Source organism: Achromobacter sp. 18P8.1.1 (assembly GCF_057799415.1).
The window spans coordinates 55,323-103,453 of the sequence record NZ_JBYOKH010000019.1; the positions used below are offsets into that span (position 1 = coordinate 55,323).

The following is a 48,131-nucleotide window of genomic DNA, read 5'->3' on the forward strand; positions in this document are numbered from 1 at the left end:
CCACCACGGGGTGCGTAAACGTCGTGACCATGTTTTCGGCCTGCACCTGCGGGAAGTCGAACATGTCTTGCACACCGCGCGCGGCCGCGCAAGGCACCTCTTCGCCGAACCAGGCCTCCCATTCCAGCGCCGTCCGCGCGCGCAGCGCCTCGTGCAGGCGCGGCACGATCTCGTCGCGGTGTTCGGCGCGTTTGCGCACCGAGTCGTAACGTTCGTTGGCGGCAAGCTCAGGCAAGCCGGTCTTGGCGCACAGCGCCTGCCAGAAATGCGGCGTGTTGGCCGAGATGTACAGATACCCCTCGCCGGTGGGATGGATGCCCGTGATGCCGCCCGAGCGCATGTCGCGCCCGATGTCGCGTGGTTCGCCTTCGGCCCAGACCAGCCTTGCGGACTGCAAGGCCAGCGCGCTGCGCAACAGCGATACGCCCACGAACTGGCCACGCCCGCTGCGTTCCCGCTCGTACAGCGCCGAGGCCACGCCCGCGGCAACCATGGATGAAGCGTAGTAGTCCACCACCGATCCATACAGGATCTCGGGCGGCCCGTCGGCCTTGCCTTGCAACGCGCACATGCCGGTCATCGTCTGCAGCACCTGGTCGTAGCCGGCCTTGTCTTTCAACGGCCCGGTTTCCCCATAGCCGGTGACGGCGCAGTAGATCAGCCTGGGATTGATCTCGGCCAGCTGCTCATAGGCGATGCCCAGCCGGGCCGGGACACTGGGCCGGAAGTTGTGCACCAGCACGTCCGCCTGCCGCGCCAGATCGTGCAGGACGGCCAGCGCTTCCGGGTTTTTCAGGTCCAGCACCAATCCGCGCTTGCCGCGGTTCACGCCAAGAAAGGCGCGGCTTTCGGCATCCAGCGTGGACGGGTACTTGCGCAGGTTGTCACCGCTGGGCGGCTCCACCTTGATGACGTCGGCGCCCTGATCCGCCAGCAGCGTGCAGCCATACGGCCCGGCGATGTAGGCGCTCAGGTCCAGCACACGGACGCCCGCCAGCGGACCGCCCGGCGATTGCATTGCCGCCGCCATCATTGCGCCTGCTCCGCGTGCGCCGTCGCGAGCCCAAGCCCGGCCGCCACCCGCAATATCGCCTCGGCACGGCGCAGGAAGGGGCCATCGATCATGCGGCCGTCCACCACGAATGCCGCCACGCCCTTGGCCGACGCTTCGCGCGCGGCCTCAACCACGCGGCCCGCGTGCGCGATCTCGTCATCGGTGGGCCGGAACGCCGCGTTGGCCAACGGCACCTGGCGCGGATGGATGCAGCTTTTGCCGATATAACCCAGGCTGCGGGCCAATTCCGCCTCGGCCCGGTAGCCGGCTTCGTCCTCGATATTGGCGAAGGCGGAGTCGTAGGCGAACACGCCCGCCTCGGCCGCCGCCAGGCGCAAGGCGAACATGGCCTGCTGCACCGCCACTGCCTCGCGGCGAGCGATGCCCGCCGGCTCGAAGAGATCGCCCAGCCCCAACTGCAAACCCGCCACGCTGGGATGCGCCGCCGCCAGGCGGGCCGCCCGGCGCAGCGCACGCGGCGACTCGATGTTCAGCAGCAAGCCGACCGGTTGATCGACGCCGTTGGCGCGGCGCGCCTGCTCGACCGCGCTGGCCGCCGCCACGACGTCGGCCTCGCTTTCCGCCTTGGGCAGGTTCACCAGGTGCAGCCCCGGCCGCACCACGGCCTGCACGTCCGCATGAAACTGCCCGGAATCCAGCGCATTGACACGCACGATCAGCGTCTTGCCCGACGCGGCGGCTTCGGGCGCGGCCAGCATGCGGGCCAGATGGCCGCGTGCTTCGTCCTTGCGCGACGGCGCCACCGCGTCCTCCAGGTCGAACGACAAGGCGTCGGCGGCGCCTGCCAGAGCCTTGGCGAACAGCTCGGGGCGCGATCCGGGTACGAACAGTTTGCTTCTCATGCTTGCACTCTGGGAAAGAGGGTTGATGCGGGGTCGGCGCTTACTGGATGGAGATGTTGCGGTCACGGGCCACCTGCTTCCACTTGGCGGCATCGGTCTCGACCAGTTCAGTGAATTGCGGCACGGTCAGCGCAGCCGGCACCGCGCTTTCTTCGGCGAACATGGCGCGCATCTTCTGGTCGTTGACGATGCCGCGGATCTCGGCGTTCAGCTTGTCGACCAAGGGCGCGGGCGTTCCCGCCGGCGCCAGCACGCCCCACCACAGTTCCACCGAATAGCCGGGCTGGCCCTCACCAATGGTGGGCAGCGCCGGATAGAACTGCGACCGTTCGGGCGAGGTCACGGCCAGCACGCGCAGCTTGCCGCCCTTGAGCAGCGAGGCCGTGGATGCGAAGCTGCCGATCACGAAATCGACCCGGCCGCCGGCCAGGTCGTTCAGCGCATGCGACATGCCCTTGTAGGGCACGTGCGTGAACGACGTCTTCTCGCCCCCGGCCAGGATTTCGCTGGCCATCTGGTTGACCGAACCCAAGCCCGCGCTGCCGTAGGTCAGCTTGCCCGGCTCCTTGCGGCCAACGGCCAGCAGGTCGGCCATGGACTGGTAGGGTGAATCCTTGCCCACGACCAGCGCCATCGGGCTGCGCGCCAGCATCGCTACCGGCGCGAAGCTGCGCACGACGTCGTACTTCAGGTTGGTCTGCACGGCCGCATTGGTCGTGAGCGTGGACGACGACAGCATCAGCACGGAGCCATCCTTCGGTGCGCGGGCCACATATTCCGCCCCGATCGCGCCGCCCGCGCCGGGCCGGTTTTCGACGATGACGGTCGTGGACAGGCGCGCGCCCAGCTTTTCGGCCAGCACGCGGGCAAATACGTCGTTGCTGCCGCCCGGCGGGAACGGCACGACCATCGTGATCGTCGCGGGGACGGCGGGCGCCGCTTGCGCCGCAGCCAATCCGGGCGCGCCCAGCGCCACGGTCAGGGCCAAGGCGGGCAATAAGGCGGCACGCAGGCCGGCAAAGGACTTCGTCATGGGGGTCTCCTCGGTTGCGGTCCGGCGGGCGTCCAACGCCTGCGTGCATGCCGCTTGTCGTTTTGTCTGAAGCGAATACTAGGACGCCCGCCTGGTGATATAAAGCGAGGATTCTTAAAACACTACGTGAGGATTTCTGATGAAGATCGAATCTTTCCGTACGCTCAACGCCGTGTTGCGCGGCGGCAGCTTCGCGGCGGGCGCGGCGGACATGAACCTGTCGCCCAGCGCCGTCAGCCTGCAGATGAAGCAGATGGAGGAATACTTCGGACAGCCCTTGTTCGACCGCTCGGCGCTGCAAGTGCGGCCCAACGCCTTTGCGGCGGAAGTCGATGCCGTGCTGCAGGAGGCGCTGGCGCGCCTGGACGAACTGCGCCGGCGCAGCACGCCCGCTGTCGAAGGCCGCGTCCGGCTGGGCACCATCGAACCGCTGCAAGTGACGCTGCTGCCCCCGCTGCTGCGCAAGCTGCGTGAACGCTACCCCCTGCTGGACGTGCGCCTGGTGCGAGGACGCGCGACCGAGCTGACCGAAAAGCTGAAGAAGGGCGAGATCGACGCCGCCATCATCACGCAGCCCGAAACCGGGGGCTCCAGCCGCCTGGCCTGGACACCGCTGTTCCGGGAAACGCTGGTGCTGATCGCGCCGCCCGATTCGCACGAGACGCGGGTCGCCGACCTGTTCCAGCAGTACGAATGGATCCGTTTCGACAAGACCACCATCGGCGGCCGGCTGGCCGCGCGCTATGTCGCGCAGCATGCGCCCCATGCGCGCTGCCGCATCGAGATGCAATCGCTGGCGGCGCTGACGGCGCTGGTGTCCGCCGGCCTGGGCGTGTGCGTGCTGCCCGAGCCGGGCCCGAACCTGCTGAACGTGCATCCGGTACGCGTGGTGCCGCTGGGCAAGCAGGCGCCCTACCGTCAGATCTCGTTCGTCTGCCGGCTGACCGACCAGGACAATCGGCTGGTGCAGGCGCTATTGGAAGGCGCGCGTCCGTAACGCATCACGCGCACAACGCGCGAACGGCGCGGGGGGGCTCAGGCCCCGCCTTCCAGGCGGGCCATGTCGATGAACGCCCGCAAGGCGGACGACACGCGCCGCTGCCGCGGGTAATACAGCATGAAACCTTGGAACGGCGGGCACCAGTCATCCAGCAGCCGCACCAGCCGGCCCGATTGCAGGAGCTCGTTCACGTAGTATTCCGGAACGCTGCCGATCCCGATGCCGTCGACCGCGGCGCGCACCTCGGCATGCACGTCGCTTAGCGCGATGCGGCCCGTGACGTCCACTTCGATCGCCACGCCGTCTTTCTCGAATTCCCATTTGTAGAAGCGACCGCTGGCAAAGCGGTAGCGCACACATTCGTGCCGCATCAAGTCGTGGGGATGGCGAGGAATCCCGCGCCCTTCCAGATACGCGGGCGACGCCACGACGGCGGCGCGCAGGCTGGGGCCGATGGGCACGGCCACCATGTCCTCCGGCACGGCCTCCAGCAGCCGCACCCCGGCATCGAAGCCCGATGCGACGATATCGACAAAGCTGTCGTCTTCGCCGATTTCCAGCCGGATGTCCGGGTAGGCCGCCAGGAAACGCGCGGCGAACGGCATCAACAGCATGTAGGAAGCCGCGCGCGACGTGTTGATGCGCAAGGTGCCGGACGCCGTCCCGCGAAAGTGGTTCATTTCCTCGAGCGCGTCGCCCAGGTCGCTTAGCACCGGCAGCAGGCGCTCGGCCAGCCGCTGGCCAGCGTCGGTCAGCGCCACGCTGCGTGTGGTGCGGTTGAACAGGTTCACCCCCAGCCGTTCCTCCAGGCTGCGGATGGCATAGCTGACCGCCGAGGTCGACAAACCCAGTTCCTCGCCGGCGCGGCGAAAGCTGCTGTGACGGGCCACCGCGGAAAAGGCGGCCAGGTGCGACAAGTTATCGGGCAGCATGATTATGCAAATTCTTCGAATAAAACATGCGGAAATTCTAGCTTGATCCCCTGGTTTCGCCGGAATATTGTGAACGCCTGCTCAACAGAATTTATTCGAGACCGTCATGATCCAAGCCCGAGGCTACGCCGCCCACAGCACCGATACCCCGCTCGTTCCGTTCAGTTTCACCCGGCGCGAACCCGGCGACGACGATGTGCTGATCGACATCCTCTACAGCGGCATCTGCCATTCCGATCTGCATCAGGCGCGCGGCGATTGGGGCAACTCGGTCTATCCGATGGTGCCCGGCCACGAAATCGTCGGCCGCGTCGCGCAGGTGGGCAAGAACGTCACCAGGTTCAAGGCGGGCGACTACGCCGGCGTGGGCTGCATGGTGGATTCCTGCCTGCACTGCAAGGCCTGCCGCCTGAACCTGGAGCAATACTGCGAAGAAGGCGCCACGCTGACCTACAACGACCACGAACGCGGTAACGACCAGCTGACCTTCGGCGGCTATTCGGACCGTATCGTCGTGCGCGAACACTTCGTGGTCAAAGTATCCGACACGCTGGACCTGAAGGCCGTCGCCCCGCTGCTGTGCGCCGGCATCACCACCTATTCCCCGCTGCGCCATTGGAAGGTGGGGCCGGGCCAAAAAGTGGGCGTCATCGGCCTGGGCGGCCTGGGGCACATGGGCGTGAAATTCGCCCATGCACTGGGCGCGCACGTGGTGATGATCACGACGTCAGCCGACAAGGGGCGCGACGCCAAGCGCCTGGGCGCCGATGAAGTGCTGGTCTCGCGCGATCCCGAGGCCATGGCCGCGCACGCCGGCACGTTCGACTTCCTGCTGAACACGGTACCCGTCAGCCACGACGTGAACCCGTACATGGCGCTGCTGGGCTTGAACGGCACCATGGCGCTGGTGGGCGCGCTGACGCCGCTGGACCCGATCCCGGGCTCGAACCTGATCATGGGCCGCAAGTCGCTGGCAGGCTCCGCCATCGGCGGCATGGAAGAAACGCAAGAGATGATGGACTTCTGCGCCGAACACGGCATCGTCAGCGATGTAGAAATCGTGCCGATCCAGTCGGTCAACGACGCCTACGAACGCCTGTTGAAGAACGACGTGAAGTACCGCTTCGTGATCGACATGGCCTCGCTGGCCGCGGAACCGGCCGCCGCGTAGCATTCGTTGCGCAGGTGGGGTGAAAAAAAAGGGTGCCCGAAGGCACCCTGAATCCACCCTACAACAGCACCTACAACTGCAACTGCAAATCCCTGCTCAGGCGATCAGGCCGCCTTCTGCGTCTTGCCGTGTTCGAACTGGGCCTCTTCCGTCGAGCCGGTCAGCGCGGTGGTCGAAGACTGGCCGCCTTCGATCGTCTGCGTGACGGCGTCGAAGTAACCGGTGCCCACTTCGCGCTGGTGCTTCACGGCGGTGAAGCCCAGTTCGGCGGCGGCGAATTCCTTCTGCTGCAGTTCCACGAAAGCGCTCATCTGGCGGCGGGCGTAGCCGTGGGCCAGCTCGAACATGCCGTAGTTCAGCGAGTGGAAGCCGGCCAGCGTGATGAACTGGAACTTGTAGCCCATGGCGCCCAGCTCGCGCTGGAACTTGGCGATCGTGGCGTCATCCAGGTTCTTCTTCCAGTTGAACGACGGCGAGCAGTTGTACGCCAGCAGCTTGCCCGGGAATTGGCGATGAATGGCGTCCGCAAACTTGCGGGCGTATTCCAGGTTGGGCGTGGACGTTTCGCACCAGATCAAGTCAGCATAAGGCGCATAGGCCAGACCACGCGAGATCGCCTGGTCGATGCCGGCCTTGGTGCGGAAGAAACCTTCAACCGTACGTTCACCGGTGATGAACGGGCGGTCGTTGTCGTCGACGTCGCTGGTGACCAGATCCGCCGCATCGGCGTCGGTACGGGCCAGCAGCAGCGTGGGCGTACCCATCGTGTCTGCCGCCAGGCGGGCCGACACCAGCTTGGCCACGGCCTCGCGGGTGGGCACCAGCACCTTGCCGCCCATGTGGCCGCACTTCTTCACCGACGCCAACTGGTCTTCGAAGTGCACGCCCGCCGCGCCGGCGTCGATCATGGACTTCATCAGTTCGAAGGCGTTCAGCACGCCGCCGAAACCGGCTTCAGCGTCGGCGACGATAGGCGCGAAGTAGTCGATGTAGCCTTCGTCGCCCGGGTTCTTGCCTTCCATCCATTGGATCTGGTCGCAACGGGCCAGCGAGTTGTTGATGCGGCGGACCACTTGCGGCACCGAATTCGCGGGGTACAGCGACTGGTCGGGATACATTTCGCCGGCCAGGTTGGCGTCGCCGGCGACCTGCCAGCCCGACAGGTAGATTGCCTTCAGGCCGGCCTTGACCTGCTGCATGGCCTGGTTGCCGGTCAGGGCGCCCAGCGAATTCACGAAAGGCTCGCTATGCAGTTGTTCCCACAGACGGGTGGCGCCGCGCTGGGCCAGCGTGTGCTGCACGCTGATCGAACCGCGCAGGCGGATGACATCTTCAGCGCTGTAGTCGCGCTTGATGCCCTGCCAGCGGGAGTTTTCAGCCCAGTCTTTCTGCAAATTGCGGATTTCGGTTTCGCGAGTGCTCATGGTGATGCTCCTGGTCAGTGATGAGAAGACTTCAAAAGATTCGCGTCTTGCATTGCGTGAATCGTTGGACAAAGTCTATGCCTCTGCTGCGGAGCAATGCAGGCTTGTGTCTTATAGAAGATGAAAAATGTTTTTCTTTAAAATCATCATCTTATATTCGACGTTTCGCATTATGGAACGATATTGTCATCTGTGAAATGGGCGCTCGTTGCACAGCAGCAGGAACTTTCACATGACGAGACTTACATTTCACAATACGAAAAATCGCCGGTTTTCGGACCGCCTACAATCCCCCCATTCCCGCTGATTCCTTGATTCCGCCATGACCCTGTCTCACGGCCCGCTGGGCCAGAGCGTGGCCTACGCCTCGCAATACGATCCTTCGCTGCTTTTCCCCATCGCGCGTTCGCACAACCGCGCGGCGCTCAATCTGAACGCCGGCAACCTGCCTTTTACGGGCGTGGACCTGTGGAATGCCTACGAGCTCTCGTGGCTGGACGCCAAGGGCAAGCCGCGCGTGGCCATGGCCACCTTCTCGGTGCCGGCCGACAGCCCCAACATCATCGAGTCCAAGTCGTTCAAGCTCTACCTGAACTCGTTCAACCAGACGCGCCTGGTCAATTCGGCGGCCCTGCGCGGCCGCCTGGAACGCGACCTGAGCGCCGCCGCCGGTGCCCCCGTGGGCCTGGACTTCTTCCTGCCGCAGCGCTTTTCCGAATTGCGCATGGGCGAAATGGACGGCATCTATATCGACAAGCTGGACATCGAGATCGATACCTACGAGCCCGCGCCGCAAGTGCTGCGCACCCGCCCCGGGGACGTGGTCGAAGAAACGCTGGCGTCGCGCCTGCTGAAGTCGAACTGCCCGGTCACCGGGCAGCCTGACTGGGCCAGCGTGCAGATCCGCTACCGCGGCGCGCCCATCGACCGCGAATCGCTGCTGCGCTATGTGGTGTCGTTCCGCCAGCATGCGGAATTCCACGAGCACTGCGTCGAACGCATCTTCAGCGACATCATGCAGGCCTGCGCGCCCGAGCAATTGACGGTCTACGCGCGCTACACGCGCCGCGGCGGGCTCGACATCAACCCGTGGCGCAGCAATTTCGAAACCGCGCCCCCGGCGGACGTGCGCACCGTCCGCCAATAAGCGCGCCAGCCCCGCCCGCCCTACTTCATGAAGGGCTCGGGCCGGGGCGTGCCGTCTTCGGACGGCGGCAGCACCGGGTACTGGATCACCGGCTGGTCGCCGGTCAGCGTCTTCAGGAACGCGACGATGTCCGCGTTCTCTTCCGGCGTGAACTTGCGTCCCAATTGCAGGCGGCCCATCACATCCACCGCCTGCGTCAGCGTGGCGGCCTCGCCGTCATGGAAGTACGGATAGGTCAGCGCCACGTTGCGCAGCGTCGGCACCTTGAAGTTGAAGCGGTCGGCGTCCTTTCCCGTCACCCCGGCGCGACCCTCTGCCTTGTTGTCGGTCTTGTAGGGCTCGATCAGCCCCATCTTCTGGAATGAATTGCCGCCCACCGCCACGCCGTTGTGGCAGGCGACGCAGCCGCTGTTCTTGAAGAGCGTGTAGCCCGCCAGTTCCTTGACCGTCAGGGCGCGGTCATCGCCCTTGAGCCACTGGTCGAAACGCGAGTTCGGTGTCACCAGCGTTTCCTCGAAGGCGGCCAATGCGCCTGTCACCTCATCGATCGTGATGCCGTCCTTGCCGAAGACCTGCTTGAACTCCGCGCGGTAGCCCGGAATCGAATTCAGCACCTGCACGGCCAATTCGTGCGAGGACGCCATTTCCATCGGGTTGGCGATCGGGCCGCCAGCCTGCTCGCGCAGGTCCTTGGCACGGCCATCCCAGAACTGCGCGATGTTCAGGCTGGAATTGAGCACCGTGGGCGAATTGATCGACCCTTGCTGCCACTTGTGGCCGATGGACGCCTTCAGGTTGTCGGAGCCGCCCATGCCCAGGTTGTGGCAGGAATTACAGGAAATTGCGCCCGAGCGCGACAGGCGCGGATCGAAGAACAGCTTCTTGCCCAGCTCTACCTTGGCGGGGTCCTTCACCACGGCTGCCTCGATCGGGGAAATCGGTTCCTGCCGGGGGTTGCCCATCGCGTGGCCCGTCCACAGCCCAAGAACCACGCCCGCCGCCAGCAACGCACTCTGCTTTCTCATGTGCTTTCTCCTGTTGAATAACCACCACTTATTTATGGTTATTACATCGGGAGGGATCGCGCCCGGCCTTGCGGCGCGTCAACCACCGCGGCGGGCGCGCGAGGGATGCGAAGCCGGCTTGATATGCCGCAACTGGCGGATCAGTTGGCGGTACGGATCAGTCGAGCGGCGCCTGGGTGCGCAGGTGCGCTTCCAGGAAGTCCACACACGCCCGGACCTTGGCCGACGCGTTCAAGCGGGTGGGATACACCGCCCACACGTTCGCTTCCTGGCGGTACTGCGGCAGCACCTGCACGAGCTTGCCCTCGGCGATCAGCGGCCCGACATCCCACATCGAACGCAGGATGATGCCCCGGCCATCCACCGCCCACTGCACCACCATTTCACCGTTGTTGGCGGACAAGGGGCCGCGGACTTTTACCGTGTGCGCCTGACGCCCGCGATGCACCCGCCATACGCCGAAGGGATGGTCGCGTTCCTTGATGACCAGGCAGTCGTGCGCGGGCAGCTCGGCCAGCGTGCGCGGCATGCCGCGTTCAGCAAGGTAGGCAGGCGCCGCGCACAGCACGCGATGGTTGCTGGCGATCTTGCGTGCGATCACGTGCGGCGCGATGTCGTCGCCGACCCGCACGTCCAGGTCGTAGCCTTCCGCCGCCACGTCGATCAAGCGGTCGGCGATATCAAAGCGCACTTGCATCGCGGGATGCTGGCCCACGAACGCCGACAGCGCCGGCGCCACCACCCGCCGGCCGAAGCCGAAACTGCTGCATACGCGCAACAGGCCGCGCGGTTCACGCCGCGTGACGCTGACCTCTTCGACCAGATGGTCCATGTCGTCCAGCACGCGCTGCGCCCAGTGATAGACGCGTTCGCCGGCCTCGCTGATAACCACGCGCCGCGTGGTGCGGTGAAACAGCTTGGTGCCCAGGCTTTCCTCCATCAGCCGGATGCGCTTGGTGACATAGGCGGGCGACATGCCCAGGCCTTCGGCCGCCTTGGAGAAGCTGGAGGCGCGCGCGACGGCGTTGAACACGCGCAGGTCGGCGGGCAGCAGATCATTATTCACGATATGTGCACAGTCAATTCACAGTAAGGCCCATTGTAAATGCCTGGGCCTCGCGCCTACCATGGCCCATCTTGTTCTCCCTCCCTCAGGCAATGCTCCCCATGTCCCAAGTTTTCAAAATCGCAGCGATCGCCGGCGACGGCATCGGCAATGAAGTCATGCCCGAAGGCCTGCGCGCGGTCCACGCCGCCGCCAAGCGATTCGGCCTGGCCCTGCAAATCGACACCATCCCCTGGGCCAATTGCGAGTACTACGCAGAACACGGCGAAATGATGCCGGCCGACTGGAAGGCGCAGCTGCAAGGCTACGACGCCATCTTCTTCGGCGCCGTGGGCTGGCCCGCGACCGTGCCCGACCATATCTCGCTGTGGGGGTCATTGCTGAAGTTCCGGCGCGAATTCGACCAGTACATCAACCTGCGCCATGTCCGGCTGTTCGACGGCGTGCCCTGCCCGCTCGCCGGCCGGCGCGCCGGCGACATCGATTTCTTCATCGTGCGAGAGAACACCGAAGGCGAATACACCAATCTGGGCGGCCGCCTGTTCGCCGACACCGACCGCGAAATCGTCATCCAGGAATCCGTCTTCACACGCCACGGCACCGACCGCGTCATGCGCTACGCGTTCGAACTGGCCAACCGCCGCGAACGCAAGCAGCTGACGGTGGCCACCAAGAGCAATGGCATCGCCATCAGCATGCCATGGTGGGACGAACGCGCCGATGCCATGGGCAAGCACTACCCCGACGTCAAGACCGACAAGCAGCACATCGACATTCTGGCGGCACGCTTCGTGCTGCAGCCGCAGCGCTTCGACGTGGTGGTGGCATCCAACCTGTTCGGCGACATCCTGTCGGACCTGGGCCCTGCCTGCACCGGCACCATCGGCATCGCGCCGTCGGCGAACCTGAACCCGGAACGCAAATTCCCGTCGCTGTTCGAACCCGTGCACGGGTCGGCGCCGGACATCTATGGCCAAGGCATCGCCAACCCGATCGCCATGATCTGGTCGGGCGCGCTGATGCTGCAGTTCCTGGGCAGCCAGGACGCGCACGACGCCATCCTGGCCGCCATCGAGCATTGCCTGAAAGACGGCCCGCGCACGCCCGACCTGGGCGGCACCGCCCGCACCGAAGACATCGGCCGCGCGATCGCCGCGCATATCGAGGCCCACGCCTGAAGCCTGGAAAGCAAAAAGCGCACCCGAGGGTGCGCTTTTTTTTGCGTGCCGCTTGCCGGCTGCCTGATCAGGACCGGGCGGCCACGCCACCTGCCATGACGGGATCGGCGCGGCGCGCCTGCACCGCAATCCATTGCGCCAGCAAGGCGGCCACGGCGAACGCCACGCCGGCGCCCACCCACGGGCCTTGGCGCAAACCGGCATCCAGCAGCATGCCGAAGGCCAGCGGCCCCAGCGCCGACCCCACGTCCATGCCCGAATACACCAGCCCGTAGACCGACCCCGTCGACCCCTTGGGCGTCACGCGGCGGATCAGCATGTCGCGCGAAGGCGCGGCCACGCCCGAGCAGAAACCGGCCAGGCCCACCACCGGGGCCGCCAGCGCGGCAGGCACCAGGCCCAGCGCCAGCACCACCAGCGTCAGGCCTGCCAGCATCAGGGCCACCATCACCGTGCGCTCCGTGCGCGGGTTGGCGGACACCAGGAAGCCACCGGCGGCCATGCCCACGGCGGACGCCACCATATACCCGGACAACGCCGAGCTGGCCAGCACTTCGGACAGGCCGTACAACTGGTCCAGCAGCGGAATCGTGTAGTTCTGCACCGACGACAGCGCGACCGACGTGCAGGCGAAGAACAGGAACGCGCCCCACAAGGCCGGCTTGGACAGCAGCGTGGCCAGCGTTGCCAGCACGCCCTCTTGCGGTTTGGCCGCCGACTTGATGGTCTTGGCATCGCCTTGGACGTCCGTCTCCAGGCCCGTGGGACCGCCAAGCAGGTTCCGGCCCAGCACCGTCAGCAGCAGCACCACCGCCACCAGGCCGGCGGCGCTATAGGCCGCCACGCGCCAGTCCGCCAGCAGGATGATCGTGGTCATGAACACCGGCGTCAGCGCCCAGCCCAGGTTGCCCGTCAGGCCGTGCGCCGAGAACGCGTGGCCCAGGCGGGACGCCGTGATGCGATGGTTGATGATGGAGTAGTCGGCCGGGTGGAAGACGGAATTGCCGATGCCGCCGACGACCGCCGCCGCCATCAGCATGGCGTAGCCGTTAGCCGAACCGATCAGCAGGCCGGACAGCACGAAACAGGTCAGCCCGAACCACAGCACGGGCCGTGCGCCGATGCGGTCGACGACGAAACCCGACGATGCCTGGCCGATGCCGGACACCACGTAGAACGTCGCCACCAGCGCGCCTACCCGGGCGAAGTCCAGCCCGAACGCGTTGGCAAGCGACACGTTGAGCAGCGGCAGCACCAGTTGGAAGAAGTGCGACGCGGCATGCGCCACGCCGATGAGCAGGATGGTCTGCCAGTCGCGTCGGCGGACATCGGCGTCCGAAGGCAAGGTATTCGCAGCGGTGTTCATTGCAAAAGGCCGCGGCAGCGGCAAGTGGCGCGCGCCGTGAGGCGGCGCGCGGGTTGTCTCCGGCGACGTCCGGGCAGCCCGGGCGTCGTGTGCGCGGCGAATGCGGCGGCAAGGCCGGGCCGGATCGTGCCGGCCATCGCTCTTGAACTGTAACGGCGGCCGTCTTGCGCGAGCCGGGCCGCCGTTTGGAAATCAGGATACTGCGGGACTGCTTACAGCGCTTTCTCGCGGATGGCGGGCCAGGCGCGCTGCAGGTAATACAGCATAGACCAGACCGTCAGCACCGCCGCCACAATGATCAGCACGTCGCCCAGCAGCTTGGTGCTGATGCCGTAGACGGGCTGGTTGTACAGCAGGCAGGGAATCGCCACCATCTGGGCCGCCGTCTTGAACTTGCCCAGGCGGTGCACGGCCACACTGGCGCTGGCGCCGATCTTGGCCATCCATTCGCGTAGCGCAGAAATGGTGATTTCACGGCCGATGATGATCAGCGAGATGAACGCGTCCACGCGGCTCAAGTCCAGCAGGACGATCAGCGCGGCGCACACCATCAGCTTGTCGGCGACGGGATCCAGGAAGGCGCCGAAGGCAGAAGTCTGGTTCCAGCGGCGGGCCAGCCATCCGTCGAACCAGTCGGTCAGCGCCGCAATGATGAACGCCCAGGCGGCAAAGGTGTCGCGCGTGGGGACCGACATCCAGCTTTCGGGCAGGTAGAACAGCCCGACCACCAGCGGAATCATGGCGATGCGCAGCCATGTCAGGATAATGGGAACGTTAATTGGCATAGTGTCCGTATGCTACATCAGCCGGGTGACGCTGGCTGTATCGGTGCGGCACGGTGGCCGCCCCCCGGCCGGTGGCTGAAAGCTATCCACGCAGGGCCTCATAGATGCGTTCGGCCAAATCCTGGGAAATGCCGTCCACCGACGCCAGGTCTTCGATGCTGGCCGATGCCACCCCTGAAAACCCGCCAAAGCGCGCCAACAGCCGCTGGCGCCGCCGGGCGCCCACGCCTTCGATCTCTTCCAGCCGAGACACATTGCGCGTCTTGGCGCGCCGCGCGCGCATGCCGGTGATGGCAAAACGGTGCGCTTCGTCGCGCACCTGGGCGATCAGCATCAACGCGGCGGACTCGCCGCCCAGGGCGACCGGGGGCCGTTCGTCGGCGAACACCAGGGTTTCCAGGCCAACCTTGCGCCCTTCTCCCTTGGCCACGCCCACCAGCGTCTGGATATCCAGGCCCAATTCGACGAACACCTTGCGGGCAACTTCCACCTGGCCCTTGCCGCCGTCGATCAGGACGAGGCCGGGCATTTGCGCATCGCCGTCGGCGACTTTGGCGAAACGGCGCGTCAGCACCTGGCGCATCGCGGCGTAATCATCGCCCGGGGTGATGCCGGCAATGTTGTAACGGCGATACAGCGACGGTTGCATGTCGTGGTGCTCGAACACCACGCAGGACGCCTGGGTCGCTTCGCCGGCGGTATGGCTGATGTCGAAGCATTCGATGCGCAGCGCATCCAGTGCGGCTTCGTCGGTGTCCAGATCCAGCGCCTCGGCCAGCGCCAGGGTGCGCCCCGCGCGGGCGCCGGATTCGGTCAGGGCTCGCGCCAGCGCCATCTCGGCATTTTTCAGCGCCTGCTCCAGCCACGACCGGCGGGCGCCCTGCGGGCGCGTCAGCATCCGGGACGGCCGTCCGCCGGCCTGCTCAACCAGCAGGCCGATCAGGTCCGGGTCGGGCAAGGCGTGCGAACAGACCAGCACGGGGGGCATGGCGTTGTCGGTGTAGTGCTGGGCCAGGAACGCTTCCAGCACCTGAGGCGCGGCTTCGCCCTCGGCGTGCGACGGAAAGAACGGCTTGTCGCCCAGGTGGCGGCCGCCTCGCACCATGGCGAGATTCACGCAGACCTTGCCGCCGGCCACGGCCACCGCGATGATGTCGGTGTCTTCGCCGCTGGTGTTCTCCATGGTCTGCTGATGCAGCACGCGCGCAAGCGAACCCATCTGGTCGCGCAGCGCCGCGGCTTCCTCGAAGCGCAGCTCGCCCGCCGCCTGCTGCATGCGGGTCTCGATCTCGCCCATCACGTCTTTGGCTTCGCCGTTCAAAAAGCGCACCGCGCGCTGCACGTCGCGTTCATATTCCGACGCTTCGATCGCGCCCACGCAGGGCGCCGAACAGCGCCCGATCTGATGCAGCAGACAGGGCCGCGAGCGGTTGGCGAAGACGGTGTCCTCACAGGTACGCAGCCGAAAGACCTTCTGCAGGATCTGGATGGTTTCCCGCACGGCCCAGGCGTTGGGGAACGGCCCGAAGTACTGGCCCCGCTTGTTCGTCGCGCCGCGATAGTAGGCAATGCGCGGCCACTCATGGCCCGTGATCAGCAGGTAGGGGTAAGACTTGTCGTCGCGGAACAGGATGTTGTAGCGCGGCTTCAGGCTCTTGATGAGGTTGTTTTCCAGGATCAGCGCTTCGGCTTCCGAGCGCGTGACCGTCACCTCAAGCCGGGCCACCTTCGACACCATCTGGGCGATGCGGGGGCTGGCCAGGTTTTTCTGGAAATACGACGAGACGCGCTTCTTCAGGTCGCGCGCCTTGCCGACATACATGACTTCACCGGCCGCATCCAGGTGCCGGTAGACACCCGGCAGATGCGGCAGGTCAGCCAGGAACGATTTGAGATTGAAGTCGTCGGGCATTCTGATAACGGCTTTCGGCCTGCAAGGTATCCCAGTCGGGCGCATCGAAACGCGGCATCAGGCGGCGGATGCGTTCGACCGATTCGGGCGCATGGTCGAACTTCAGGCGCGACAGCAGTTCGTCGGCCAGGTCCGGCCGGTTGCACACCAGCACCATGTCGCAGCCGGCGCGCAGGGCGGCGTTGGCGCGGTCCAGGATGTCGCCGGCGACCGACGCGCCTTCCATCGTCAGGTCGTCCGAGAACACCACGCCGTCATACCCCAGGCGCTTGCGCAGGATGTCCTGCACCCAGCGCTTGGAGAAGCCGGCCGGATGCTTGTCGACCTTGGGATAGATCACGTGCGCCGGCATCACGGACGGCAGCACGGCATCGCCCAACCACGCGTACGGCGCGGCATCGTCCTTCAGGATCTCGTCCAGCCCGCGCGGGTCCACGGGGATCTCGTGGTGGGAATCCGCCCCCACGAAACCATGGCCCGGGAAGTGTTTGCCACAGGCCGACATGCCGGCCAGGGCCAGCCCCTGCACCAGCGCGCGCGACAGCATGGTGACCACGCGCGCATCGGAATGGAAGGCGCGGTTGCCGATCACCTTGCTGACGCCGTAATCCAGATCCAGCACAGGCGTGAAGCTCATGTCCACGCCGCAGGCGCGCAGTTCTGCGGCCAGCACATAGCCGGCCTCGGTTGCCAGGCGCATGGCCTGCAGCGGATCGCGGTCCCACAGCACGCCCAGGTCGCGCATCGCGGGCAAGGGGGTGAAACCGTCCTCGCGGAAGCGCTGCACGCGGCCGCCTTCATGGTCCACCAGGATCAGCAGCGGCGCGTTGCGGGCCTTGTGGATCTGGCGCGTCAGCTTGGTCAGCTGCTTGCGGCTTTCGAAATTGCGGGCGAAGAGGATCACGCCGCCGACCAGCGGATGGCGCAGGCGGGCCTTCTCTTCCTTGGTCAGCGTGTATCCCGCCACATCGACCATCACGGGGCCGGGGGGCAGGACCGCCTTGGATTTTTTCTTGGCCATGGGGCTGTCCTTGTGTCTATGTCAGGCAAGGTGATGCCAGGCCCCTACACTAACAGGGGCAAGGCCTCACGGCTTGCGTTCGACCACCACATACGCGGCGGCCATGTCGGATTCGTCGGTAATGGAGACGTGCGCCGCCCCGAAACGCTGGTTGTACCAATCCAGCAGTTCGGGCGCGATCACCAGCACCGGGCGTCCGCCGGGTGCGTTCAGGGTCTGCACGCGACGCCACGTCATGGGCATGCGCATGCCCAGGCCGATCGCTTTGGAGAACGCCTCTTTGGCGGCAAAGCGCGTGGCCAGGAAACGCACGCCGCGCACCGGATCCCGGGCGCGGCGCGCATGGAACTTCTGCAATTCTTCCACGCCCAGGATTTTTTCCGCGAAGCGGTCGCCATGGCGCTCCAGCGCACGCTCGATGCGATCGATGCGCAGGAGGTCCATGCCGATGCCGGCGATGGCGCCGGCGGGCGCAGGGGGCTTGGGCGTGTCAGACATGGGCGTGCCCCAAGGGCGTCATCACAGGCCGCGCAGCGCTTGCAGGCGGGCCTGCACCATCAGCGCCTTCATGTCGCGCACGGCTTTTTCCCAGCCGTCGAACACCGCCTGCGCCACGATGGCGTGGCCGATGTTCAGTTCGGAAATGCCGTCGATCGCCGCCACCGGCGACACGTTGCCCACATGCAGGCCGTGTCCGGCATTCACGCGCAGGCCATGACGCAGCCCTTCGGTGACCGCCAGGCGGATGCGTTGCAATTCGGCCTGGGCGGCGTCGCCTTCGGCTTCGGCGTAGGCGCCCGTATGCAGTTCGATCACCGTCGCGCCGGCCTTGGCCGCCGCGGCGATCTGCACCGGGTCCGGGTCGATGAACAGCGACACGCGGATGCCGGCTTCAGCCAGCAACCCCACGGCGTCCGATACCGGACCCATCGCACCCGCTACTTCCAGCCCGCCTTCGGTGGTCAGTTCCGTGCGCTTTTCAGGCACCAGGCAGACATCGCTGGGCTTGACCGCGCAGGCGATCTCGAGCATTTCGGCGGTGATCGCGCATTCCAGATTCATGCGCGTGCGCAAGAGTGGACGGATGGCATACACGTCCGCGTCCTGGATATGACGCCGGTCTTCGCGCAGATGCAGCGTGATCAGGTCGGCGCCGGCATCCTCCGCGCGCAGCGCGGCGGCCACCGGGTCCGGATACGCCGTATGGCGCTGTTGCCGCAACGTGGCAACGTGATCGATATTTACACCAAGTTCTATCATTGAGCAGTCGTCGTAACTTTGGTCGGTTCTTTCGTGGTTTCTTCCCAGCCGCCGCCCAACGCCTTGTAGAGCTCCACGCGGTTGATCAGCGCGGCCAAACCGGTTTGCACCAGCGAAAGCTGGGCATTGAAGAAGTCCACCTGCGCGGTCTGCACCTGCAGATAGCTGTCGATACCATTGGTATAGCGCAGATTCGACAGTTCCAGGGTGCGTGCGGACGAATCCTGCAACGCGCGCTGGGCGTCAAGCTGCGCGCCGTACGTGGCTTCGCCCGCCAGCGCGTCCGACACTTCCCGGAACGCCTGCTGGATGGACTGTTCGTACTGCGCCACCGCGATATTGTCGCGCGCCTTCGCCAGATTCAGGCCTTCGCGGATGCTGCCGCCCGCAAACAGCGGTGTCGTGATCGACGGCGAAAAGCTCCAATAGCCCTGGCCGCCCTTGAACAGGTCGCCCAGCGACGGGCTGGCCACGCCCAGCAGGCCGGTCAGCGAAATCGTCGGGAAGAACGCCGCGCGCGCCGCACCGATGTTGGCGTTGGCCGCCTTCAGCTGGTTCTCTGCTGCGACGATGTCGGGACGGCGCTCCAGCAGGTCCGACGGCAGGCCCGAGGGCACCGTGGCCAGCAATTGGTCGCGGCCGAACGTTGCCGGCGCCGGCAAGTCTTCCGGCAACGGTGCGCCCACCAGCAGCACCAGCGCGTTCAGCGCCTGCGCGCGAGCCCGGGCCAGCTGCGCCAGATCGGACGATGCCGTATCCAGCAAGGTCTTGGACTGGTTCAGGTCCAGTTCGGACGCCACGCCGCCGTCGAAACGGCGCTTGACCAGGTTGTAGGACTCCTGGCGCGAGGCCAGCGTGCGCTGCGTCAGTTCCAGCTGGACTTCGGCGGCGCGCAGATTGAAGTACGACTGCGCCACCGACCCGACCAGCGTGATCTGCACGCTCTTTTGCGCCTGCTCGGTCGACAGGTACTGCTGATACGCCGCCTCGGACAGGTTGCGCAAGCGGCCGAACAGATCGATCTCGAAGGTCGTCAGGCCGATGCCGGCCTGATAGGAACTGGAGATCGAGCTGGAATCGGGGCCACCTGCCCGCATGTTGCCGGGCAGATGCTGGCGCTGGCCCTGGATGCCGGCGCCAATGCTCGGCCATTGCGCGCCGCGTTGCACGCCGTACTGGGCGCGCGCCTCTTCGACACGCTGCACGGCCACGCGCAGGTCGCGGTTGTTGACGAGCGACAGCGAGATCAGGCTTTGCAGGCGCGGATCGCGGAAGAACTCGCGCCAGCCCAGATCCGCCGCGGGCGTGCCGTCTTGCGGCATCACCGATGTCGAAGGCTGCGAACCCAGCGACGTCGGATTGGCGTAACCGCCGTACTGGACCTTGGGCTGATCGGGCCAAGCGCCCGTCACCGGGGCGTCGGGACGCTTGTAATCAGGGGCCAGCGAGCAGCCGGCCAGCGCCACCGCCACGAAGGCGGACAAGGCGGTCTGTTTGAACATCAGGGCTTTCATACCTTGCCCTCCGGGCCACCGTTGGGTTGTGCGGGAGTGGGGGTCGCGCCAGGCGCGTCGGGCGGCGTGCCGCCGGCAGCCTTCTTGGCGGCCTGCTCTTCTTCCCAGACGCGAAGCTCGGCGCCCAGCAGGCGCGGACGGGTCTTGAACAAGCCCAGCACCACCACGAAGAACGTCGGCACGAAGATCACGGCGAACGGGGTCGCGGCCAACATGCCGCCCAGCACGCCCAGACCCACTGCGCGCTGGCTGGCTGCGCCGGCGCCCGTGGCCATGGCCAACGGCACCACGCCCAGGATGAACGCCAGCGACGTCATCAGGATCGGCCGGAACCGCAGGCGCGCGGCTTCCACCGCGGACTCGTAGAGGCCCATGCCCCGCGCATACTGGTCCTTGGCGAATTCCACGATCAGGATGGCGTTTTTGGCCGCCAGCCCGATCACCGTCACCATGCCCACCTGGAAGTACACGTCGTTAGACATGCCCAGGGCGCTGATCAGCGCCACGGCGCCCAGCATGCCCAGAGGCACCACCAGCATCACCGAGATCGGGATGGCCCAGCTTTCATACAGGGCGGCCAGCACCAGGAACACCACCAGCAGCGACAGGCCCATCAGGATGGGGGCCTGGTTGCCGGCCTGGCGTTCCTGGTAGGACAGGCCGTTCCATTCGTAGCCGAAGCCCTGCGGCAGTTGCCCGACCAGGCGTTCCATCTCGGCCATTGCCTCGCCGGTGGTGTAGCCCGGTGCGGCATCGCCGCTGATACGCATGGATTCGTAGCTGTTGTAGCGCACCACCTGCACCGGGCCCTGCTTCCATTCGGCCTTGACGAAGGTGGACAGCGGCACCATCCCGCCCTGGTTGTTGCGCGCATTGAGCTGCAGCACGTCATTGAGCTGCATGCGGTATGGCGCGTCGGCCTGCACCCAGATGTTCTGCATCCGGCCCAGGTTGGGGAACTTGCTCAGGTAGGCGGAACCGACAGCCGTGGAAATCAACGAGGCAGCCTCGTTGAAGTCCACGCCCAACGCGGCCGCCTTGTCGCGGTCGATCGTCAGGCTGAGCTGGGCGCCCGGCGCGAGACCGGTGATCCGCACTTGCGACAGCACCGGGCTCTTCATGACCAGGCCCATCAGCTGCCCAGTGGCCGCCGCCAAGCCGGCGGAACCCGCCGAGCCGCGATCCTGCAGGCGGAAGTCGAAGCCGGTGGCGTTGCCCAGGGACGAAATGGCGGGCGGCACCAGGGTGAACACCTGTGCGTCATGGATGCCCATCAGCTGCTTCTCGAAGGCCTGGAAGGCGATCGCGCCCGCGGAGTCCTTGTGATCCTTGCGTTCGCTGAAGTCCTTCAGCGTGACGAAGGCGATAGCGGCGTTCAGGCCGTTGCCGTTGAAGCTGTAGCCCTGCACGGCGATGATGTTCTCGACCGCCGACACGCCGGAGAAGTATTTCTCGACCTGTTCGATGACCTCGACCGTGCGGTTGGCGGTAGCGCCGGTGGGCAGTTCGATGTTGCTGACCACGTAGCCCTGGTCTTCCTCGGGCAGGAAAGACGACGGCAGGCGCAGGTACAGCCAGCCCAGCAGCAAGACCAGCACCAGGAAGGCCAGCATCATGCGGCCGCCCTTGTGCAGCATACGGGCCACCCAGTTCTGGTAGCCGTGGGTGGTGGCGTCGAACTTGCGGTTGAACCAGCCGAAGAAACCCTTCTTGTCCTCGTGATGTCCCTTGGCCACCGGCTTGAGGATGGTGGCGCACAGCGCCGGGGTGAAGGTCAGCGCCAGCAGCGCGGAGAAGAAGATGGACACCGCCATCGCGATCGAGAACTGGCGATAGATCACGCCCACCGAGCCGCTCATGAAGGCCAGGGGCAGGAACACCGTCACCAGCACCAGCGTGATGCCGATGATGGCGCCACTGATCTGCGGCATGGCTTTCTTGGTGGCCTCTTTGGGTGGGAGGCCTTCCGTAGACATGATCCGCTCGACGTTCTCCACCACCACGATGGCATCGTCCACCAGGATCCCGATGGCCAGCACCATCGCAAACATGGTCAGCACGTTGATCGAGAAGCCTAGCGCCAGCATCACCGCGAACGCCCCCAGCATGGCCACCGGCACCACCAGCGCCGGGATCAGGGTATAGCGGACGTTCTGCAGGAACAGATACATCACCAGGAACACCAGCACCATGGCTTCGACCAGGGTATGCAACACCTGCTCGATGGACACCTTCACGTAGGGCGCGGTGTCGTAGGGGATGGAGTACGTGATGTTGCCGGGGAAGTACTTGGACAATTCCGCCATCTGGTCACGCACGCCCTGCGCGGTGGCCAGCGCGTTTGCGTTCGGCGACAGCACGATGGCGAAAGCCGCCGTCGGCTTGCCGTTCAGGCGGGCGCCGAACTGGTAGTTGTCGGCGCCGACCTCGATGCGGGCGACGTCGCGCAGCATTACAGAGGAACCGTCGGTGTTAGCCCGCAGGACGATCTTGCCGAAGCCTTCGACCGTGCTCAGTTGGCCGTTGGCCGTGACCGTGGCGGTGATGCGCTGCGAATCCGGGTTGGGAGGCGCGCCGACGCTGCCGCCCGAGATCACCACGTTCTGGTTGGCGATCGCCTGGTTGACCTCCGACATGCTCAGGTTGAAGCCCACCAACTTGGCGGGATCCACCCAAATGCGCATGGCGCGCGGCGCCGCGAACAGCTGGAACTGGCCCACGCCGGGCACGCGCGACACCGGGTTCTTGACGTTGCGGGTGATGTAGTCGGCCAGCGCGGTCTGGTCCAGCGACCCGTCGGTGGACGACACCGCCGCCACCATCAGGAAGCCGGTACTGGTCTGCTCATATTGCAGGCCCTGCTGCTGCACGGCGGTGGGCAACTGCGCAACCACGTTCGACACGCGGTTCTGCACGTCCACCTGCGCAAGGTCCGGGTTGGTCCCGGGCGCGAAGGTCGCGGTGATGGTCGAGGTGCCGTAGGAATCGCTGACCGACTCGTAGTAGATCAGGCCCTTGGCGCCGTTTAGCTGGTCTTCGATGATACTGGTGACCTGCTCGGCGACTTCGTTGGCCGAGGCGCCGGGGTAGGTAGCCGTGATCGTGATCGCGGGCGGCGCCACGTCCGGGTACTGCGAGATCGGCATGTTCGGGATCGCCAGCACCCCGGCCAGCAGGATGAACAGGGCGACTACCCAGGCGAAAATCGGTCTATCAATAAAAAATTGCGGCATGTGGGCTGACTCTGAAAGCGATGCTCACCAAAGAGGAACGCGGCGTTTGCGCCGCGTGCCGCTCAAGATTTCTGGCCTGCGGCCTTGTCCTGCTGCGCAGGTTCTGCCGGTTTGGCGCCCGGTTGCGGGGCGGATTCCGCCGGCTTGGCGCCCGGTTGTGCGGGAGCCTGGCCACCCGGCGCGGGCGTGCCATTCTTTTTCCACTCGCTGGCCTGCACCGGCGCCCCCGGACGAACCTTCTGGAACCCTTCCACCACGACCACGTCGCCCGCCTTCAAGCCGCTGGTGACAAGCCAATTGCTCTTGATGGCGCCGCCGGTGGTGACCGGAATCTGCTCGATCTTGTTGTCCTTGACCAGCATCAGGCTCTGCAAGCCGTCCGCCGTGCGCTGCAGCGCCTGCTGCGGCACCATCAGGGCCTTGTCGTCCACGCCCTGCTCCAGGCGCACGCGCACGTACATGCCGGGCAGCAGGATGCCGTCGGGGTTGGGCACTTCGGCGCGCAGGTTCACCTGGCCCGTGGACGGGTCCACAGTAATGCCGGTGAACAGCAGCTTGCCGGGCTGGCCGTATTCGGAGCCGTCCTCGAGGACGATGGTCGCGCGCGCCGCGTCCTTGCCCAACTGCTGCAACTGGCCGCTGGCGAACGCGCGGCGCAAGGAAGCCAGCTCCGCGGTGGACTGAGTGAAGTCCACGTAGATCGGGTCCAGTTGCTGCACCGTGGCCATTTGCGTGGCAGAGGTGGATTCGACCAGCGCGCCTTCGGTGACCAGCGGCTTGCCGATGCGGCCCGTGATGGGCGAGGTGACGTCGGTGTAGCCCAGGTTGATGGCCGCGTTGTCTTGCGTGGCCTTGGCGGCCGCCACGGCGGCGTCGGCCTGGCGGAACGACGCCACGGCGTTGTCGTATTCCTGCTTGCTGACGGCGTTGGCCTTGACCAGCGGGGCGTAGCGGTCAGCCAGCAGCTTGGCGCTGAACAGATTCGCCTGTGCCTGCTTCAACTGTGCCGTCGCCTGATCGTAGGCGGCCTTATAGGGCGCCGGATCGATCTTGAACAGCAGCTGGTTTTCCTTGACGTCGCCGCCCTGCTCGAAGGTGATCTTCTGGACGATGCCGGTCACCCGCGAACGGATCTGCGCATCGCGCACGGCGTCCACGCGGCCCGGCAATTCGGAGACGATGGGAGCACGCTCGGGTTGCACGGTAATGACGCTGACCTGGGGCATGCCGGGATTCATCTGGGGCTTTTCGCCGCATCCCGCCAATATCAGCGCGAGGACGCCACCGGAAAAAGCCAGACCTGAAACACGTTTAGGCGAAAACCGCATTGAAACCCCCGCGTAGCGTAGTTAACCGCTTCAATTGACCGGGTCAGGGCAGCGCAGGGTTCAATCGCGGCAACGAGGCGCGATCAGAATAAGCCATGCGTCGATCATGACACGTGAATAGCCCGATAATGTAACTCAGTTATTGGGGAAATTACGTACTTTCGGGCCTTGACTCGCTGCGCGGAGGGATAAATAAGTAACAGGCTCAGCGGCTGGAAACCTCTCTGAGATTCCCCAGGAACACATAGCCCACGCCGTGCACGGTGTGCAGCGGCAGCCGGGTGCCGGTTTGCAGGACCTTGTGACGCAGCCGGCAAATGGCGACGTTCAGGGTGCGCATGCCGATGCGATTGCTGGCGGCACTGCGCGCAGCCATCAGCTCCTCGCGCAACAGTTCCCGTTGGGGGTTCCGAAGCAGGCAAAGAAAGCAGGCGCGCTCCGTCGCGGTCAGGTCGACACGGGCGCCGCCGGGCGCCATGAGCGTCCACCCGTGGTACAGCAGGCTCCACCAGCCGTCGCCGCGTTCGGAATCATGAGCGAGAGGCGGGCCGACGGAAACGGACTGCCGCGGTCGGCCGGCGCGCACCGACACCGGGTTCGGGACGCCCAAGGGCTGGGAAGCCAAAGGGGTGGAGTCCATCGGGTTGGAAGCCAAGGGGTCAGGCGCATTCATGGCGGGTCTCCACCAGGGCCGCCGCGCCAGGCACGGCGGCAGCGGGATCCGGGAACAAGGTTGCAGGTTGTCCCGAAAGCCTACCGAGTTGTCCGACGTCTGGCGGCGCAATGCCTCAAATATCAGACTAGTCCTACCCCCTGCCCCTAACTACGCTTGCCGTTGCGGTGGATGTCGTGCGTCACGAAGCAGCTGTCTTCGGTGGGACGCGCCAGAATGTTCGGCTTGGCCAGCGTCCGGCGGATGTCGGACAAGCCGGATTCCCAGTGCTCGCGCATGGCTTCGGTGCCGAACTCGTAGTCCTTGGAGAAGCGCTCGAGATGCTTGGACTCGTAGATCAGGTTGATGATGTTGGTCGCCGGCGTGTGCGACAGCTTGCGGATTTCTGCCAGCTCGGGCGCGCTGCGCTCGCTCTCGGGCAGGCGTTCCAGCAGGCGCTGCAGGCCATGCCGCAGCTTCAGCACGCGCCGCAACTGGTCGGTGACCAGGCGGGTCCGGCTGGAATACTGGATGTCCTTTTGCCGCTCGGCCACCTCTTCCAGCGTGGTCGGCAGCCCGCCACGGGCCGGCCACAAGTCCACCTGGAAGGCCAGCGTGTCGCGCATGTTGTCGGTGGTCAGCACCTGCGCCAGCGGGGTGTTCGATACGACACCGCCGTCCCAATAGTGTTCGCCGTCGATTTCCACCGACGGGAAGCCGGGCGGCAAGGCGCCCGAGGCCATGATGTGCTCCGGGCCCAACTTGTCTTTCAGGCTGTCGAAGTAGGCGAAATTGCCCGTACGCACGTTCACCACACCGAAGCTGGACCGGACCGACCCGCTGTTGAGCAGGTCGAAATCCACGAACTCGCGCAAGGTGGCGGCAAGCGGCGTGGTGTCGTAGAAGCTGGTGGAGGCAGCGCCACGGCCGTGCGCCCAGTACGGCGGCGGAAAGCGCGGCTTGAAAAAGCCCGGCTGGCCGGAGAACAGGGCCTGGAACGCGGACAACTGGCCATTCATGGCTGGCGAACCGAATCCGAAGGGAATGCCTTCGAACATGCCCGCCAGGGTGTCGCCCCACGGCACCGAGGCAAACCCCGCCGGACGGCAGATGCTTTCCCAGAATCCGCGCAGCCGGTCAACACGTTCATCCTCACGGGAACCCGCAATGATGGCCGCGTTGATCGAGCCGATGGAGATGCCGGATATCCAGTTGGGCCGGATGCCCGCTTCGTGCAAGCCCTGGTACACCCCGGCCTGGTAAGACCCTAACGCGCCCCCGCCTTGCAGCACGAGGGCGACGGTTTCGTAGGGAGGCGTATCGCCGGTGTCTGTGGACTGGGCCTTGCGGCGAGTGGTCATGCAGCTACCTCTGGCTAACGTTTGCTTTTATCCGGCACCTGCGGCGCGGCGACACCCGCGCGGAACGGATACTTGGCGAAGATCTCGGCAACGGCCTTGTCCACGCTTTGCGGCGAGCCGGCGGTTTCGGGATTCTGGACTTCGCCTACGGCGACGCCTTCCCACACCAGCTGCTTGCGGCGCGTATCGACGAGGTCGATGTTGAGGGTGCCTTCAGTGTACTGGTAGACGTCGTCGCCCCAGCCGTAACCAGGCCAGCCGCCGTAGAACCCTGAACGGTAGCCGTAGTACGGCCCCATGGGCGGCGGCGCCGGAGTGACCTGCGTCTTTTGTTGGAGTTTGGCGCTGAAGTTGACGAGCAGATCGGGATTGGTCGCGCTATAGGCGTAGCCGCGCATTTCCATCTGGCCGCGGGTCGCGTCCTTGAGCCTTTCGGTCAAGAGGCTGCTGTAGCCCGCCTTGTCCGTGCCCAGCGGCGTCATGTAGCCGAACGTGCGGTACTGCGCGAAATCGGCCTGATGGTCGTAATCGCCTTTTACCGTCGGGCCCGATGCGCACGCGGCAAGCAATGCCGTCATGGAACCCGCCGTCACCCATTTCAACGCTTTAAACGCTTTCATGTCGTTCTCTCCGAGAGCCCAGGGCCTGAACATAGTGCCGCGAACCCCGTAAAGTTTCAACAGAATCTCATTCGCATCCTGAAATTCGCAGCCCGCAAAACCCCTGCCCGCGCCCGTGCGTCCATTACACTCCGGAATGACTCCTGACCCGATACGCACTTGACCATGTTGGAACTCGACGGCTCGATCTGGTTTCGTTCCGGCGCCCAGACCTGGGGCGGAAAGAACCGCATAGACCTGCTGGCGCAGATTGACGCCACAGGCTCCATCACGGCTGCCGCACGCGCCGTGGGCATGAGCTACAAAGGAGCCTGGGACGCCATCGACGCCATGAACAACCTGGCGGGCGAGCCCCTCGTCGTGCGAGCGGCCGGCGGCAAAGGCGGCGGCGGTACGCAGCTGACCGATCGCGCACGGCGCCTGATCGCGACGTTCCGGGCGTTGGAGTCAGAACACCGGAAGTTCATGGACAATCTGACGCGCGCTGGCCTGGATGCCAGCGGCGACATCGACCTGATGAGGCGTTTCATGCTGAAAACCAGTGCACGCAATAAATTCCTGGGCACCGTCATCGAAGTCCGCACCGGAGCCGTCAACGACGAGATCCTGCTGCGCATCGCCGGCGGCCACACCATCGCGGCCACCATCACCCGCGAAAGCACGACGGAACTGGGCCTGGCGCCGGGCAAGGAAGCGATCGCGCTGGTGAAGGCGTCCAACGTCATCGTCGGCGCGCCCGGCCCCGGCCTGCGGCTGTCGGCCCGCAACCAGTTGCAGGGCAAGATCAGCGCCGTGCGTCCGGGCGCGGTCAATAGCGAAATCCTGATCGGCATGGAGGGCGGCACGACGCTCGTGGCCATCGTCACCAATGAAAGCGCTACCGACCTGGGACTGGCCGTGGGCGCGCCGGCCGTGGCCATCTTCAAGGCCTCCAGCGTGATCCTGGGCGTGCTGGACTAACGCGCAGCCTCGGCTTCAGACACCCAGGTCTTCGTCGCGGCAGCGCACCTTGCCGTCGCGCACTTCAAAGACTTCGTCGGCCAAGGCGTCGACGTCCGCCGGATCGTGGGTGATCAACAGCATCGGCACGTCCAGTTGCCGCTGCAGAACGTTCAGTTCCTGGCGCATCTTGCCGCGCAACTGCGAATCCAGCGCGGAAAACGGCTCGTCCAGCAGCAGGATGTCGGGCTGCAGCGACAACGCGCGAGCCAGGGCCACGCGCTGCTTTTGCCCGCCGGAGATTTCGTTCGGGTAGCTGCCCACGATGGATCCCAGCTCGAATGCGTCGACCCAACGCCGGGCTTCTGGCCCGACTTCGCGCTTGGGCGGATTGAGCCAGCCGCGGCGCAAGCCGAACGCGATGTTTTGCGCCACCGTCAGATGCGGGAACAACGCATAGTCCTGAAACAGGTACGCCACGCGGCGGGATTGCGAAGGCAGGCAGATGCCCGCCTGCGCATCGAACAGCACCCGGCCGTTGATGTCGATGCGCCCGGCATCCGGCCGCAGCAGGCCTGCCACGGCGCGCAACGTCAGGCTCTTGCCCGCGCCGGACGGCCCGAACAAGGCAATGCGCTTGGACGACGACGTGAATGCCACGTCCAGTTCGAAATGCCGGTCGCCCGAGACCATGCGCTTATTGACCTGGATGCTGACGCTCATCGCCCGCCTCCGTTGCGCTGGCCGGCACCGATGGGCACCAGCTTGCCCGCCACCAGCAGGACGACGACGCAGGTCACCGACGTGACCAGCACCAGCAGGTTCGCGGTGCGGTCGTCGCCAGCCTGCACGGCTTCATAGATGGCGACCGACAAGGTCTGGGTCCGGCCCGGCAGGTTGCCGGCAATCATCAGGGTTGCGCCGAATTCGCCCAACGCACGGGCGAATGCCAGCAGCACGCCTGCCGCGATGCCGCGGGCAGCCAAAGGCAAGGTCACGCGGAAGAACACCCCGGCCTCGCCGACGCCCAGCACGCGCGCCGCGTTCTCCAGTTGGCTGTCCACGTTTTCGAAGGCGGCTCGCGCCGACTTGAACACCAGTGGAAAGGCCACCACGGACGCCGCGATCACGGCGCCTTGCCAGGTGAACACCAATTCGATGCCCCACCCCGCCAGCGTTTCGCCGATGACGCCGCGCCGGCCCAGCAAGACCAGCAGGTAATAGCCCAGCACGGTCGGGGGCAGCACCAGCGGCAAGGTCAGGATGGCGTCCAGCAGGTCGCGGCCCGGCCAGCGCCAGCGCGACAGGCCAAACGCCGCGGCGGTACCGGCCACCGTTGCCAACAGCGTTGCCCAGCCTGCCACTTTCAGCGAAAGCAGCAGGGGCACCCAAACCGGATCAGTCATCAGTTCCTGCTATTGAACAAGGCTCAGGGCTTCTGGAAGCCGTAGCGGGACAGGATTTCCTGGCCGGCGGGCGACAGCACATAGGCCACGAAGCTTGCGGCTTCCTTGGCGGCGGCTTCACGCGTCGTCACGGCGATGGGATAGGTGACCGGTGTTTGCGACGGCACGCGCACGGCGACCTTGACCTTGTCCGGCATGATGGCGGCGTCGGTGGCGAACACGAAGCCGGCATCCACTTCGCCGCGCGACACGTAGTCCAGGCTTTGGCGCACGTTCTGAGCCAGCACGCTCTTTGCCTGCACGGCGCTCCACAGTCCGGCGGCTTCCAGCGCGCCTTGCGTGTAGCGGCCGACCGGCACCGAAGCCGGGTTGCCGTAGGCGATGCGCTTGACGTCGTCGCGCGTCAGGTCTTTCAGGGTCGTGATGTTGGCCTTGCTGTCCGTCGGGACGATCAGCACGATCTGGTTGGCGGCGAAGTCCACGCGGGAGGCGGGCTTGACGGCCTTTTCCTCGACGGCCTTGTCCATCGCCTTCTGGTCGGCTGAGGCGAATACGTCAGCGGGCGCGCCCTTCACGATCTGCTGCAGCAGCACATCGGATGCGCCGAAGTTCAGGACGACCTTGGTGCCGGGGTTCGCCTTCTCGTAGCCTTGCGCCACTTCCTTGAATGCGTTGGTCAGGCTGGCAGCGGCGGACACGACCAGGTCGCCGGCGTGGGCGCTGGCGCCCCAGAAGGCGGACAGCGCCAGGGACAGCGCCAGCAAAGGGCGTTTGCAAGACATGATCTTCTCCTCGGGAATCGCGATATCGGTAACGAAATATATATAGGTATATAACGCTAGTCAATTTGCGGCCAAAGCGCAAATTGAGCCAGATCAAACAGGGGAAAAAGGCACGGTTCAGCCGCGGGCGACCGTCGTGACGCGCACCGACTCGGGCGCCAGCGCGGCTTGCAGGCAGGCCAGTGCCCGTTCAGGCTCTGCCGCCCCGCACATGAAGATGTCCAGGGCCGCGTAACGGTGTTCCGGCCAGGAATGGATGCTGATGTGGGATTCGCTCAGCATGACCACGCCGGTCACGCCGGCGCCTTCGCCGAAATGATGGAAGTGGGCGCTCAGGACCTGGGCGCCGGCGGCCTGGGCGGCCGCGATCATCTGCGCCTCGAGCGCGGCGGGATCGGTCAGGCGATCGGCCGCGACGCCGCGGAAATCCGCCAGCACGTGGCGGCCGGGCGTGGCATGCACCGTCACTTGTGGGATCCGCCGGACGACCAGCCCGAACTGCCGGACGAACTGCTGCCCCAGCTGCTACTGCTGCTGCCGCCGCTTCCGCCCGCCATGCGGACGCCGGGGGAGCTGGCGCCGGTGGCGGCCATCACCACGACCAGGGCATAGATGGCATACAGGAACTTGCCCATCGTCCTATTCGTCCTTTCCGGAGAGCTTGTCCGCCAGCTTGGCGGGGAACCACAGGAACGCCAACCCGATCAGAATCGGGACAAAGCGGCCATTGAAGATATTGCCCATGTTCAGGAACAGCATCCCGATCGTGGCAAACCACGCCCATTTGCCGTAGCCGCCCGGCTTGCCGCCCAGCGGCAGGGACTTCTGCTTGGCCAGTTCGGCGTTGCCGAACCATTCGGCCAATTGCGCAGGAGCAACAGGCGCCGCAGCCGACCAGCCGAGTTCGGCCTCACCCAGTTCGCGCGTCAGTTTCAGCGTGCCGGCCTTGTAGTCGGTGATCTTAGTCGTGTCGCCCGCCTTGACGCGCCAGTTGAACGCGCCCAGCGGCACTTCCACGCGCGAGGTGTAGTCGTACAGCTTCTGGTACAGCTTGGAACGCCAACGCACGCTGGTCGCGTTGTTGTAGCTGGGCCAGGTGTCGCACACCTGCACGCGCTCCCAGCCTTCGTCCGTTTCCACCAGCCAGATAAAGCCCTTCTGCGGATTGAACAGCAGGTATTCGATCCAGTCCGAGGGCTCTTCGGGATCCGGGTCGGCGCATTTCATCAGGCCGATCAGCGTGAAGCTGGCGCCGTCGATCTTGGCCACCGCACCGAGCGACAGCGTGGTCTTGATCGACTTGACCTTGTTCGCCTTCTCGATGACTTCCGCCGTGGGGCCCGAGCAATCCACCGTCGCCGCGCAGGACGGGCAGACCACCTGGGTGGCCATGGCGGCCACGAAGCTGATGGGGCCACCGCAATTCGGGCACTCCAGCGCCTTGATCTGGCCGCGGAACCGGCCGGCCGTTTCCTCGACTTGCTCGTTGGTGCGCAAGGACCCCGCCTGCATGGCGGACAGGTCGAACGCGCGGCCGATGTAGAGCTCCGGCTCGGGGCCGTCGGAAAAATCCAGCGTCAGGAAGGCGTCCAGGCTGCGGAAATCCGCCACCTTGGCCTCCCAGCCGTCGCCGGGCACAAACGGCAGTTCGCCCTGCGCCCCACCCGCCTTGCAGGCCCGCACGTCGGCGGCAATGAAACGCTGGCCGTCCAGCTTCAGCTCGTCGCCGGGCGCGATGTCGGCAAAGGCCGGCATGCCCTGCGTGGACTTGACCTTGCGGCGGCGCGTCAGGGCGTACTGGCCCGAGGCGTCCGACAGCCAGCCGTCGGTCCCGTCTTCGAACCAGACATACCACTCGTTCCAGTAGCCTTCGTCAAAACGCAGCTGGATGCGGCCGACCACGTCGAAGCGCTTGCTGTCGGACTTGCCGGTCGCCCCCAGGCACAGGGGCGAATAGTCTTCCAGCACGTCGGCCATTTCGCCGATGCGCCTGACCGAATCGGCATCTTTCAACAAGGTGCTGCGGCAAGCGCCGCAGACCGCCATGACCGAAGCCGTGGACGTGAACTTGACCGGGGCGCCGCACTGCGGACACAGAACCTGCTGCATGGGGCCTTAGCTGGTGAGTTTCTTCAGCACTTCCGCCTTGGCCGTGTCGTAGTCGGCGGCGGTGATCAACCCCTTGTCCAGCAAGTCCTTGAGCTGCTGCAGCCGCGCGACCGGGTCGACGGCCGCGGCAGCCGGCGCGGCCTGCTGGGCAGGCTGCGCTTGCTGGGCCGGCTGGCCCTGGCCTACGCCCAGGCCGGCCGCCATGGTCTGGCCCAGGGCGGCGCCGGCCGCCAGGCCCGCACCGATGCCGGCGATGCCGCCTTCGTTCTGCGCCGCCAACGGGATCGACGTGGCCGTCTGGTACTGGGTGAATTTGCCCAGATCGCCCGCCATGCCCATCGAAATCCGCGTATCCAGCGCCTTTTGCAGTTCTTCGGGCAACGACACGTTTTCAACGGTGAAGTTGTCCAGCTTGACGCCGTAACGGTCGAACACCGGCGCTAGTTGTTCGCTAATGCTTTGCGACATCAGGCCCTGGTTGCCGGCGATGTCCAGGAACGGCACCTTGGAGCCGCCCAGCGCCGTCGTCATCGCCGCGACCACCATGTTGCGCAACTGCGCTTCCAGGTCGTCAACGGTGTATTCGTCGCGCGTGCCGCTGATTTCGCGATAGAACTTGGCGGGGTCGGTGATCTGGTAGGAATACACGCCGAAGGCTCGCAGCCGCACCATGCCGAATTCGCTGTCGCGCAGCGTCACCGGCTGCGCGGTACCCCAGCGGCGGCCCAGCTGCAGGCGCGTGCTGAAGAAGATCACGTCCGACTTGAAGGGCGACTCGAACAGCTTGTCCCAGTTCTTCAGGTACGTCAGGACCGGCAGCGTCTGCGTAGTCAGCTTATACATACCGGGGCCGAACACGTCGGCCACCTTGCCTTCGTTGACGAACACCGCCATCTGCGATTCGCGCACGGTCAGGCTGGCGCCGTACTGGATTTCGAAATCCTGCATCGGATGGCGCCAGGCGAGCACGCCATCGCGATCCTCGTTCCATTGCAGGATGTCAATGAACTGCTTGCGGATAAATGAACCGAGACTCATGGATTGTCCTCCCGTGTCAGATCGGATGCGGCGCGCCTGCCTCAGGTCAGGCAGGCGGCGTTGACGACGCCGGCGGACAGCGAGATCGCGCCGATCAGGCCGCCCATGGCGATATTGTTTTGTTCGATGGCTTCGTTCATGCCACGGATGGTCTGCGCGACCACGACGTACACGACGATCTGCACCACCATGGCGGCAACGCCCCACACCAGGAACATGACGAAGCTGGCGTGCACGGCAATGCTGGAGCACAGGGTGAAGCTGAAACCGACGAGCGCGCCGCCGTAGGACAGCACCGCGGCGATATTGCCTTCGCGGATCAGCTCGAATTCCTTGTAGCGCGTCACGGCGGTGTAGACCGCCGTGAAAATGCCCAGCATGACGAGCGCCGAGACGATATAGATCAGATAGGTCACCGCCGGATGCATCGCTTCTCCCATTGCCACCCTCCCAATTGCGCGCAGTATATACGCGGCGTTCGATATACTGCGAACGCATTTTTCGTGTCGGACACCTCATGCGCGACCGCGTTCTCATCCTATCGGTATTGATCGTTGCCTCCTGCGGTTTGGGCTATGAGCTCATCAGCAGCGCGCTGGCCAGCTATTTACTGGGCGATTCGATACTTCAGTTCTCTTCCGTCATCGGCTGCTATTTGTTCGCCATGGGCATCGGCTCATGGTTGTCAAAATATGTAAAAGACGAAGACGTTTTGAATCGATTTATCGACGTCGAACTGCTGGTCGCATTATTGGGAGGGGTGTCCGCCGCCGTCCTGTTCCTGGTTTTCGCCTGGCTGTCCGCCCCCTTCCGCGCCGCCTTGTACGTGGGGGTGTTCGTCATCGGCCTGATGGTGGGCATGGAAATCCCGCTGGTGATGCGCGTCTTCAACCAGCGCAAGGCCGAATTCCGCGAAATCGTCAGCCGCGTGCTGACGTTCGACTACCTGGGCGCGCTGGCCGTGTCCCTGATCTTCCCGTTGCTGCTGGCGCCCAAGCTGGGCCTGCTGCGCACCAGCTTTCTCTTCGGCATCATGAACGCCAGCGTGGCGCTGTGGACCACCTGGCTGTTTCGCACCGAAATCCGCCGCCCTGGCGAAAAGGCCATCCGCGCCTGCGTGGTGATCGGCTTCCTGGCGCTGGGCTTCATCTATTCCAGCGCCATGACCGCCTGGGCCGAAAAAGGCCTGTACGGCGACGACGTGGTGCACGCGGAAACCACGCCCTATCAGCGCCTGGTCGTGACCCGTTGGCACGACGACCTGCGCCTGTACATCAACAACAACCTGCAGTTCTCGTCGCGCGACGAACACCGCTATCACGAATCGCTGGTGCATCCGGGCCTGCAGACGCTGCCCTGGGCGCGTAATGTGCTGGTGCTGGGCGGCGGCGATGGCCTGGCGGTGCGCGAAATCCTCAAGTACAAGAACATCGAGCACGTGACGCTGGTGGACCTGGACCCCGCCATGACCGGGCTGTTCTCGCGCTCGGAACCGCTGGTCAAGCTGAACCAGGGGTCGTTGAAGGACCCGCGCGTCACCGTCATCAATGACGACGCCGGCCGCTGGCTGGAAACCCACGCCGAGGTCTACGACTTCATCGTGGTGGACTTCCCGGATCCGTCGAACTTCGGCCTTGGCCGCTTGTACTCGGTGCCGGTCTATCACCTGATGGCGCGCCACCTGGCCGAAAACGGCTACATGGTGATCCAGTCCACGTCGCCCTATTTCGCGCCGCGCTCTTTCTGGAGCGTGGACGCCACCTTGAAGGAAGCCGGCCTGAACACGTGGCCATACCACACCTATGTGCCGTCCTTCGGCGACTGGGGCTTCATCCTGGCCAGCAAGCGGCGCGACTACACGCCCCCCGACAAGATCACCGTGCCCACGCGCTACCTGGATCCTGCGACCACGCGCGAGCTCTTCCATTTCCCGGCCGACATGCCTGCCCTGGCGATGCCGCCCAATCGCTTGAATGAGCAGTCGCTCGTGCGTTATTTCGACGAGGACTGGCGCAAGGTCATCCGCTGATGAGACGCCGCAGCTTCCTGCTGGGGGCCACCGCCACGGCGGCGGTGGCGGGCACGGCCGGCTATTACCGGTCGCGTATCGTCGAGACCACCCCGGATGTCCATTACCCCGGCATGCAAGCCGGCCACGCCTTGCGCGACGGCGCGGCGCTGCCCGTGCCGTCCGCCAGCTACCGGCACGGCGTCGCCATCCTGGGCGCCGGCGTGGCCGGCCTGTCCTGCGCCTGGAAACTGGCGCGGGAGGGCTACACCGATTTCGTCGTGGTCCAAGGCCCGGAATTCGCCGGCAACGCGGCGGCCGGCCGCCAAGGCGAACTGGACTACCCGCTGGGCGCGCACTATCTGCCGCTGCCGTCCATGGCGTCTACCCACGTGCGCGAGATGCTGGCCGACTTCGGCATCATCGAACGCGGCGCGGGCGAACTGCGCCCGTACTACGACGAATCCATCCTGGTGCATTCGCCGCAGGAGCGCCTGCTGCGCAACGGGCACTGGGAAGACGGGCTGCTGCCCATGACCGGGCTGCCCGAGGCCGACGTGGCACAGCACCATCGGTTCCTGGCGCTGATCGACCAGTTGCACACGCAAGTCGGAAGCGACGGCCGCAAGGTATTCAGCATTCCCATCGTGCTGTCGTCGCAGGACCCCGCGTGGCGCGCGCTGGATGCCATGACGTTCAAGCAGTGGCTGGAGCGCGAGGGCTACACGTCGCCCGCCCTGCACTGGTATCTGAATTACTGCTGCCGCGATGACTACGGCGCGCAGTACGACGTGGTGTCGGCCTGGGCCGGCCTGCACTACTTCGCCAGCCGCGACGGCCACGCCGCCAACGCCGGCGAAGGCGCGGTGCTGACCTGGCCCGGCGGCCTGGCCGCGCTGACGGACCGCATGCGGGACGCGATCAACCACAAGCTGGGGCACACCCGTTGGCTGCTTGCGGGCACCGCGGTCCGGGTGACGGAAACGCCCGCCGGCCCGCTCACGACCTGCGTGACGGACGGCCCCACGCCCGGGGCCTACACCGTGCAATCGGGCCGCACGGTCTGCGCCATGCCGCTGTTCGTGGCCCAGCGCCTGCTGCCGGACATCCGCGCTTACGGCTATGACCCTGCCGTGCATGCCTCGTCGCATGCGCCGTGGCTGGTGTCCAACTTCGTGCTGGAAGGCTACCCGCTGGAAGCGCCCGGCGAACCGCTGTCGTGGGACAACGTGGTCTATCAAGGCCGCGCGCTGGGGTACGTCGTGTCCACGCACCAACTGCTGCGCGTGACCCGGTCGCCGCGCACGGTATTCACCGCTTATCACGCGCTAAGCGGGCAGACGCCGAACGCCGCGCGGCAATGGCTGGCCACGGCCAGCCCGCAAGCATTGCGCGACGAAGCCGCCGCCGATCTGGTCGCCGCTTATGGCCGCGAGTTCTGGCGCAACGCGCGCCGGCTTGACATCACCGTGCGGGGCCACGCGATGGCCTCCCCTCTCTGCGGCTATCTGTCCAACCCGGGACTGGCCGCGCTGCGGAACGTCGACGGGCCGATCCTGTTCGCGCATGCGGACTTGTCGGGTTATTCCGTCTTCGAAGAAGCCTCGTGGTGGGGCGTCGTGGCGGCCGGCCGCATCCTGGGTGAAAAGCCCCCGTCGGCCTGACGGACACCTAGCACAATTGTGCTTCATCGCCGTGTATGGGCTGCAATACAATCGCCGTCCTTGACGCTTAAAAGAATTACACATGGGAAAGCACGTCATTGTCCTGGGAGCGGGCATTGTGGGTGTCTGTTGCGCGCTGGAATTGCAGCGCCGAGGCCTCACCGTCACCCTGGTCGACCGGCAGGAGCCTGGCATGGAAACGTCCCTGGGCAACGCCGGCGTCCTGGCGCGCAGTTCGCTGATGCCGTTCAACCATCCCGGCTTGTGGCGCCAGTTGCCCCGATTGCTCAAGAACGACACCGTCCAGTTCCGCTACCGCCGCAGCTACCTGGCGAAGAACCTGGGTTGGGCAGCCCGGTTTCTGTTGAACGCCCGACCGGCGGTCTTTCAGGAAACCGCGGCGGCGCTGGACGAACTGATCCGATTGTCGGCGCCGGAACACCTGCGGTTGCTGGACGCCAGCGGCGCCCGGCATCGCCTGCGCGACACCGGTTGGATTTTCCTGTATCGCTCCGAACAGGCCTGGAATGGCGGTGAGCTGTCCCGCCGGGCCTACGCGCAATTCCAGGTTCCGACCCAGACGCTGGCCCCGGCCGAACTGGCCGACCTGGAACCCGCGCTGGCGCCGATCTTTCATCGGGCGCTGTGGATCCAGGGTTCGTATTCGGTAGACGATCCGCATGAAGTGGTCGCGGCCTACGCCGACCTCTTCCGCCGCTCGGGTGGCACGTTCAGGTGTTTGACAGCCAGCGGCATCCGCCGCGACGGCCAGGGCTGGACCGTACAAGGCGCGCAGGGTTCCGAAACGCTGCGCGCCGATCAACTGGTCGTGGCGCTGGGGCCCTGGTCCAAAAGCCTGCTGAAGACCACGGGGATCGATCTGCCCATGGCGTTCGAACGCGGTTATCACATGCACTACAGCGGCCAGAACGGCGCGCGCGTATCCCGCCCGGTCTACGACACCGGCGGCGGCTATGTGCTGTCGCCCATGGCGCGCGGCCTGCGCCTGACGACGGGGGTCGAGCTGGACGACTGCGAAGCGCCGGCCAGGCCGGTGCAACTGGAATTGTCCGAAGCGCGTGCGCGCGAGGCCTTCCCGCTGGGCGAACGGCTGGATCCGGCCGCCTGGCTGGGCCGGCGGCCCACGCTGCCCGACAGCCGCCCGATGATCGGCGAGGCCCCGCGCCATCCCGGCCTGTGGCTGGCCTTGGGCCACCAGCACATTGGATTCAGCACGGCGCCAGGAACGGCGAAGATACTGGGCGAACTGATGTTGGACGCCACCAGCCGAGCGCACCATCACGCGTTCCGCCCCGGCCGATTCATCTAGCAGCCCGCACACTTTTGAGGAGAAGTCGATGAGCACAAAACGTAATTTCCTGGCGTCCGTCCTTGCCCTGGCCAGCCTGGCCAGTCTTGGCCTGCCGAGCGCCGCCCAGGCCCAATCCGCCAACGAGACCGCCATGGAGCGCATCATGCGCACCAAGACGATCCGCATCGGCGCCATCGCCGGCGCCATCCCCTACTTCAACAAGAACCTCAATACGGGCAAGTGGGAAGGCTTCGGCCCCGACTTCGCCGAGATGTTCGCGGCTCGCCTGGGGGTCAAGACCGAATACCTGGAAACCACCTGGGGCAACTCGGTGCTGGACGTCCAGACCAACAAGATCGACCTGATGTTCGGCATGGCGCCTACCCCGGCCCGCAAGGAAGTGGTGAACTTCTCGGACACGCTGTTCAACAACACCTACACCACCGTTTGCCGCAAGGGATTCGTCGGCAAGTCGTGGGCCGAACTGGACACACCCGAGACCCGTGTGGTCGTGGACGTGGGCTCCAGCCATGACCAGCTGGCCACTCGCGTGCTGCAAAAGGCGAACGTGACGCGCCTGGAGAACTCGGGCGCCGCCACCCTGGCGCTGTCCTCGGGCCGCGCCGACTGCCAGATCCTGGTCGTGCTGCTGGCCAAGCCGCTGCTGGAAAAGCGCCCGAACATCGGCACGATGAGCATCCCCGCTCCGGTCGAGACGGCGCCCGTCAGTATCGGCCTGCGCAAGGAAAGCGACGACTCCCTGCAGAAGGCCGTCAACGCCTGGCTGGCCGACATCCGGGCGAAAGACGAAGTGCGCGGCGTGATCCTGGGCAATATGCAAAAGCTCGCCGGCGTGCCGCCCGAGGCGTTCCCGCCCGAAATCAAGTTCTAAGGCCTGCGCCATGAATGACCAGAATGGAACCCTTCCCTCCCGATCCCGCCTGACGACCTGGCTCTTTGTCGCGGTCGCCGCGGTCGCACTGTTCGCGATCGTCAAGAAATGGGACAGCATCGCCGGAAACGCCGTCAACTACGACTGGGATTTCAGCGTGCTCTGGGAGTACCGCAAGCTGATCGCCACCGGCGTGCTGAACACGATCCTGTTCACCATCCTGTGCGTGTTCCTGGGCCTGGCGATCGGTCTTGTGACGGGTCTTGGGCGGCTGTCGCGCAACGTGTTCATCACGGCGCCGCTGCGGGCCTACATCGAAGTGTTCCGCTGCACGCCGGTCCTGGTGCAGCTGGTCTGGTTCTACTACGCCTTGCCTGTCGTGACCGGCATTGAAATGTCGCCGGTCATGGCGGCCACGCTATGCCTGGCGCTGTACGGCGGCGCCTTCTATTCGGAGATCATCCGCGGCGGCATCATTTCGACCGATGCCGGACAGACCGAAGCCGCCAAGGCGCTGGGCATGACGCCATCGCAGGCGCTGCGCCGCGTGGTGCTGCCGCAGGCCTTCAAGAAGATGGTGCCGCCGCTGATGAACCAATCGATCATGCAGCTGAAGAACACGTCGCTGCTCTCGGTACTGGCCGTGCCGGACCTGCTCTACCAGGGCCAGGTCATCGCCCACGATACGTACCGCCCGCTAGAGATCTACACCTTCATCGCGGTCGCGTACTTCGTGATCCTGCTTCCGTTCACGATGTGGGCCAAGAAGCTGGAATTCGGCGGCATCAGCAAAGAGGCATGACCATGAGCACCCCCATCATCAGCATCCAGGGCTTGCGCAAGTCGTTCGCCAATCAGGAAGTGCTCAAGGACATCAACCTGCAAGTCGAACGGGGCCAGGTCGTGGCGTTGATCGGCCCGTCCGGCTCCGGCAAATCCACCCTGCTTCGCTGCATCAACCTGCTGACGATCCCCGACGGCGGCCAGATCACGGTAGGCAACCAGTCGCTGACTTTCCAGGGCGCGCACACGCGGCTGCCCAGCGAACGCAAGCTGGCCAGCTTTCGCGCATCCGCCGGCATGGTGTTCCAGCACTTCAACCTGTTCCCGCACATGACCGCGTTGCAAAACGTGATGGAAGGTCCCGTCACCGTGCTGCGTCGGCCGAAAAAGGAAGCCGAGGCACTGGCCCGCGAACTGCTGGGCAAGGTGGGCCTGCTGGAACGCGCCGATTATTTTCCGGACAAGCTGTCGGGCGGCCAGAAGCAACGCGTGGCCATCGCCCGAGCGCTCGCGATGCAGCCAGCCGTCATGCTGTTCGACGAGGCCACGTCGGCGCTGGACCCCGAGCTGGTGGGCGAAGTGTTGAACGTCATCAAGGGCTTGGCCCGCGACGGCATGACCATGATCCTCGTGACGCACGAAATCGGCTTTGCCAAGGAAGTGGCGGACCAGGTCGTCTTCATGCGCGACGGCGTCGTGGCGGAAGCCGGCCCGCCCGATGTCGTGATCGGCAACCCTCGGAACGAGGCCACCCGCGCCTTTCTGGCGCGCTTTAACCGCGCGCCCGGCGTGGAAGGCTAAGCCATGCGCACCGACGGATTCCTGGGCGTGCTGATGCTGGACACCCGCTTTCCGCGGCCCCCGGGCGACGTCGGCAACCGCGAGACCTACTCGCGCGCCGGCATCCCGGTGCGCTTCGTGACCGTGCAAGGCGCCTCGCCGCGCAAGATCGTGCAAGACGCCGACCCGTCCTTCCTGCAACCCTTCGTGGACGCGGCCGTGGCGCTGGCCGCGCAGGGCGCCCGGCTGATCTCAACCAGCTGCGGGTTTCTGGCCAGGTACCAGACGGTGCTGCAGGCGGCCGTTTCGGTGCCCGTCGTCACCTCCAGCCTGCTGCAATGCCGGGGCCTGGACCGCGTCGGCATCGTGACCTTCGATGCGCAGTCGCTGTCGCGCCCCCTTCTGGACGCCGTGGACGTTCCCGCCGACGCCGTCGTCGAGGGCATCGCGCCCGGCTGCGAGATGCACGCGCGCATCCTGGCGAACGCCCCCGAGATGGATCTGGCCGAAGTCGAACGCAATGTGGTGGATGCCGCCCGGCGCCTCGCGGCGCGCGATTCCGGCCTGCGCAACATCGTGCTGGAGTGCACCAACATGCCGCCCTACCGCGATGCCGTTGCCCGCGCCACCGGCCTGCCCGTGCATGACATCGAAACGTTGCTTCTGGCGCGCTGGCGCGAGTTGCCGTAGGCGCTGCGACCCGCGCCCTGTCCCGCGACGAAAAAAAGCGCGCGGCCTTTGCGGGCCGCGCGCTTTTACTTGAACCGGACGGAATCAGCCGAGCAACAGCGCGTCGTCCGACAGCTTCTCGCCACGCACGCGTTCGAACATCGCCAGCAGGTCAGGCACGTCCATGCCGCGGCGCTCGTCGCCGGACACATCCAGCACGACCTGGCCTTGATGCAGCATGACCGTGCGGTCGCCCACGTCCAGCGCCTGGCGCATGCTGTGGGTGACCATCATGGTGGTCAGCTGGTTCTCGGCGACGATGCGGGCCGTCAACTGCAGCACGAAGTCCGCCGTGCGCGGGTCGAGCGCCGCGGTGTGCTCGTCCAGCAGCAGGATGCGCGACGGCTGCAAGGCCGCCATCAGCAGGCTGACCGCCTGGCGCTGGCCGCCCGACAAGAGACCGATGCGGTCGGTCAGGCGGTTTTCCAACCCCAGGCCCAGGGTGGACAGGCGTTCGCGGAAACCGTCCTTCATCGATGCCTTGACGGCCCGGCCGAAGCCGCGCCGCGCGCCGCGCATTTGCGCCAGCGCCATGTTTTCTTCGATGGTCAGGTCTTCGCAGGTGCCGGCCATGGGATCCTGGAACACGCGGGCCACGCGGCCGGCGCGCGCCCAGACGGGCTGGCGCGTAACGTCCACGCCATTGATGTCGATGCGGCCGGAATCGACCGGCAGGTCGCCCGACACGGCGTTCAGGAACGTGGACTTGCCGGCGCCGTTGGAGCCGATGACGGTCACGAACTGGCCCGACGGAATTTCCAGCGACATGCCGCGCAGGGCACGGGTCTCGATGGGCGTGCCGGCGTTGAAAGTAATCTTGAGATCTTTAGCGGACAACATTTAAGTACTCCATTGTGCAGTCGCAGCACCCGCGCCGCATGACGCCGACGCAGCTCGACCGGGGCCGCCGCGGAGCCGGCTTTGCCGGTCCGCCAGCGGCGCCCCCTTGAGGGGGAAGAGCCGCAGGCGCTTCGGGGGTGGGCTCATCCCTTCTTGCCGACCAAGCGGCGCTTGAGCATCGGGATGACCAGGGCGACTGTGACCAGCACCGCGGTGACGAGGTTCAGGTCTTGTGCCTTCAGGCCGATGAAATCGCTGTTCAACGCCAGGGCGATGAAGAAGCGGTAGACGATGGCGCCAATAATGACGGCAAGCGTCGCCAGCACCAGTTTGCGCGACGGCAGGATGCTTTCGCCGACGATCACCGCGGCCAGGCCGATCACGATGGTGCCGATGCCCATCGAGATGTCCGAACCGCCTTGGGTCTGCGCGAACAGCGCGCCGGCCAGGGCGACCAGCGCGTTCGACAACGCCATGCCGCCCAGGATCATGCGACCGGTGTTGACGCCCTGCGCGCGGGCCATGCGGCCGTTGGAGCCGGTGGCGCGCACGGCCAGCCCGGTCTGCGTGGCGAAGAACCAGTCCAGCGCCAGCTTGGCCAGGATCACGATCACGATCAGGATCAGCGGGCGGGCGACGTAGTCGGAAATCCAGCCCGGTTGCAGGATCGTGAAGACAGTGGGTTCGGTGATCAGCGGCACGTTGGGCTTGCCCATGATGCGCAGGTTGATCGAGTACAGCGCGATCATCATCAGGATGCTGGCCAGCAGATCCATGATCTTGAGCTTCACGTTCAACCAGCCCGTGACCAGCCCAGCGGCCGCGCCGGCGAAGGTGGCGATGATGGTTGCCGAAAACGGATCGGTGCCCGACGCGATCAGCGTGGCACAGACGGCGCCGCCCAGCGGGAAGCTGCCGTCAACGGTCAGGTCGGGGAAGCGCAGCAGGCGAAAGGAGATAAACACGCCCAAGGCCACCAGGCTGAAGATCAGCCCGATCTCCAACGCGCCTAACAACGAGAACAATGACATGGGTCAAATCCAATCAGGGTAAGGAAGGTGCATATTAAAGACTTGAAACGTCGGATTTCTTGCGTTTGGGGGTCAGTTTTACCCCAGCTTTCGCAATAAACGTTTCCCGGGCCGCCATTTTCGCTTGTTTCCTGCCAAAGCGTCTCCACGCGTGTCGGCAATGCCGCAAGCGGAGTCGTAGAAGACCATTCAGGGAGCAAAAACGCCCGGTGCGGCACGCGCCGCGTTGGCGGGGCACCTGGCAATTCAAGACCAGCAGACTGCGCCGGGCCGCGAGCATCTTGTGAACGCTGCCGCCCTGAAGACCTGGGGGTAAGGCAAGACACCAAAAAAACCTAACAAAAACCCCGCGCACGCCGGATAGGCGTGGCGGGGTCCGCGCGGAACCGCTTTACTTCACGACCACCGCGGCCGACTTGATGATGGCATCCGACAAGGTCACGCCTTGCTTGGCGGCAGCGCCCGGATTCACATACAGCTCAAGCTTGGAGATCGTTTCCGACGGGATCGCGCCGGGCTTTTCGCCCTTCAGGATGCGCACGACCACCTTGCCCGTCTGCACGCCCAGGTCGCGGTAGTTGATGCCCAGGGCGGCGATGCCGCCACGCTTGACGCTGTCGGTGTCCGAGGCGATCAGCGGGATCTTGGCGTCGTTGCCGACCTTCACCAGCGATTCGTAGGCCGACACGACGTTGTTGTCGGTGTTGGTGTAGATGACGTCGACCTTGCCGATCAGGCTGCGCGCGGCGGAAGCCACGTCGACCGAACGCGGGGCAGCGGCTTCGACCAGGCTCATGCCGTACTTGGGCAGGATTTCCTGGAGCTTCTTCACGACCACGACCGAATTGGCTTCGCCCGGGTTGTAGACCATGCCCACGCGCTTGGCGTTGGGGACGATCTTCTTGATCAGGTCAACCTGCTTGTCCAGGGCCAGCAGGTCCGACACGCCGGTCACGTTGGTGCCCGAGGCGTCCATGCTGGCAACCAGCTGGGCGGCAACGGGATCGGTCACGGCGGAATACACCACCGGCACGTCCTTCGTGGCGGCCACGACGGCTTGGGCCGACGGGGTGGCGATCGCAACGATGGCGTCGGGCTTGTCGCCCACGAACTTGCGGGCGATCTGCGCGGCGGTGCCGTTGTTGCCCTGCGCGCTTTGATATTGCCACTTCAGGTTCTTGCCCGCTTCATAGCCGGCTTGCTTGAGCGCGTCTTGCACGCCGTCACGCACGGCGTCCAGCGCCGGGTGCTCGACGATGGCGGTAATCGCCACCGACTTCTGCTGCGCGGCCACAGGCGCGGCGATAGCCATCGCCAGCGCCATGGCGCCAACCGTCAGAAAATGTTTTTTTCCGATCAGCATACTAAGCTCCTTGAACCCTTGATCGTTGTTCGTTGGGGGTTGTCGTGGGGGTTTCGTGGGGGGTTTCGTAGTTATGGCTGCATCGGCGGCTTCCCGCCTGTTTGGCTAGCCATAAAGCCGTATAGTCTAACTTGCCGCCAAGCAAAATAACTTGGGGGGAATCCCTGAAATGGTGCATGCCGCTCACCCCATGCCCCACACCGGGGCACGCGGCGCCAATATACTAAACCGGCGGCGGACCACCCTTTCCCGGCAGCCTGCCGCCGCATCCAAAGGCCCTACCATGATCAAACGCGCTCTAGGCCGTTCCGGCCTGCAAATCCCCCCACTCACCTTCGGCGGCAACGTCTTCGGCTGGACCGTCGACGAAGCCGGCACGTACTCGCTGCTGGACGCCCTGGTCGACGCGGGCCTGAATTTCATCGACACCGCGGACGTCTATTCGCGCTGGGTCCCGGGTAACCAGGGCGGCGAATCCGAAACGCTGATTGGCAAATGGCTCAAGCGTTCCGGCAAGCGCGACCGCGTGCTGATCGCCACCAAAGTCGGCATGGAGATGGGGCCCGACGCCCGCGGCCTGGCGCCCGCCTACATCCGCCGTTCGCTGGAAGCATCGCTGGCCCGCCTGCAGACGGACCATGTGGACCTGTACCAGTCCCACAAGGACGATCCCGATACGCCGCTGACCGACACGCTGGCGGAATACGCCAAGCACATCGAATCCGGCAAGGTGCGCGCCATCGGCGCGTCGAACTACACGGCCGTGCGCTTGTCCGAAGCGCTGATCACGGCGGAACGGCACGACCTGCCGCGCTATGAAAGCATCCAGCCGGAATACAACCTGTACAGCCGCGAGCCCTTCGAATCCGGCTTGCAGAGCCTGGTGAAGACCCAGCAGATGGGCACGATCAACTACTACGCGCTGGCCAGCGGCTTTCTCAGCGGCAAGTACCGCAGCGCGGCCGATGTGGGCAAAAGCGCGCGCGGCCAGAAGATTGTCGACACGTACCTGAACGACCGGGGCCTGCGCATCCTGAAGGCGCTGGACGAGGTTTCCGAGGACGCCGGCTGCACGCCCGCGCAGGCCGCGCTGGCCTGGCAGATCGCGCAGCCCGGCATCACCTCGCCCATCGTCAGCGCCACCTCGATCGCCCAGCTGGACGAACTGGTCAAGGCCGCCAGCCTGACGCTGACGCATGACCAGTTGACCAAGCTCAGCCAGGCCAGCGAGTGGCGCTAGGCGTCAGAAGCGCTGGGTCAGCGTGACCAGCGCGGCGCGGCCTTCGCCATAGAAGACCGAGTTGTAGAAGCCCATGGAGCGGTAGTACTTCTTGTCGGCCAGGTTGCGCACGTTCAGTTGCAGCTGCGTCTTGTCCGAGAAGTTGTACTGCGCCATCAGGTCGAACAGCGCATAGGGCTTCTGCACGATCGAGCCGGATTGCAGGCCGTAATAGGTCTGCGCGCTGGTCTGGCTCTGCCACCGCACGCCGCCGCCCACCGTCAGCTTGTTCCACGCGCCCGGCAAGCGGTATGCCGTACTCAGTTTCAGCAGCTGCTCGGGCTGGGTGGTCTGCACCTTCTTGCCGGTGTTGTCCTTGGACTGGCGGTACGTGTAGCCCAGGAAGACGTTCCAGCCCGGCATCACTTCGCCGGCCACCTCGGCCTCGAACCCGCGTGTGCGGGTCCCGTCCAGGATGTAGTACCAGCCGTCGTCGTGCGCATAGTCGTAGCCGCCGTACTCGGCGACATCCTTCTGGTCGGTCTGGAACACTGCCACGGACGCGTTCAGGCGGCCATCCAGATACGACGCCTTCAGACCCGCTTCGTAGTTGTGGCCATATGCCGGCCCCGCCATCTCCCACGTCTGCGTCTTCACCATCTGCGGCTGGAAGATGTTGGTGTAGCTGGCGTAGGCGGTGTAGGTGTCGTTCAGGTCATAGGTCACGCCCACATACGGCGTGACCTCGGAGTACGTGTGGGAATAGCCCGTCACACCCCAGCTGGTTTCCGTCGATTCCCAACGGGTCCAGCGCGCGCCGGTCAACAGGTGCAAACGGTCGGTCAGACCCAGGCGCAACGTGCCGTAGACGCCCGTCTGCTCGTTGCGGTTGGTCTGCGACAGCGCCAGGATGTCCCAGTTCGGCGCGGGCCAGTCGCCCGTCCAGTTCTTCACGTCGGGAATGGGATAGGTCGCCTGGTCCGAGGTGTCCCAGCTTTGGTTCCACGCCTTGATGACCGAATGCGAAAAGCCCATGTTGAACTGATGGCGGCGGCCGAAAGCGTCGAAGTCACCGTCCATCGAGCCGCCGACCACGTCCTGGTCACTGCCGCCGACGAACTTGCGCAGCAGCGGCGGCGTCGAGAAGCCGTCGATGGTCACCGGCACGTCGGACGTGAACAGCAGCGGCGCGTCGAACTTGTTTTCCAGGCGGGTGTACGACAGGCGGGCGTTCCAGCCGTTGGCGAATCCGTGGTCGATCTGCGCGAAGTACTCGTGCGAATCGGTGTCCCAGCGCGACCATTTGGCGCCCATGGCCTGCCCCTTCGGCCAGTCGATCGGCTTGCCATTGGCGTCCAGGGCCGGCAAGCCGCCCCAGCTGATGCCGCTGGGACGCGTGCGCTGCACCGAACCGCCCACACTGATGGTGGTGGCGTCGGCTACGTCCGCCTCGATGATGCCGTAGAGCACATCGCGCTTTTTCTTGTAGAGGTCCATGGTGTCGCCACGCCGTTCCTTGGCGCCGACAATGCGCCCGCGCACCGAGCCGGATTCATTGAACGGCGTGGACAGGTCCACTTCACCGCGGTAGGTGTCTTCGGTGCCGGCCGACAGCTTGAAGTCGCCCTGGAATTCGCGCGTGGGCCGCTTGCGGATGAAGTTCACCGAGCCGCCGGGGTTGCCGGTGCCGCTCATCAGGCCGGTCGCGCCGCGGATGATCTCCACGTGGTCGTAGATGACGGGATCCAGGTTGCCGTCGCCGAATTGGTAGATGCCGTTCAGCGGCTTGACCACGCCGTCGAACTGGAACGTGTCCATGGAAAAGCCGCGCGAGTAGTAGCTCAGCCGCTCGGACTCCGCCTGCTGCACATTCATGCCGGTGGCGTTTTCCATGACGTCGCGTACCGACGTGATGGACCGGTCGTCCATCTGCTGGCGGGTCAGCACGCTGGTCGATTGCGGCGTCTCGCGCTGCGACAGCACCAGGCCGTTGGCCGAACGCATCCAGTCGGCGGTGTACAGCCCGGTGCCTTCGGTCGTGGCGCCCGCCCCCAACACGACCACCGGCGCCAGCTGGATCGCCTGCTGGCCATCCACGCGCTGCAAGAGGTAATCGCCGTCCGCCCGGCGCACGGCTTCAAGTCCAGTGCCCGCCAGCAATGCGGCAAAGCCCTGGTCCACGCCGTACCCGCCCTGCAGGCCGGCCGTCTCCATGTCCACGGCCAGCGCGGGGTCGAACGACAGCAGCACCTGCGTTTGCTGGGCAAAGCTGGACAGGGCCGCCCCCAGCG

The 48,131-nt window shown here is 65.5% G+C and carries 44 protein-coding genes (1 of these 44 only partly in view); 13 read left to right on the forward strand and 31 right to left on the reverse strand.

The genetic code is table 11. The features are described from left to right. The 3 genes in view from AC27VE_RS14295 to AC27VE_RS14305 are tightly spaced (at most 40 nt apart) and all read right to left on the reverse strand, a layout consistent with a single transcriptional unit that may run on beyond the window. On the reverse strand, positions 1-1,033 hold the 5' portion of the coding sequence (locus AC27VE_RS14295; protein WP_315135467.1) for a CaiB/BaiF CoA transferase family protein. Its footprint begins 164 nt before the window's first position; only the first 1,033 of its 1,197 coding nucleotides appear in the window; it begins with the start codon at positions 1,031-1,033; its stop codon lies off the left edge, out of view. Further along, positions 1,030-1,917: an HpcH/HpaI aldolase/citrate lyase family protein gene (locus AC27VE_RS14300; RefSeq protein ID WP_488704232.1), complete on the reverse strand. Its 888-nt coding sequence runs from the start codon at positions 1,915-1,917 to the stop codon at positions 1,030-1,032. The genes AC27VE_RS14295 and AC27VE_RS14300 overlap by 4 nt, the downstream gene beginning before the upstream one ends. 40 nt (positions 1,918-1,957) lie before the next feature. Further along, positions 1,958-2,950 (reverse strand): tripartite tricarboxylate transporter substrate binding protein, encoded by a 993-nt coding sequence (locus tag AC27VE_RS14305; protein WP_427958131.1) that lies wholly within the window; start codon positions 2,948-2,950, stop codon positions 1,958-1,960. 139 nt (positions 2,951-3,089) lie between these two features. Here AC27VE_RS14305 and AC27VE_RS14310 point away from each other — a divergent pair, with 139 nt between their 5' ends. Then, a complete protein-coding gene (locus AC27VE_RS14310; RefSeq protein WP_488704233.1) occupies positions 3,090-3,947 on the forward strand; it encodes a LysR family transcriptional regulator in 858 nt (285 codons plus the stop codon). Positions 3,948-3,985: 38 nt separating this feature from the next. Here the strand turns inward: AC27VE_RS14310 and AC27VE_RS14315 are convergent, their stop codons facing one another. Next, positions 3,986-4,882 carry a LysR family transcriptional regulator gene (locus AC27VE_RS14315; RefSeq protein WP_488704234.1) on the reverse strand — a complete coding sequence of 299 codons (897 nt, stop codon included), beginning with the start codon at positions 4,880-4,882 and terminating at the stop codon, positions 3,986-3,988. Between the two features lie 106 nt (positions 4,883-4,988). On the opposite strand from AC27VE_RS14315, the gene AC27VE_RS14320 reads away from it, so the two are divergent. Beyond that, positions 4,989-6,053, forward strand: coding sequence for an NAD(P)-dependent alcohol dehydrogenase (locus tag AC27VE_RS14320; protein ID WP_488704235.1), 1,065 nt, complete (start codon positions 4,989-4,991; stop codon positions 6,051-6,053). Positions 6,054-6,157: 104 nt separating this feature from the next. On the opposite strand, the gene aceA is transcribed toward AC27VE_RS14320, so the two are convergent. Then, on the reverse strand, positions 6,158-7,477 hold the full coding sequence (gene aceA / locus AC27VE_RS14325; protein WP_488704236.1) for an isocitrate lyase: 1,320 nt from the start codon (positions 7,475-7,477) through the stop codon (positions 6,158-6,160). Positions 7,478-7,799: 322 nt separating this feature from the next. Here aceA and queF point away from each other — a divergent pair, with 322 nt between their 5' ends. Next, a complete protein-coding gene (gene queF, locus AC27VE_RS14330) occupies positions 7,800-8,624 on the forward strand; it encodes an NADPH-dependent 7-cyano-7-deazaguanine reductase QueF (protein WP_006225679.1) in 825 nt (274 codons plus the stop codon). A gap of 20 nt (positions 8,625-8,644) precedes the next feature. Here queF and AC27VE_RS14335 read toward each other — a convergent pair whose 3' ends face one another. Both AC27VE_RS14335 and AC27VE_RS14340 read right to left on the reverse strand, forming a co-directional pair. Continuing rightward, positions 8,645-9,649: a cytochrome-c peroxidase gene (locus AC27VE_RS14335; protein WP_488704237.1), complete on the reverse strand. Its 1,005-nt coding sequence runs from the start codon at positions 9,647-9,649 to the stop codon at positions 8,645-8,647. A gap of 157 nt (positions 9,650-9,806) precedes the next feature. Then, positions 9,807-10,715, reverse strand: a complete 909-nt coding sequence (locus AC27VE_RS14340; RefSeq protein ID WP_488704238.1) for a LysR substrate-binding domain-containing protein — start codon at positions 10,713-10,715, stop codon at positions 9,807-9,809. Positions 10,716-10,816: 101 nt separating this feature from the next. Here AC27VE_RS14340 and AC27VE_RS14345 point away from each other — a divergent pair, with 101 nt between their 5' ends. Beyond that, on the forward strand, positions 10,817-11,893 hold the full coding sequence (locus tag AC27VE_RS14345) for a tartrate dehydrogenase (RefSeq protein WP_488704239.1): 1,077 nt from the start codon (positions 10,817-10,819) through the stop codon (positions 11,891-11,893). A gap of 67 nt (positions 11,894-11,960) precedes the next feature. Here the strand turns inward: AC27VE_RS14345 and AC27VE_RS14350 are convergent, their stop codons facing one another. The 12 genes from AC27VE_RS14350 to AC27VE_RS14405 form a co-directional block, all read right to left on the reverse strand. Beyond that, entirely contained in the window at positions 11,961-13,259 is a 1,299-nt protein-coding gene (locus AC27VE_RS14350; protein WP_488704240.1) for an MFS transporter, read from the reverse strand. Positions 13,260-13,471: 212 nt separating this feature from the next. Next, complete coding sequence (gene pgsA, locus AC27VE_RS14355; RefSeq protein ID WP_006225674.1) at positions 13,472-14,044, reverse strand: CDP-diacylglycerol--glycerol-3-phosphate 3-phosphatidyltransferase; 573 nt, start codon at positions 14,042-14,044, stop codon at positions 13,472-13,474. A gap of 82 nt (positions 14,045-14,126) precedes the next feature. After that, positions 14,127-15,956, reverse strand: a complete 1,830-nt coding sequence (gene uvrC / locus AC27VE_RS14360; RefSeq protein WP_088588982.1) for an excinuclease ABC subunit UvrC — start codon at positions 15,954-15,956, stop codon at positions 14,127-14,129. After that, positions 15,919-16,977 (reverse strand): beta-N-acetylhexosaminidase, encoded by a 1,059-nt coding sequence (gene nagZ / locus AC27VE_RS14365; protein WP_488704241.1) that lies wholly within the window; start codon positions 16,975-16,977, stop codon positions 15,919-15,921. The genes uvrC and nagZ overlap by 38 nt, the downstream gene beginning before the upstream one ends. A 66-nt stretch (positions 16,978-17,043) precedes the next feature. Continuing rightward, the gene (gene acpS, locus AC27VE_RS14370; RefSeq protein WP_006225671.1) at positions 17,044-17,475 is read right to left on the reverse strand and encodes a holo-ACP synthase; all 432 of its coding nucleotides are present in this window, start codon (positions 17,473-17,475) and stop codon (positions 17,044-17,046) included. Between the two features lie 21 nt (positions 17,476-17,496). Beyond that, positions 17,497-18,237: a pyridoxine 5'-phosphate synthase gene (locus AC27VE_RS14375; RefSeq protein WP_006225670.1), complete on the reverse strand. Its 741-nt coding sequence runs from the start codon at positions 18,235-18,237 to the stop codon at positions 17,497-17,499. Further along, positions 18,234-19,751 carry an efflux transporter outer membrane subunit gene (locus tag AC27VE_RS14380; protein ID WP_006225669.1) on the reverse strand — a complete coding sequence of 506 codons (1,518 nt, stop codon included), beginning with the start codon at positions 19,749-19,751 and terminating at the stop codon, positions 18,234-18,236. The genes AC27VE_RS14375 and AC27VE_RS14380 overlap by 4 nt, the downstream gene beginning before the upstream one ends. Next, positions 19,748-22,984, reverse strand: coding sequence for an efflux RND transporter permease subunit (locus AC27VE_RS14385; RefSeq protein WP_488704242.1), 3,237 nt, complete (start codon positions 22,982-22,984; stop codon positions 19,748-19,750). Before AC27VE_RS14385 ends, AC27VE_RS14380 begins: the two co-directional genes overlap by 4 nt. A gap of 62 nt (positions 22,985-23,046) precedes the next feature. Beyond that, a complete protein-coding gene (locus AC27VE_RS14390; protein ID WP_315135419.1) occupies positions 23,047-24,312 on the reverse strand; it encodes an efflux RND transporter periplasmic adaptor subunit in 1,266 nt (421 codons plus the stop codon). 205 nt (positions 24,313-24,517) lie between these two features. Beyond that, positions 24,518-24,985 carry a winged helix-turn-helix domain-containing protein gene (locus tag AC27VE_RS14395; RefSeq protein WP_488704243.1) on the reverse strand — a complete coding sequence of 156 codons (468 nt, stop codon included), beginning with the start codon at positions 24,983-24,985 and terminating at the stop codon, positions 24,518-24,520. A gap of 146 nt (positions 24,986-25,131) precedes the next feature. Further along, positions 25,132-26,325, reverse strand: coding sequence for a DUF3734 domain-containing protein (locus tag AC27VE_RS14400; protein ID WP_488704244.1), 1,194 nt, complete (start codon positions 26,323-26,325; stop codon positions 25,132-25,134). A 14-nt stretch (positions 26,326-26,339) separates the two neighbouring features. Further along, the gene (locus AC27VE_RS14405; RefSeq protein ID WP_427962501.1) at positions 26,340-26,945 is read right to left on the reverse strand and encodes a DUF4136 domain-containing protein; all 606 of its coding nucleotides are present in this window, start codon (positions 26,943-26,945) and stop codon (positions 26,340-26,342) included. A gap of 165 nt (positions 26,946-27,110) precedes the next feature. On the opposite strand from AC27VE_RS14405, the gene AC27VE_RS14410 reads away from it, so the two are divergent. Beyond that, positions 27,111-27,905 (forward strand): TOBE domain-containing protein, encoded by a 795-nt coding sequence (locus AC27VE_RS14410; RefSeq protein ID WP_488704245.1) that lies wholly within the window; start codon positions 27,111-27,113, stop codon positions 27,903-27,905. Between the two features lie 15 nt (positions 27,906-27,920). Here the strand turns inward: AC27VE_RS14410 and AC27VE_RS14415 are convergent, their stop codons facing one another. The 8 genes from AC27VE_RS14415 to AC27VE_RS14450 all read right to left on the reverse strand — a co-directional run bounded on the left by AC27VE_RS14415 (position 27,921) and on the right by AC27VE_RS14450 (position 33,647). Then, positions 27,921-28,607, reverse strand: coding sequence for an ATP-binding cassette domain-containing protein (locus AC27VE_RS14415; protein WP_488704246.1), 687 nt, complete (start codon positions 28,605-28,607; stop codon positions 27,921-27,923). Next, the gene (gene modB / locus AC27VE_RS14420; protein WP_006225661.1) at positions 28,604-29,290 is read right to left on the reverse strand and encodes a molybdate ABC transporter permease subunit; all 687 of its coding nucleotides are present in this window, start codon (positions 29,288-29,290) and stop codon (positions 28,604-28,606) included. Before modB ends, AC27VE_RS14415 begins: the two co-directional genes overlap by 4 nt. A gap of 23 nt (positions 29,291-29,313) precedes the next feature. Next, positions 29,314-30,072, reverse strand: coding sequence for a molybdate ABC transporter substrate-binding protein (modA, locus tag AC27VE_RS14425; protein WP_488704247.1), 759 nt, complete (start codon positions 30,070-30,072; stop codon positions 29,314-29,316). Positions 30,073-30,189: 117 nt separating this feature from the next. Further along, the gene (speD, locus tag AC27VE_RS14430) at positions 30,190-30,540 is read right to left on the reverse strand and encodes an adenosylmethionine decarboxylase (RefSeq protein WP_006225659.1); all 351 of its coding nucleotides are present in this window, start codon (positions 30,538-30,540) and stop codon (positions 30,190-30,192) included. Further along, on the reverse strand, positions 30,537-30,707 hold the full coding sequence (locus tag AC27VE_RS14435; protein WP_427962495.1) for a hypothetical protein: 171 nt from the start codon (positions 30,705-30,707) through the stop codon (positions 30,537-30,539). Before AC27VE_RS14435 ends, speD begins: the two co-directional genes overlap by 4 nt. A gap of 4 nt (positions 30,708-30,711) precedes the next feature. Next, positions 30,712-32,181: a DUF4178 domain-containing protein gene (locus AC27VE_RS14440; RefSeq protein ID WP_424624888.1), complete on the reverse strand. Its 1,470-nt coding sequence runs from the start codon at positions 32,179-32,181 to the stop codon at positions 30,712-30,714. A 6-nt stretch (positions 32,182-32,187) separates the two neighbouring features. Continuing rightward, positions 32,188-33,219: an SPFH domain-containing protein gene (locus tag AC27VE_RS14445; protein ID WP_006225657.1), complete on the reverse strand. Its 1,032-nt coding sequence runs from the start codon at positions 33,217-33,219 to the stop codon at positions 32,188-32,190. A gap of 41 nt (positions 33,220-33,260) precedes the next feature. Further along, positions 33,261-33,647 carry a DUF350 domain-containing protein gene (locus tag AC27VE_RS14450; RefSeq protein ID WP_006225656.1) on the reverse strand — a complete coding sequence of 129 codons (387 nt, stop codon included), beginning with the start codon at positions 33,645-33,647 and terminating at the stop codon, positions 33,261-33,263. Positions 33,648-33,736: 89 nt separating this feature from the next. Here AC27VE_RS14450 and AC27VE_RS14455 point away from each other — a divergent pair, with 89 nt between their 5' ends. From AC27VE_RS14455 to AC27VE_RS14485, 7 genes are all read left to right on the forward strand, one after another. Further along, positions 33,737-35,248, forward strand: coding sequence for a polyamine aminopropyltransferase (locus AC27VE_RS14455; protein WP_006225655.1), 1,512 nt, complete (start codon positions 33,737-33,739; stop codon positions 35,246-35,248). Continuing rightward, positions 35,248-36,891: an NAD(P)-binding protein gene (locus AC27VE_RS14460; RefSeq protein WP_488704248.1), complete on the forward strand. Its 1,644-nt coding sequence runs from the start codon at positions 35,248-35,250 to the stop codon at positions 36,889-36,891. The genes AC27VE_RS14455 and AC27VE_RS14460 overlap by 1 nt, the downstream gene beginning before the upstream one ends. Positions 36,892-36,973: 82 nt before the next feature. Then, a complete protein-coding gene (locus AC27VE_RS14465) occupies positions 36,974-38,221 on the forward strand; it encodes an NAD(P)/FAD-dependent oxidoreductase (RefSeq protein ID WP_488704249.1) in 1,248 nt (415 codons plus the stop codon). A gap of 28 nt (positions 38,222-38,249) precedes the next feature. Further along, positions 38,250-39,095, forward strand: a complete 846-nt coding sequence (locus AC27VE_RS14470; RefSeq protein ID WP_088588994.1) for a transporter substrate-binding domain-containing protein — start codon at positions 38,250-38,252, stop codon at positions 39,093-39,095. A 10-nt stretch (positions 39,096-39,105) separates the two neighbouring features. After that, positions 39,106-39,897: an amino acid ABC transporter permease gene (locus AC27VE_RS14475; RefSeq protein WP_315135397.1), complete on the forward strand. Its 792-nt coding sequence runs from the start codon at positions 39,106-39,108 to the stop codon at positions 39,895-39,897. Positions 39,898-39,899: 2 nt separating this feature from the next. Beyond that, on the forward strand, positions 39,900-40,679 hold the full coding sequence (locus AC27VE_RS14480) for an amino acid ABC transporter ATP-binding protein (protein WP_488704250.1): 780 nt from the start codon (positions 39,900-39,902) through the stop codon (positions 40,677-40,679). Between the two features lie 3 nt (positions 40,680-40,682). Then, entirely contained in the window at positions 40,683-41,348 is a 666-nt protein-coding gene (locus tag AC27VE_RS14485; RefSeq protein WP_488704251.1) for an aspartate/glutamate racemase family protein, read from the forward strand. An 84-nt stretch (positions 41,349-41,432) separates the two neighbouring features. Here AC27VE_RS14485 and AC27VE_RS14490 read toward each other — a convergent pair whose 3' ends face one another. The 3 genes from AC27VE_RS14490 to AC27VE_RS14500 form a co-directional block, all read right to left on the reverse strand. Beyond that, entirely contained in the window at positions 41,433-42,227 is a 795-nt protein-coding gene (locus AC27VE_RS14490; RefSeq protein WP_427962485.1) for an ABC transporter ATP-binding protein, read from the reverse strand. Positions 42,228-42,370: 143 nt separating this feature from the next. Next, positions 42,371-43,258, reverse strand: coding sequence for an ABC transporter permease (locus AC27VE_RS14495; protein ID WP_006225650.1), 888 nt, complete (start codon positions 43,256-43,258; stop codon positions 42,371-42,373). A 391-nt stretch (positions 43,259-43,649) separates the two neighbouring features. Then, entirely contained in the window at positions 43,650-44,621 is a 972-nt protein-coding gene (locus tag AC27VE_RS14500; RefSeq protein ID WP_006225649.1) for an ABC transporter substrate-binding protein, read from the reverse strand. Positions 44,622-44,904: 283 nt separating this feature from the next. On the opposite strand from AC27VE_RS14500, the gene AC27VE_RS14505 reads away from it, so the two are divergent. Beyond that, positions 44,905-45,861, forward strand: a complete 957-nt coding sequence (locus tag AC27VE_RS14505; protein WP_006225648.1) for an aldo/keto reductase — start codon at positions 44,905-44,907, stop codon at positions 45,859-45,861. A 3-nt stretch (positions 45,862-45,864) separates the two neighbouring features. On the opposite strand, the gene AC27VE_RS14510 is transcribed toward AC27VE_RS14505, so the two are convergent. Continuing rightward, positions 45,865-48,131: TonB-dependent siderophore receptor (locus AC27VE_RS14510; protein WP_488704252.1), on the reverse strand; the 2,267-nt coding region annotated here is incomplete at its 5' end.

Coding starts and splice junctions, on each gene's coding strand:
- AC27VE_RS14375 (WP_006225670.1), bottom strand. CDS start 18,237: ATGATAGAACTTGGTGTAAATATCGATCACGTTGCCACGTTGCGGCAA.
- AC27VE_RS14345 (WP_488704239.1), top strand. CDS start 10,817: ATGTCCCAAGTTTTCAAAATCGCAGCGATCGCCGGCGACGGCATCGGC.
- AC27VE_RS14470 (WP_088588994.1), top strand. CDS start 38,250: ATGAGCACAAAACGTAATTTCCTGGCGTCCGTCCTTGCCCTGGCCAGC.
- AC27VE_RS14450 (WP_006225656.1), bottom strand. CDS start 33,647: ATGCATCCGGCGGTGACCTATCTGATCTATATCGTCTCGGCGCTCGTC.
- AC27VE_RS14435 (WP_427962495.1), bottom strand. CDS start 30,707: ATGGGCAAGTTCCTGTATGCCATCTATGCCCTGGTCGTGGTGATGGCC.
- AC27VE_RS14405 (WP_427962501.1), bottom strand. CDS start 26,945: ATGAAAGCGTTTAAAGCGTTGAAATGGGTGACGGCGGGTTCCATGACG.
- nagZ (WP_488704241.1), bottom strand. CDS start 16,977: ATGGCCAAGAAAAAATCCAAGGCGGTCCTGCCCCCCGGCCCCGTGATG.
- AC27VE_RS14320 (WP_488704235.1), top strand. CDS start 4,989: ATGATCCAAGCCCGAGGCTACGCCGCCCACAGCACCGATACCCCGCTC.
- uvrC (WP_088588982.1), bottom strand. CDS start 15,956: ATGCCCGACGACTTCAATCTCAAATCGTTCCTGGCTGACCTGCCGCAT.
- AC27VE_RS14335 (WP_488704237.1), bottom strand. CDS start 9,649: ATGAGAAAGCAGAGTGCGTTGCTGGCGGCGGGCGTGGTTCTTGGGCTG.
- AC27VE_RS14495 (WP_006225650.1), bottom strand. CDS start 43,258: ATGTCATTGTTCTCGTTGTTAGGCGCGTTGGAGATCGGGCTGATCTTC.
- aceA (WP_488704236.1), bottom strand. CDS start 7,477: ATGAGCACTCGCGAAACCGAAATCCGCAATTTGCAGAAAGACTGGGCT.
- AC27VE_RS14465 (WP_488704249.1), top strand. CDS start 36,974: ATGGGAAAGCACGTCATTGTCCTGGGAGCGGGCATTGTGGGTGTCTGT.
- AC27VE_RS14385 (WP_488704242.1), bottom strand. CDS start 22,984: ATGCCGCAATTTTTTATTGATAGACCGATTTTCGCCTGGGTAGTCGCC.
- AC27VE_RS14310 (WP_488704233.1), top strand. CDS start 3,090: ATGAAGATCGAATCTTTCCGTACGCTCAACGCCGTGTTGCGCGGCGGC.
- AC27VE_RS14400 (WP_488704244.1), bottom strand. CDS start 26,325: ATGACCACTCGCCGCAAGGCCCAGTCCACAGACACCGGCGATACGCCT.
- AC27VE_RS14505 (WP_006225648.1), top strand. CDS start 44,905: ATGATCAAACGCGCTCTAGGCCGTTCCGGCCTGCAAATCCCCCCACTC.
- AC27VE_RS14455 (WP_006225655.1), top strand. CDS start 33,737: ATGCGCGACCGCGTTCTCATCCTATCGGTATTGATCGTTGCCTCCTGC.
- AC27VE_RS14305 (WP_427958131.1), bottom strand. CDS start 2,950: ATGACGAAGTCCTTTGCCGGCCTGCGTGCCGCCTTATTGCCCGCCTTG.
- AC27VE_RS14485 (WP_488704251.1), top strand. CDS start 40,683: ATGCGCACCGACGGATTCCTGGGCGTGCTGATGCTGGACACCCGCTTT.
- queF (WP_006225679.1), top strand. CDS start 7,800: ATGACCCTGTCTCACGGCCCGCTGGGCCAGAGCGTGGCCTACGCCTCG.
- AC27VE_RS14395 (WP_488704243.1), bottom strand. CDS start 24,985: ATGAATGCGCCTGACCCCTTGGCTTCCAACCCGATGGACTCCACCCCT.
- AC27VE_RS14410 (WP_488704245.1), top strand. CDS start 27,111: ATGTTGGAACTCGACGGCTCGATCTGGTTTCGTTCCGGCGCCCAGACC.
- AC27VE_RS14445 (WP_006225657.1), bottom strand. CDS start 33,219: ATGAGTCTCGGTTCATTTATCCGCAAGCAGTTCATTGACATCCTGCAA.
- AC27VE_RS14480 (WP_488704250.1), top strand. CDS start 39,900: ATGAGCACCCCCATCATCAGCATCCAGGGCTTGCGCAAGTCGTTCGCC.
- modA (WP_488704247.1), bottom strand. CDS start 30,072: ATGTCTTGCAAACGCCCTTTGCTGGCGCTGTCCCTGGCGCTGTCCGCC.
- AC27VE_RS14390 (WP_315135419.1), bottom strand. CDS start 24,312: ATGCGGTTTTCGCCTAAACGTGTTTCAGGTCTGGCTTTTTCCGGTGGC.
- AC27VE_RS14440 (WP_424624888.1), bottom strand. CDS start 32,181: ATGCAGCAGGTTCTGTGTCCGCAGTGCGGCGCCCCGGTCAAGTTCACG.
- AC27VE_RS14500 (WP_006225649.1), bottom strand. CDS start 44,621: ATGCTGATCGGAAAAAAACATTTTCTGACGGTTGGCGCCATGGCGCTG.
- AC27VE_RS14415 (WP_488704246.1), bottom strand. CDS start 28,607: ATGAGCGTCAGCATCCAGGTCAATAAGCGCATGGTCTCGGGCGACCGG.
- AC27VE_RS14380 (WP_006225669.1), bottom strand. CDS start 19,751: ATGAAAGCCCTGATGTTCAAACAGACCGCCTTGTCCGCCTTCGTGGCG.
- AC27VE_RS14475 (WP_315135397.1), top strand. CDS start 39,106: ATGAATGACCAGAATGGAACCCTTCCCTCCCGATCCCGCCTGACGACC.
- modB (WP_006225661.1), bottom strand. CDS start 29,290: ATGACTGATCCGGTTTGGGTGCCCCTGCTGCTTTCGCTGAAAGTGGCA.
- acpS (WP_006225671.1), bottom strand. CDS start 17,475: ATGTCTGACACGCCCAAGCCCCCTGCGCCCGCCGGCGCCATCGCCGGC.
- pgsA (WP_006225674.1), bottom strand. CDS start 14,044: ATGCCAATTAACGTTCCCATTATCCTGACATGGCTGCGCATCGCCATG.
- AC27VE_RS14460 (WP_488704248.1), top strand. CDS start 35,248: ATGAGACGCCGCAGCTTCCTGCTGGGGGCCACCGCCACGGCGGCGGTG.
- AC27VE_RS14490 (WP_427962485.1), bottom strand. CDS start 42,227: ATGTTGTCCGCTAAAGATCTCAAGATTACTTTCAACGCCGGCACGCCC.
- AC27VE_RS14350 (WP_488704240.1), bottom strand. CDS start 13,259: ATGAACACCGCTGCGAATACCTTGCCTTCGGACGCCGATGTCCGCCGA.
- AC27VE_RS14300 (WP_488704232.1), bottom strand. CDS start 1,917: ATGAGAAGCAAACTGTTCGTACCCGGATCGCGCCCCGAGCTGTTCGCC.
- AC27VE_RS14315 (WP_488704234.1), bottom strand. CDS start 4,882: ATGCTGCCCGATAACTTGTCGCACCTGGCCGCCTTTTCCGCGGTGGCC.